This window comes from Planotetraspora mira, assembly GCF_016863275.1.
Taxonomy (GTDB): Bacteria; Actinomycetota; Actinomycetes; order Streptosporangiales; family Streptosporangiaceae; genus Planotetraspora; species Planotetraspora mira.
In genome coordinates this window covers 169,460-226,623 of record NZ_BOOO01000033.1, presented here as the reverse complement: position 1 = coordinate 226,623, position 57,164 = coordinate 169,460, and the positions used below count along the sequence as shown (strand labels likewise).

Here is a 57,164-nt window from a genome sequence, read left to right as displayed (position 1 = left end):
ACTCGCCGGAACAGGTACCGCGCCACCTCGTCCGGTGACAGCCTGCGCTGCCCCCTGAACGTGCAGGTGACGCCGTACTCGTTCTCCAGCCCGAAGATGCGTCGATCCATCACTTAACCCTATTCCCCGAATGTGACAACCGGATAGGGATCACCTGGTAATCGCCGAGCCTGGCCTTGGTGGTTACTCGGCCGAGCCGGTGTCGATGTCTCCGTCCGGAGCGGTCGGAGGCTCCGGCAACGAGACGTCTTCGGCGGCAGGCTTATCCGGTGGTGTCTCGGACTTGGCCGTCTCGAGCAGTTTCTCGAGGCGGGGACCGGCGAGGCGCAGGAACTTTCGATGCTCGCGGCCGCGGTCGAGGACCGCCACCTCGATCTGGGTGGTGGGAGGGCGCTCACCTCCCGGCTCGGTCAGGGCGACCAGGGCGGCCTCGAGCGCCTCCGGCAGCGGCAGGTTGTCCCTGTAGCGCTCCTTGAGGCGGCCCGCGACGGCCTCGGCCTGTCCGCCGATGACGGCCATGCCCTGCTCGTCGAACACCGACCCGTCGAAGGTCAGCCGGTAGATCTGGTCATCGGACTGGGATTCGCCGACCTCCGCGACGACGATCTCCACCTCCAGGGACTTGATCGACTCGGTGAAGATCATGCCGAGCTGCTGGGCGTACAGGTTGGCGAGACCGCGGCCGGTGACGTCGTTGCGGTTGAAGGTGTAGCCGTTGATGTCCGCGTAGCGGATGCCGGCCAGGCGGAGCGACTCGAACTCGTTGTACCGCCCGACCGCGGCGAAGCCGATCCGGTCGTAGATTTCACTGATCTTGTGGAGAGCCTTGGACGGGTTGGGCGCCACGAACAGGATGCCGTCGGCATACTGCATGACGACCACGCTGCGGCCTCGCGCGATGCCCTTTCGCGCATACTCCGCCCTGTCCCGCATGATCTGCTCGGGTGAGGCATATCCAAAGGGCATGGACACCGGGGGTGTTCCTCTCTACGAGTTAGCGCAGCGGGGCGATCGGTCCGTCGGGGGCTTCCATCCGTACGGCGATCACGGCCTGGACGAGCTCCGCGATCTCGTCGTCGGGCAGCCGGCGGTAGCCGTCCGCGGTGATCACGGAGATCATCGGCCAGATCTTCCGCGTCACATCGGGCCCGCCGGTGGCCGAGTCGTCGTCGGCCGCGTCGTACAGCGCGTTGAGGCATGCCATGACGGTGTCCTCGGGTGAGGCGTTCTCGCGGTACAGCTTCTTCAGCGAACCGCGCGCGAAGATCGAGCCCGAGCCGATCGAATGGTAGTTCCGCTGCTCGTACGGCCCGCCGCCCACGTCGTAGCCGAAGATCCGCCCGCCGTCGACGGCCGGGTCGTAGGCCGCGAACAGCGGCACGACCACGAGGCCCTGCATCGCCATGGCGAGGTTGCCGCGGATCATCGTCGCCAGCCGGTTGGCCTTGCCCTCGGTGGACAGGGACCGGCCTTCGGTCTTCTCGTAGTGCTCGAGCTCCACGCGGTAGAGCCGGGCCATCTCGATGCCCGTGCTCGCGGTGCCCGCGATGCCCATGCAGGAGTAGTCGTCGGTGCGGAAGACCTTCTCGATGTCCCGCTGGGAGATGATGTTGCCCGAGGTGGCGCGGCGGTCGCCGGCCATCACCACTCCCCCGGCACACGTCGCCGCGACGATCGTGGTCGCGTGGGGGATCTGATCACCGACCGGCACGGCCGGCGTCTGCGCCCGGGACGGCAGCAGATCCGGCGCGTACGCGCCGAGAAACTCGGTGAAAGACGAGGACCCCGTGTATGTGAAGAGGTTGTTCATCCCGGCCTGCTGAGATGCCACGCGACTCCCTCCAAGCGTGCGTTGTTACGCCCGACCCTACTCATGTCACCGCACTGGTTGCACTCTTCCCGATCAGCTCAGCGCGAACCTCGTTTCTTGATCGTCGTTCCGGCCGCGCCCGCGGTTGAACCCCCGCGGGCACCGCCCCCGTTCTTCACTGCTTCACCAAACCGTTTCTTTACTCGTTAGTTGTCCCGTGCGACTGTCGATTTTGTCTGTACGTCATGACTTTGACGCGGAGGTCTTCATGAGACCTGTACTCGCGGCGGTGGCGGGAGCCGTACTGGTCCTCGCGGCCTGCGGAACGGGAAGCGAATCCTCGGACGGCAGTGTCACCCTCATCATCACGTCGAACGCGATCTCCGGCGGAAAGAACGCCGAGACGGCCGACTGGACGACCCGGTGGGTCATCCCCGAGTTCGAGCAGGAGCAGAAGGCGAAGGGCCGCCGGGTCCACGTCCTGTTCCAGCCGAGCGGGGTCGACGACGAGCAGTACAAGACGAAGATCGCCCTCGACCTCAAGTCGCACGCCGGGGCCGACGTGATCGACGTCGACGGCATCTGGGTGGGCGAGTTCGCCCAGGCCGGCTACATCAAGCCGCTGTCCGAGGTCGCCGGCCCCGAGGTCGACTCCTGGGAGGGCTGGAACCAGATCCCGAAGGCCGTACAGGGGCTGGGGATCTTCGAGGACAAGAAGTACGGCCTGCCGCAGGGCACCGACGGCCGCGTCCTGTACTTCAACAAGGACCTGTTCAAGAAGGCCGGCCTGCCGGCCGACTGGCAGCCCACGAGCTGGCAGGAGATCATCGACGCCGGCAACGCCCTGAAGGCCGCCGGGGTGCCGGTGCCGATCCAGCTCAACGCGGGCACCGCGATGGGTGAGGCGACGACCATGCAGGGCGCGCTGCCGCTCCTCGCGGGCGCGGGAGCGCAGATCTGGGCCGACGGCAAGTGGACGGGCGGCTCCCAGGCGCTGAAGGACGTGCTGGGCTTCTACCACCAGATCTACACGACCGGGCTCGGCGATCCGAAGCTTCAGCAGGAGGCGCAGGGCAGGGACAAGTCGTTCGCCCAGTTCGCCGAGGGCAAGATCGGCATCCTGGCGGAGGGCGACTACTTCTGGCGGGCCGTCGTCGAGCCCAAGGCCGGCGTCGCCCCGATGCAGAACAGGGACGCCGCAGTCGGGTACGCCCTCATCCCCTCCGAGCGCCCCGGCTCGGGCATCCGCGGGCAGGACTTCGTCAGCATGTCGGGCGGCGCCGTACGGGTCCTGAACCCGAACTCGAAGAACCCGAAGCTGGCCTGGGAACTGCTGTCGTTCATGCATTCGGCCAAGGCCACCACGTCGCAACTCGCGGGCGCGGCCAGGATCACCTCGCGCACGGACGTGAACGACGAGGTGCTCGGGGTCGACCCGATGCTGAAGTTCGTGTCGGACGAGGTGCTGCCGATCACGGCCTACCGTCCGCCGCTGGCCGTGTATCCGGAGGTGTCGGTGGCGCTGCAGGAGGCCACCGCCGCCGTCGTCTCGGGCAAGACGGTCGACGAGGCGGCCGCCGCTTACCAGCAGAAGGTGGAATCCCTCGTCGGCGGCGCCGCCAATGTCGCAAGCTGACCCATCGGGCCTGGGACGCGCACGAGCCGTCGGGTTCGTGCTCCCAGGCCTGGTGCTGATCGGGATCTTCCTGATCTTCCCGGCGCTGTGGACCATCTATCTCGGCCTGACCGACTACCGGCTGACCGGCCTCGCCGCGGCGAATCCGCAGGTCGTCGGCCTCGACAACTACACCACGGCGCTGGGGGACGACCGGTTCCGCAACTCGCTGTGGCTGACCGTGCAGTACGTGCTCGGCTCGGCGGTGGTGGGCCAGGCCGCCCTCGGGTTCGCGATCGCGTGGATGTTGCGCAACCGCCCCGGGCCGGTCAAGCGCATCACCGAGGGCCTCGTGCTGCTCGCCTGGATCCTGCCGTCGTCGGTGGTCGCATTCCTCTGGATCGCGCTGCTGGACCGCGACGAGGGCACGCTGAACGCGCTGCTGCACACGCCGGGGTTCGCCTGGTTGCTCGACTACCCCATGTTGTCGATCATCGTGTTCAACATCTGGCGGGGCACGGCCTTCTCGATGATGTTGTACGGCGCGGCGCTGGAGAACGTGCCCCCGTCCCATCTGGAGACGGCCAGGCTCGCGGGCGCGTCGACCTTCCAGCAGCTCAGAGACGTCGTGTTCCCGAGGATCAAGGGCCACGTGCTGACCAACCTGCTGCTGATCAGCCTGTGGACCTTCAACGACTTCACCTCGTTCCAGCTCACGGCGGGCGGGCCCGAGGGCCGTTCGGAGATCCTCCCCGTGTACATCTACAACGTCGCGCTCAGCGGCGGCCAACTGGGCTTCGGCGCGGCGATCTCGTTCCTCGTCCTGCTGATCAACCTCGTCTTCGCGTTCATCTACCTGCGCCTGCTTCGCGACCGCAGGAAGTTGGTCGTCCCATGACCCGCGAGGGGGCTGAGGCGAGCGCGGGTGTGAGGCAGCCGAGACGCGACGAGGGAAGGCACCGCCGCGAAGAACCCGCGAGCGGTCGTGCCGGAGGCACGGCCATGACACGCCACGCGCTCGCGACGATCGGACGGGCCACGTTCCTCGCGGTCGTGCTGGGGTTCTTCTCTCTGCCGCTGCTCTGGCTCGCCTCCGCGCCGTTCGACGCGCACCCGTCGATCACGACGTCGCTGCCGGAGTTCACGTTCGGCAACTTCCGGTCCCTGCTCGACAACCCGTATGTCATGAGTTCGCTGCGCAACTCGCTCCTGCAGGCGGCCGGCAGTGCGGCGCTCGTGGTGGTCCTGGCGGCCCTGGCGGCGTACGCGCTCTCCCGGGTGCGGGTGCCCGGCAGGGACGCGCTCCTGTACGTGCTGCTGCTCCTGTCCTCCGTGGTGACGGGGACCGCGGCGATGGTGCCGCTGTTCGAGCTGGCCACGCGGCTGAACCTGATCGACACCCACCTGGGGGTGATCCTCACGCTGTCGGGCGGCCTGCTCCCGGCCGCGATCTTCATTCTCAAGGATTTCATGGACGGCACGCCCACGTCGTACGAGGAGTCGGCCCGGGTGTTCGGGGCGTCGCCGCTGCAGATCCTGCGGCACATCGTGATCCCGCTGGTACGGCCCGGCCTGGCCACGATCGCGGTGTGGGCGGTCGCCAACGTGTGGGGCAGCTTCCTGCAGCCCTTCATCCTGCTCCGCGATCCCGACAAGTCCCCCGGCGCGGTGATCCTCTACACGCTCTACACCGAGGGCGGCGCGCCGCGTCTCGACCTGATCTCGACGTTCTCGCTGCTCTACTCGCTTCCGGTGGTCGTGATGTACGTGTTCGTCAGCCGCAGGTACGGCTTCCGCTTCCACGGAGGGATCAAGAGGTGATCTCGCTCAGCGGTCTGACCAAGGAGTTCCCCGGAGGCGTCCGGGCGATCGACTCCCTCGACCTCGAAATCGGCGACGGCGAGTTCTTCGCCCTGCTCGGCCCCTCGGGGTGCGGGAAGACGACGTTGTTGCGGACGATCGCCGGCCTGGAAACCCCCACATCCGGAAATATCGGGATCGGGGGGGCCGACGTGACCGGGTTGCCCCCCGGACGGCGGGACGTCGCGATGGTCTTCCAGGACTACGCGCTCTTCCCCCACATGGATGTCACGTCCAACATCGCCTATCCCCTGAGGATCAAGAAGGTCTCCCGGGCGAGGCGGGAGGCCAAGGCGGCCGAGACGGCCTCCCGCCTCAGCCTCTCCGAACTGCTGGCACGCAGGCCCGCCCAGTTGTCCGGCGGCCAGCAGCAGCGGGTCGCCCTGGCCAGGGCCATCGCCAGCCGCCCCCAGGTGTTCCTGTTCGACGAACCGCTGTCGAACCTCGACGCCCGGCTGCGCCTGGAGGCGCGCACGTTCCTCAAGCGCCTCCAGCGCGAGCTCGCGGTGACCACCGTCTTCGTGACGCACGACCAGGGAGAGGCGCTCGCGCTCGCCGACCGGATCGCCGTCATGAACGCCGGGCGGATCACGCAGGTCGGCACGCCGTCCGAGGTCTTCCACCGGCCCGCCGACCCCTTCGTCGCCGGTTTCATCGGCTCCACCCCCATGAACCTGCTGCCCGCCTCGGCCGAAGGGGGCGAACTCCACGTCGCCGGCGCCGTGCTCCCCCTCCCGCGCGACATCGCGGACGGCCCTCTCCTGTACGGCCTGCGGCCGGAATATGCGGACTTATCACAATCCGCACTCATCGGGAGGCGGGACGCCTTCTCGGGGAAGGTAGCCGTCGTGGAGAATCTCGGCACCGCCCACCTCGTCACGCTCGAGTCGGGGGACCTGCTGATCCAGGTCGTCGTACCCGAGGGAGACGAGCCCGCCATCGGCGCCTCCGCCTGGGCCGTCCCCCGTCCCGGTCGCGCCCTCCTCTACCGCGACGACCGACTCCTCACGGGAGCCTGAGGATGGCCTGGATCACGGGAGCGCCCGGAGAGACGATCCGGGGGACGTGGACGCTCGACGACCGGATCTCCGGCCCGGTCAAGGAGGTCGCGTTCGAGATCCCGGCCGGCACCGCCGCCCTCACGGTGCGGCTCGGCCACGACAGCTCGGCGGGGGTGCTCGACCTCGGCTGCTCGGGCCCGGACGGCTTCCGCGGCTGGTCGGGCGGTGCCCGCACCGAGTACACGATCGGCCCCCTGTGGGCGACCCCCGGCTACCTTCCCGGCGACATCGAGCCCGGGGTCTGGCGGGTGCTGATCGGCCTTCATCGCATCCCCCTCGAGGGCATGCCGTACGAGATCACGGTGATCGCCCACCCGCGGCCGCCCGCCGCGCCGCGCGACCATCCGAGCCGGTGCAAGCGCGCACCCCGTGACCCGCACCGGCAGCCCGCCGCCACGCGCCGGGGCCTGCCCTCGCTCGACGGGTTCCACTGGCTGGCCGGGGACCTCCACGCCCACACGCATCACTCGGACGGCTCGCTCAGCGTCTACGAACTGGCGTGCTTCGCGGCCGACCGCGGCCTCGACTTCCTCGCCGTCACCGACCACAACACGGTCAGCCACCACGCCGACCTGGCCTCCGGGTCGGCGCTCGCGGGCATCCTGCTCGTTCCCGGGCAGGAGGTCACCACCGATCTCGGCCACGCCAACGCGCTGGGCGACATCGGCTGGGTCGACTTCCGGCGCCCGCCCGACGAGTGGGCCCGTGCCGTGGAGGACCGGGGCGGGGTGTTGTCGGTCAACCATCCGCTGGCGGCCGACTGCGCGTGGCGGCACCCGTTCGGCAGCCGGCCGAGGACGGCCGAGCTGTGGCACTGGAGCTGGTGGGACCGGACGTGGGGCGCGCCGCTCGCCTGGGGGCAGGCGTGGGCGGACGACCTCGTCGTCGTGGGCGGCGGGGACTTCCACCGGCCGGAGGACGGGCACCCGCCGGGGGCTCCCACGACGTGGGTGCTCGCCGACTCCGCGTGCGACGGCGCGGACAAGGTCGTGCGGGCGGTGGCAGACGGCCGAACCGCGGTGTCGGCGTCGCCCGACGGGCCGCTGCTGCTCCGGCACGGCGAGGAGTTCCTCGTGGCCGGCGGGGACGGGCTCGTGTTGTGGGGTCCGGAGACGCGGCGGGTCATCCGCGGGGACCGCGTGCTGGTGCCGGCCCGGCCGGGCGTCCATCGGCTCGAGACGCCGGTGAACGAGGTCATGGCCCTGTGCACCTGACCCCCGCCGCACCTGGCACGGCCTTTGCGGGAAGGCAGGCGTGATCACACCGGCATCGTGGGAAGGTCACGTGGCAGCCGGGGAAGCCCGCGTGATGGTGGGGGGACGGTGACGGGCGTGGACGTGGTGAAGGTGGCCGTCGTGGGCCTGGGCGTGGCCGGTCAGGTCGTCTACCTGCCGTTGCTGGCGCGGCGTCGCGACATCTTCCGGGTCTCCGCCGTCTGCGACCTCGACCGCGAGCACGCGGAGAACGTGGGGCGCGACATCGGCGCCACGGCGTTCGACGACCCGATCGTCATGATGGACAGGGGCGGATTCGACGCGCTGATCGTCTTGACCAACGGGTCCCACGGGCCGCTCGTGAAGGCGGCCCTCGATCGCGGCTACTGGGTGCTCTCCGAGAAGCCGCTGGCCTACAGCCTGGCCGAGCTGAAGGGCGTCCCCGGGGACGCCCGGCTCATGGTGGCCTACATGAAGCAGTACGACCCGGCGTCGCAACGCATGCTGGACGCGCTGCACGAGGCGGGCGGGGCGGCCGCGATCCGCCATCTGGACGTCACCGTGCTGCACCCGTCGGACGAGTCGCAACTGCTGTTCGCCCGGGCACGCGTGACGAAGCCCTCGCCCGACCGGCTGGCACCGTACGCGGAGGCCGACGAGCGGGCGCTCACCGCCGCGGTCGGGGCGTCGTCGGAGCGGCTGCGGCGCCTGTACGCCCGGGTCGTGCTGGGCAGCATCTGCCACGACCTGTCCCTCATGCGGATGTTCACCGGCCCGCCCGACACGGTGGACCACGTGTCGGTGTGGCCCGTCGACGCCTTCCCGCCGTCGGTCGAGGTGAGCGGCACGTTGCGCGGCAGCGGTTCCGGCAGGTACGGCATCCGCTGGCACCATCTGCCGAGCTATCCCGCCTACCACGAGACCGTGCTGGTGCACCACGAGCACGGCTCGCTGGAGCTGGAGTTCCCCTCCCCCTACCTCCTGAACGCCCCGACCACCCTCACCTGCCTGTCGCGGGTCGGCACGACCGAGCGGCGGACGGTCTACCGGGACGTGGCGGAGGCGTTCGAACGGCAACTCGTCGCCTTCCACCGGTTCGTCACCCAGGAGGAGCGCCCTCTCACCGGGCTCGAGGGCGCCATGGAGGACATCGTCACGGCCCAGCGGATCATCCGCCGCTACGCCGAATGGGCCGGCATCCCCATCAGCGGCGAATGCGTCGAGAGCGAGCGCACGCGTGAACCTGTTACCGACCCCCTCGGATGATCGTCCCGAGATCGTCGTCGTCCCCCACACGCACTGGGACCGCGAGTGGTACCTCCCGTTCCAGCGGTTCCGGATGGGCCTGGTCCGGATGCTCGACGACGTCCTGTCCGCGATGGACGACGACCCGGCCTACCGGTTCACCATGGACGGCCAGCTCGCCGCCGTGGAGGACTACCTGGAGATCCGGCCCTCCCGGCGCGACGACATCGTCCGCTTCGTCACCGAGGGCCGGTTCGCCGTCGGTCCGTGGCTGATCCTCGCCGACGAGTTCCTCTGCTCCGGCGAGACCCTGATCCGCAACCTCGAGTACGGCATGCGCGGCTCGGCCGCGCTCGGCGGGGCGATGCGCGTCGGCTATCTTCCCGACCAGTTCGGGCACTGCGCCCAGATGCCGCAGATCCTGGCGTCCGCCGGACTGCGTCACGCCTGCCTGTGGCGCGGGGTCCCGGCGCACGTCGACCGGGACGCGTTCGTCTGGACGGGCGCCGACGGCACCACGGTGACGACCAGATACCTGCCCGGAGGGTACGGCAACGCCGTCGCGCTCCTCAGCGGCCCGCCCGAGGGCCTGCCCGACCGCGTCGCCGCCTTCGCCTCCGCGATGGACGGCTGGCGCTCCGACGCCCTGCTGCTCGCGATGTACGGGGCCGACCACTCGGCCCCGTCCCGTGAGATCACCGCCGCGGGACTGCGCGTCGCGACCCTCGGCGAGTTCATGGACACGGCGGCAGGCGCCGCCGACGGCGGCCTTCCACGGGTGACCGGCGAGCTGAGGTCGCACGCGCGGGCCAACATCCTGCCCGGCGTGATCTCCGCTCGCGTGGGGCTGAAGCAGGCCATGGCCCGGGCCGAGCGGGTCATCACGCGATACGCCGAGCCGCTGTCCGCCCTGTGGCTCACCGACCGCACGGCCTCCGCGCGACTGCTCGATCTCGCCTGGCGGCGCGTCATCGCGTGCAGCGGGCACGACTCGGTGACCGGCTGCGGCGCCGACGAGACGGCGCAGCAGGTGGCCGCCAGGATCGCCGAGGCCGAGCAGATCGGTCAGGCCGTCGTCGACCTCGTCGGATCGTCCCTCGCCGCGTCGGCGGGGAAGGACGCGACCGTGGTCGTCAACCCCTCGCCGTTCGAGCGGTCCGGCCTCGTGCTCGCCGACCTCCCCGAGCACAGCGCCGCCCTCGTGGGCCCCGACGGCCGGGCCGTACCCGTCCAGCGTCTGGAGCACGCCCCCACGCTCCTGGACGAGACCGTCATGGACGACCTGGGACGGTTGCTCGGCCGCGTGCACGAGCGGGAGCTGTTCGGCCACGAGATCGTCTCCTGGGCCGTGGAGCGGCCCCGCGAGGACGAGGGCGGCGTGTTCACCGTGACGGTCAGCCGCCACGCCTCGGGGGCGTACGCCTATGAGGACCTCCGCCAGGCGATCCTCCGCGCGGGGCCGGGGCCCTGGGTCGTCAGGACCCTGGCGGAACCGGTCGTCACAGTCGCCGCCCATGTCACCGTGCCGCCTCTCGGCCGTTCGGTGCTGACCGCGCGCGCTCCGGTCTTCGGCGGCCCCCGTGCGGGCCTGCCCGCCGGCGCGATCCTGGAGGAGGAGGCTGACGGGGCCACGCTGGACAACGGGCTGCTACGCGTCCGGGTCGCCGCCGACGGCACACTGTCCCTGCGGAGCGCGGAAGGAGTCGAGGTCCACGGGGTCGGACGCGTCGCTCACAGCGGAGACGTGGGAGACACCTACAACCACGCCCCTCCGCCGCAGGACCACGTGACGGACGTCCCCACTCACGTGTCGGTGGAAGAGGTGCACACCGGGCCGCTCGTCTCGGTGCTCGACGTCGTCCGGACCTACGAGTGGCCGGCGGACGAGCGCGCGGCCTCCCAGGTGACCACCGGCGTGCGGACCAGGGTGGAGTTGCGGGCGGGCGAGCCGTACGTGCGGTGTGAGGTGTCCATGGACGTCGTCTGCCGGGATCACCGGATCAGGTGGCACGCCCCGCTGCCGTCCGGGGCGGCCGAGTCGTTCGCCGAGGGGCAGCTCGCCGTGGTCCGGCGTGGCCTGACGGCCGAGGGAGGCGGCGGAGAGGAGCCCGTGCCCACCTTCCCCGCGGAGTCGTTCGTCGCCGCGGGCGGGCTCGCGGTCTTGCTCGACCATGTCAGCGAATACGAGCTCGTCGGCCACGGAGCGGAGGTCCCGCAGGTCGCGAGGGAGCTGGCGCTGACGCTGGTCAGGTCGGTGGGCCTGCTGTCCGCCAATCGCAATTCCCACCGGGACGAGCCCGCGGGGCCGCAGGTGGCGACTCCCGCCGCCCAGTGTCCGGGGCCGTTCTCGACGCGCTTCGCCGTCCTCCCCTATTCGGGGGCCTGGCACGAAGCGGAGTTGCCGCGTCTCGCGGAGGAGTTCCGGCACGAGTTGCTCGCCGTCCCCGGCTCAGGGCCCTCAGTGGCCGCGTCCGCGCGGCGGGGACTCATGATCAGCGGTGACGGGGTGATGATGGCGGCGTTGCGGGAGAGGGACGGATGGCTGGAGATCCGCCTGGTGGCCGAGCATCCGGTGGCCACCGAGGCCGTGATCCACGGGGGGTTCACCGGCGCGCGTCTCGCCGACGCGCTCGGTTCCCCCGCCGCCCCGCTGGATGTCGCAGAAGGATCGGTACGGCTCCCGCTCCGTCCCTTCGAGATAGCGACCGTTCAGATGTCGTGGTTGTAGCCGGGCTCCCGCTCGATCGTCCGGCGGGCGCCCATCGTGGGACCCGCTTCTACTGCCCGCCCTTCTGGACGTAGCTCCGGACGAACTCCTCCGCGTTCTCCTCGAGAACCTCGTCGATCTCGTCGAGGATCGCGTCGACGTCGTCGGTGAGCTTCTCCTGACGCTCCTGGACGTCCGGGGCCGCCTGCGCCTCGACCTCTTCGACGTCGTTCTCCTGGCGGCCGGTCTGCTTCTGACCGCCGGTGTCCTTGGTCGCCATGGGTGCTACCTCCGCTACTCGGGGATGTCCCTCTCCCTATATTTTCCCCGAACCGGACGACAATTCGCGCGGAAGCCCCCACGATCTTTCTCCCCGGCCCGGGGACGTCCCGCCAGACAACCCTCTGCGTACCCCGAGCGCAACCCCCTGACCGGATAGCAGAGCTATCCGATTCTCCGGCGGCACCGGCCCTGGTCACCCGGTCCGAACAAGCTCGTTTACCCGAGGGCGCCGGTCGGAGTAAGCCCGAGAGCAGGCACAATGATCTCGGCACCGGCCTGCTGTAGATCGGATCGTTATGCCCGCCACACCGCCGTCCGGCATTCGGCGGCATCCGTCCGGACCACAATGTGCAGAGATCTCGGGCCCACGGGGGCGGCTGGAGCGCGGACGGGGAACTGATGGGAACAGATCGGGCAGGAGACCTGCTCGGGGATCGGTACAGGCTCGTGTCGCCCTTCCACCGGGAGGACGGCGGCGTCATGTGGCGGGCTCACGATTTGCGGCTCAAGCGTGACGTGGTGGTCAGGGAGGTACGCCCGCCCGCCCACATCGACGGATCCGATCTCCCGGCCGCGCGGCTCCACGCGCTCGGTGAGGCGCGCTCGGCGGCCCGGCTGGCCCATCCGGCGATCGTGACCGTGCACGACCTTCTGGAGGACCACGGCCGGATCTGGATGGTGACCGAACTCCTGCGCGGCCTCACGCTGAAGGAGACGGTGCGGCACCTGGGCAGGCTCCCGATCCACTGGGCGGCCTGGGTCGGCTTCCAACTCCTGGCCGGGATCCGGTACGCCCACGCGGCCGAGGTCCTGCACGACGGCATCAGGCCGTCCAGGGTCCTGCTGACCGAGGAACGCGTGGTGCTGACGGGATTCGGGTTCGCCACGCCGGAGAACATGCCGGCGGCGACGGCCCCGTCGCCGTACACCGCGCCTGAGCGGTTGCTCGGCCGCCGGCCGGACCAGGCGTCCGATCTGTGGTCGTTCGCGGCGACGCTGTACTACGGCGTGGAGGGCAGACCCCCCTACCCGGCCGATGAGGTCCGTTCCGGCCGGGCGGGCGAGCCTGAGGCCGTCACGGCGGCCTCAGGCGCATACGGCGACGCCGGGAGCGCTCCCGAGGACGCGTCCGCGGACCGGCACGGAGGCTCGGTCCTGACCGCCGACGATCGCGGGGAGCCGGACCCGCCCCGCAAGGCGGGGCCGCTGCGCCCGGTCCTCGAGGGCCTGCTCCGGGTGGACCCGGACAGGCGGCTGACGGCCGAGGCGGCCACGGCCCTCCTCGTGGAGCTCTTGAAGAAGGAGGGCATCGCGGCCACGTTGCCCGGACGCCGGGCCGAGTCGCCCCTGCCGCCCTCCTTTACAAAGTAGATTCATTTGTTCGCCGGGTGGTGCGCCGCCGCGGCGACGAAGCGGGCCGCGAGCCGGGGACTTCCCGCCCAGTGCAGGTGCAGATAGGACGCCAGGACCCCGCCGCCGGCGTATCCGTCGGCCCCTCCCCGCCACCGGAACACGGGCCTTTCCGGCGGCTCGCAGACCGTCCGGTGGAACTCGTGTCCGCGGAACCGCTCACCCTCCCTGGTCAGCACCGTGTCGCGGACGGCGACCGCGTCGCGGTACCCGAGCGTGAGCCTGGCGGTCATCCGCGCCGTCGTGTCGAGCACGCCGCACATCGGGAGCCCGTCGAGCTCACGACCCAGGTAGAGAAGCCCGGCGCACTCGGCGGCGATCGGCCCGGTGAAGCCCGCCACCTGCTCGCGCAGCGGCACGTTGGCCGACAGGGCACTCGCGTAAACCTCGGGGAAGCCGCCGGGCACGACGATGCCCCGCGTGCCCTCAGGCAGCGCCTCGTCGTGCAGAGGGTCGAAGGTGACGACCTCACCACCGGCCGCCTGGAGAAGCTCCACGTGCTCGGCGTAGCCGAACGTGAACGCCGCCCCGCCCGCCACCGCGATCCTGGTCCCGCCGCCCTCCGCCACCGCCTCGCCCTCTCGTACCGCCTCGCCCTCTCGTACGGCCTCGCCCTCTCGTACGGCCTCGGCCGGCGACCACGTGGGCCCCGGTGAGGCGGGAGCCGATCGGGCGAGCCGTACGAGCCCGTCGAGGTCGCAGGACCCCGCCACCAGGTCGGCGAGCAGCCCGGCGGTCCTGACGGCCTCCGCGTGCCGCTCCGCCACGGGGATCAGGCCCAGGTGACGGGACGGGGTCTCGATCTCCGCGGCCTTCCTGATCGCGCCGAACACGGGGACTCCGGCGTCTTCGAGGGCCCCGCGGCAGATCTCCTCGTGGCGGTCGGAGGAGAGCCGGTTGAGGATGACCCCGCCGAACCGGATCCGGGTGTCGTACGACGCGAACCCGTGGACGAGCGCGGCCACCGACTGGCCCTGGCCCGCGGCGTCGACGACCAGGACGACGGGGGCGTCCAGCAACCGGGCGACGTGGGCCGTCGAGGCGTAGTGGCCGTGCCGTCCCGCGGCGGGCTCACCGGGGCTCGTGGCGACGCCGTCGAACAGGCCCATGACGCCCTCGATGACGGCGATGTCCGACCCGGCCGAACCATGCCGGAACAGGGGGCCGACGAGGTCCTCGCTGGTCAGCCATGGATCGAGGTTCCGGCCCGGCCGCCCGGTCGCGAGGGAGTGATAGCCGGGGTCGATGTAGTCGGGTCCCACCTTGTGCGGGGACACGCGCAGGCCCCGCGCGGCCAGGGCGGCCATCAGACCGGTGGCGACCGTGGTCTTGCCCGTCCCCGAACCGGGTGCCGCGATCACGAGCCTGGGCATGCCGCTCATCGCGGGCTCGCGGCCGACGGCCCGATCGGTGACGGGGGCGACGGCGGACTCGGCGGCATGCTCGAGCGCACGGGTGATCCATTCCCGGGGTCCTCGCCCCGATCGGGTAGGGCTGCCGCGGCGGGGAGTCTCCCGGCTCCCGGGGGTCGGCGCTCGTCCCGAGCCTTCCGCCCCTCAGGGGTCGTGGCCGTACGGGTGGGGTGAGCTTCCCGGTCACGGTTGCGGGACAGTCGCGGATTCCCACCGCGTTCCTTCCACGCCGCCGCCCGAAGTGTACGACGTACGGCCCCACGGGCCGGGGTCAGGTGCGCCGCCCCGTGATCGGCCGGCGCGGGCGGTCAGGCGCCCGCTCCGAACCGCAGGTTCCACCGTCCGCTCCTGCCGGTCAGCTCGGACCGGCTCAGCGGCTCGACGTCGATCCGCCAGAACGCCGCCGGCGGAGTGCCGAGTGCGTGGACGATCACGGCGCGGATCACGGACGGGTGCGTGACGGCGACCACGCGGCCCGGAGGCAGGCCTGTGAGCCAGCCTGCCGCCCGATCAATCACGTCGGCGACCGATTCCCCTCCGTGGGGCGCCGCCGCCGGGTCGGCGAGCCAGCGGCTCACCCCATCGGGGTCCGCCGCCTGGACGTCGGCCAGGGTGCGGCCGCGCCATGCGCCGAAATCGCAGTCGCGCAACTGCGGGGCCGACTCGGCGGCGAGGCCCAGCGTCTCGGCCGTCTGGGCGCACCGGATCTCGGGCCCCCGCAGCGCGAGCCCGTCCGTGCGGGCGGCGCCGGCCTCTCGGGTGGCGCCGGCCGGTCCGTCACGAAGGCCGCGCGCCTCCACCGGCTCGTCCTCGGGGAACGACGCGGCCGCCATCGCCGGGGTGAAGGCGTGACAGACCAGCAGCAGGCGTGTGGTCATCGCTTCAAGGAGTCGTCCGGCCGCCGAGGGCTCAGCTCTCGCCGGTCAGAGCGGCCACCAGGTCGGCGGCGGTCCTGCATCGGTCGAGGAGGTCGCCCACGTGCGCCTTGGTGCCGCGGAGGGGCTCCAAGGTGGGCACCCGCTGCAGCGACTCCCTGCCGGGGATGTCGAAGATCACCGAGTCCCACGACGCGGCGGCCACCGACTCGCTGTACTGACGCAGGCAACGGCCGCGGAAATAGGCGCGGGTGTCGTTCGGCGGCATCTCGATGGCCCGCTCGACCTCGTCCTCGGTCACCAGGCGCTGGATGCGGCCCCGGGCGACGAGCCGGTTGTAGAGGCCGCGCTCGGGCCGGATGTCGGAGTACTGCAGATCGACGAGCTGGAGGCGCGGGTGGCTCCAGGGCAGGTTGTCGCGGGTGCGGTAGCCCTCGAGAAGCTCCAGCTTGGCGACCCAGTCGAGCTCCCTGGACAGCTGCATCGGGTCCTCGGCGAGCCGGGTCAGCACCGACTCCCAGCGGTTCAGCACGTCCTTGGTCATCTCGTCGACGCTGGAGCCGTAGCGGTCCTCGACGTACTTGCGGGCCTGCTCGAGATACTCCATCTGGAGCTGGACGGCCGTCATCTTCCGGCCGTTGCGCAGCGCGATCTCGTACTTGCAGGTCGGGTCGTGGGACACGGCCCGCAGCGCCGCGACCGGCGACTCCGCCGACAGGTCGTTGGTGAGGAAGCCGTCCTCGATCATGGCCAGGACGAGCGCCGTGGTCCCCAGCTTCAAATACGTCGAAATTTCCGACATATTGGCATCGCCGATGATGACGTGGAGGCGGCGGTACTTCTCGGGGTCGGCGTGCGGCTCGTCACGCGTGTTGATGATCGGCCGCTTGAGCGTGGTCTCGAGGCCGACCTCCACTTCGAAGAAGTCGGCCCGCTGGCTGATCTGGAAACCCTCGCCACGCGAGTCCTGCCCGATCCCGACCTTGCCCGCGCCGCAGACGACCTGGCGGGACACGAAGAACGGCGTGAGATGGCGGACGATGTCGGCGAACGGGGTGGCCCGGCGCATGAGGTAGTTCTCGTGGCAGCCGTAGGAGGCGCCCTTGGCGTCGGTGTTGTTCTTGTACAGCTGAATGGGGGCGTTGCCCGGCATGCCCGAGGCGCGGACGGCGGCGTCGTGCATGACGCGCTCCCCCGCCTTGTCCCAGATGACCGCGGCACGGGGGTTGGTGCACTCCGGCGTGGAGTACTCCGGGTGGGCGTGGTCGACGTAGAGCCGCGCGCCGTTGGTGAGGATGACGTTGGCCAGACCGAGGTCCTCATCGGTCAACTGGCTCTGGTCAGCCACCTCACGGGCCAGGTCGAACCCACGGGCGTCACGGAGCGGGTTCTCCTCCTCGAAGTCCCATCGAGCGCGCCGGGCCCGAGCGGCCGACGCCGCCAGGTACGCGTTGACGACCTGCGAGGAGGTCACCATCGCGTTGGCCCCTGGCTGACCGGGTACGGCGATGCCGTACTCGGTCTCGATGCCCATCACCCGCCGAACCGTCATGCGCACCCCGCCTGTTTCAGGCTGTCGTTCCGCCGTTATATCCCCGAGCCTAGCCCCTTCTCTATGCCCGGCTGCCAGACAGTTACGGCACCGATGCCTAGGGAGTTTGTACCGGAACGGGCGGCTGGAGCGGGGAGACGGCCTTCCACACGGCCGTACGCCACGGGTGGAGGCGACCGCCGGGACCCGCCCGGCGGACCGCTGACCAGCGAGGGAGGAGGCCGCCCGGCGTCCCCGACCGGCGCCGGGTGAGGACGAGGAAGCGGCGCGGTCCGCTGGGGGACCGCGCCGCTCCTCGTGTCACGAGTTTCGCCGGATGACGGAAGTGACCGAAGTTCCTCCGCCTTCCTCTGAGGCTGCAGCGCTCAGAGGTACTGACCCGTGTTGGCCACCGTGTCGATCGACCGGCCGGCCTCCGTGCCCTGCTTGCCCTGGACGAGCGTGCGGATGTAGACGATCCGCTCGCCCTTCTTGCCGGAGATGCGGGCCCAGTCGTCGGGGTTGGTGGTGTTGGGCAGGTCCTCGTTCTCGGAGAACTCGTCCACGCAGGCGGCCAGCAGATGCGCGATCCGCAGACCCTTCTGCCCGGTCTCGAGGAACTGCTTGATCGCCATCTTCTTGCCGCGATCCACGATGTTCTGGATCATGGCTCCGGAGTTGAAGTCCTTGAAGTAGAGGACTTCCTTGTCGCCGTTGGCGTAGGTCACCTCGAGGAAGCGGTTCTCCTCGCTCTCGGTGTACATCCGCTCGACGACCCGCTGGATCATGCCCGCGATCGTGCCCTCGCGGCTGTCGCCGTGCTCGGACAGGTCGTCGGCGTGGAGCGGGAGCTCGGTGATGATGTACTTCGAGAAGATGTCCTTGGCCGCCTCGGCGTCCGGCCGCTCGATCTTGATCTTGACGTCCAGGCGGCCGGGCCGCAGGATCGCCGGGTCGATCATGTCCTCGCGGTTGGAGGCGCCGATGACGATGACGTTCTCCAGGCCCTCGACGCCGTCGATCTCCGACAGCAGCTGGGGGACGATGGTGTTCTCGACGTCGGAGGAGACGCCCGAGCCGCGGGTCCGGAAGATCGAGTCCATCTCGTCGAAGAACACGATCACCGGGGTGCCCTCGGAGGCCTTCTCCCTGGCCCGCTGGAAGACCAGGCGGATGTGCCGCTCGGTCTCACCGACATACTTGTTGAGAAGCTCGGGACCCTTGATGTTGAGGAAGAAGCTCTTGCCGGACTGGCCGGTCTTCTCGGCGACCTGCTTGGCGAGGGAGTTGGCGACGGCCTTGGCGATCAGGGTCTTGCCACACCCGGGCGGGCCGTACAGCAGCACCCCCTTGGGCGGGCGGAGCTTGTGCTCCCTGAACAGGTCGGCGTGCAGGTAGGGCAGCTCGATCGCGTCCCTGATCTGCTCGATCTGCCTGCTGAGGCCGCCGATCTCCTCGTAGGAGATGTCGGGGACCTCTTCGAGGACGAGCTCCTCGACCTCGGACTTGGGGATCCGCTCGTAGACGTAGTTGGAACGGGGCTCGAGCAGGAGCGAGTCGCCGGCGCGGATCGGCTGGTCGAGAAGGGACTCGGCCAGCTTGACCACGCGCTCCTCGTCCGCGTGCGAGATGACGAGCGCGCGCTGCCCGTCCTCCAGGAGCTCCTTCAGCATGACGATCTCGCCGACGTCCTCGAAGCCGAGGGCCTCGACGACGTTGAGCGCCTCGTTGAGCATGACCTCCTGGCCACGCTTGAGGGACTCGACCTCGACGGCGGGGCTGACGTTGACCCGCAGCTTCCGGCCGCCCGTGAACACCTCGATCGTGCCGTCTTCCCTGGCCTCGAGGAACACTCCGAAACCGGACGGCGGCTGGGCCAGCCGGTCGACCTCCTCCTTGAGGGCGACGATCTGATCCCTGGCCTCCTTGAGGGTGGAGACCAGCCGTTCGTTCTGACTCGTGAGGGCCGCCACCTGGGCCTGTGCCTCATGGAGACGCTCTTCGATGACCCTGGCCTGCCGGGGTGACTCGGCCAGTTTCCGGCGCAACGCGGTGATCTCCTCCTGCAGGAAGGAGACCTGTGTTGTGAGATCCGCGACCTCCCGTTCGCGCTGCGCGGCTCGAGCCTCAGCGTCGTCGCGAGCTGCCACGCCCCGTCACCTCCTTCCCCGTCGAGAACGACTACTCAAGACCCTACCTATCTTGGCGCTGTACGTAACCTGGCCGGGCAGTGTTCGTGTAGTTACATTGGGTGTTCGCCGTTTGATACCTAATTGTGCGTTTATTCTCGCAGCATAAGGAACACACCCTTATGTTCCCGTGTCACGGGGCTTTGCCCGTTTGTAGCTGAATCGTCACCCTGTTTCGGTACCCTCCCCATATGCCCCCTTCGCTGGGCGCCGGCGCCGTGGCGGGGGCGTGACACCGTCCGCCATGCGACGGGCGGTGACGAGGAATCCCGTGTGGCCGACCATGCGATGGTCCGGCCGTACGGCGAGGCCCTCGACATGCCAGTCGCGAACCAAGGTCTCCCACGCGTGAGGCTCGGTGAAACTCCCGTGTTCTCTGAGGGTCTCCACGGTTCTGGACATCTGCGTAGTGGTCGCCACATAACAACAAATAACTCCACCCGGAGTCATGGCCTTGGCGGCCGCGTCGACGCACTCCCACGGCGCGAGCATGTCGAGGATCACGCGGTCGACGTCCACCTCGTCGAGCGCGGCGACGAAGTCGCCCACGACCAGCCGCCACTGGTCCACGGGACCGCCGTAGAACTTCTCCACGTTCTTGGTCGCGACCTCCGCGAAGTCCTCCCGCCGCTCGTACGACGTGACCGAGCCCTCGGGCCCGACCGCGCGCAGCAGGAAGCAGGTGAGCGCTCCCGAGCCGACGCCCGCCTCGACCACGCGGGCGCCGGGGAAGATGTCGGCCATCCCCACGATCTGCGCGGCGTCCTTGGGGTAGATCACCGCCGCGCCGCGCGGCATGGAAAGGGCGTAGTCGGCCAGAAGGTGGCGGAACGCCAGATAGTCGGTGCCGCCCGAGGATCGGACGACGGAGCCCTCAGGCCGACCGATCAGCTCGTCGTGCGGGATGGACCCCTTGTGCGTGTGGAAGACGCCGCCCTCTTTGAGCGTCACCGTGTGCCGCTTGTTCTTCGGGTCGGTGAGCTGAACCTGATCTCCGGCCTGGAACGGGCCGTGCCTGCGAAAACCCATGGTGAAAAGGCTATCGGGCATTGCCGGTACGGCTGCCGCCCGCAAGCCGGATATAGGACGATATACGTGGATACTGCATAACACAGACCGGCGCCTCACCGGGAATGCCCCGGGAGCTGGAAATCTATTGGCCCCTTCCCTGGCCCGCTGGTAGCAATGGTGCATGTTGCCCCGCGAAGTCCTCCAAGCAGGTCCAGTGATCCTCCGCGTCCCCGAGGAGAAGGACGCCGACGCGATCGCGCGAGCGTACGCCGACCCACAGGTGGCCAGGTTCGTCCCCTTCGTGCCGCTGGAGTACGACCGTGAGGACGCGCTGAACTGGATCGCGGCGGCGCAGGTCGTGTGGGACGAGGGCGGGGCCGAGTTCGTGATCGCCGACCGGGACACCGGCGAGGTCCTCGGCGCCGCGCTGCTCAAGCCGCCCGACAGGTTCGGCAACAGCGAGGTCGGCTACCTGCTCGCCCCGTGGGGCCGGGGCCGCGGAGCCGCGACGGCGGCGGTCCGCGCGCTCACCGACTGGGGCTTCGCCCATGGCATCCCCCGCATCGGGCTGATCACCGACGTGGAGAACATCCCGAGCCAGTCGGTGGCCTACCGGTCCGGATTCACGCGGGAGGGAGTGCTCCGCGAGGAGTACGCCACGCGGGACGGCTCCCGGCACGACTCGATCGCCTTCGCCCGGCTGGCGGGCGACCCCGGCGATCCGATCGACCCCTTCCTGCCGTTCTTCCCCGGCGGCCACCCCTCCGGTTCGCTGACCGACGGCGTCGTACGGCTCCGGCCGCTCACGCCGGGCGACACCGACGAGTACCACGCGATGCAGTCCGACCCGCAGATGTACAAGTTCAGCGTCCCGCCGGAGGCGCCCTCCTACGCCGACAGCGTGATGCGGTGCCGGTACGCGGGGATGTGGTGGCTGGCCGGTCAGCGGGTCGAACTCGCCGTCCGGTGGGCGGAGACGGACGCCTTCGCCGGGCATCTCCAGCTCACGGGCGTGCTGCCCCCGCTGGGCCAGGCCATGGTGGGGTACAGCCTCCTGCCGGACTACCAGGGGCGAGGTGTCATGACCAGGGCGGTGGACCTTCTCGCGACCTGGGCGTTCGAGCACACGGGGATCCGCCGGCTCGTCGCGGGGACCGCACCCGACAACGTCGCCTCCCACCGGGTGCTCGAGCGCGCGGGCTTCGTCCGCGAACTCCTGGTCAAGGACCTGCTCCCCGGCCCGGACGGCACACGGATCGACGACGTCCAGTGGGCGCGGACCCGCTGATCGCCGTCCGCGCCCGCCGTGCCCCGTCCGGCCGGACGGGGATCAGTCGGCGCCGAACGCGGCCCTGAGCTTGGCGAAGGCCGCGTCGGTGCCCTGGAGCGCCCGGTCGATCTCGGCGTCGGTGTGAGCGGCCGACAGGAACCAGTTGTGCCACGCGTGGAGGAAGACGCCCTCGTCCAGGCAGGCCCCGGCCCAGTGCATCGCCTTCTCGAGGGTCTCGTCGCCCTCGAAGGACAACCAGGGCACCTGCACGGGACCCGTCTGCTTCACCACGAACCCGTGCGAGGCGGCCTGCGCGGCGAGCCCCTCGCGGAGCCGGGTGCCCGCCCGGTGCATCAGCGCCACCCCGTCCTCCTCCCGGAGGATCTCGATCGTCGCCGTGGCGGCGGCCATCGCGGTCGCGGAGAACCAGAACGAGCCGGTCGAGTACAACGTCTGGGCCGCGCCGCGCAGCGCGTCCGCACCCGTGACCGCGGCGATGGGGAAGCCGTTGGCCATCGCCTTGCTCCAGGCCGTCAGGTCGGGACGCACTCCGAGCGGCTCCCACGAGCCCCGCAGGTCGAGCCGCCATCCGGCGCGCACGTCGTCGATGACCAGGGCCGCGCCGAGCCGGTCCGCCAGCGCGCGGATCCCGCGGGCGAAGTCCGCCTCGGCCAGTTCCTGGTCCTCGAACGAGTCGTGCTTGAACGGTGTGACGAGGATGGCGGCGACGTCGCCCTCGGCCTGCGCCGCCGCGGCCTCGGCGGACGCGAGGTCGTTGTAGGTGAACTCGATGGTGTCGGCCCGCTGGTTGGGGGTCACGCCGGAAAGGCCGGGCGTGCACCACGGGTCTGCGCCATGGTAGGAACCGTGGGCGACCAGCACCTTGGTCCTCCCGGTGGCCGCCCGGGCCACCATCAGGGCCTGCGTCGTCGCGTCGGTGCCGTTCTTGGAGAACATCGCCCAGTCCGCGGACGGGATGAGGTCCACCAGGAGCTCCGCCAGCTCCACCATGACCGGGCCGGGCCCGTTCAGGCAGTCGCCCGTCGCCTGCTGCGCCGCGGCGGCAGCCTCGACCCGCGGATTGCGGTGGCCCACGATCATCGGGCCCCAGCTGCACATCAGGTCGACGTACTCCTTGCCGTCCGCGTCCCACTGCCGGGCGCCTTCGGCCCTGACGAAGAACTGCGGGTACTTCTCGCCGTGCAGGGCCGCGTTGAGGTGGCCGTACATGCCGCCGGGGATGACCTTGGCGGCGCGCACGCGCAGGGAGGCGTCACCCGCGGCCGCGTGGCCCGACCCGAGGTCGCTGGACAACTCACTCATCTGATGACTCTTCCCTTCAAAGCATGACATTTCAGATCATGGTGCTGGTCGGGTGGGCCACCCACGGCGTACGGCACAGCGGACGGCCTCGCAGACGGCCTCACGGAAGGTCTGGCGGACGGCCCGGCGACGGCACAGCGGACGGTCAGGGCGCCTCGACGGGCTCGTCGAGGCCGGCGTCGGATCCGAGGCCGCCGGCCACCCGGGCGGCGACCGCCGTTCCGAGCCTGGCGGCGCCGACCACGTCGCGGCCGCCGAGCAGCCCGGCCACGAAGCCGGCGCAGTACGCGTCGCCGCAACCGGTGGTGTCGACCACGGGCACGTCGAGCGCGGGGACGCGCGTGTGGCCGGACGCGGTGGCGACCAGGCTGCCCGCCCCGCCGAGCGTGATGAGGGCGCCCTTCAGCCCTTCGGCGAGCAGGGCCTCCGCGGCCGCCTCCGGGGTGTCCGCCCCGGTCAGCATGAGGGCCTGCTCTTCATTGGGCAGGAAGTAGTCGATGTGGGGCAGGAACGCCCGCACCGCCGGCATCAGATCGGGCATGTTGGACAGCAGGTCCATCGTGACCACGGTGCCGTTCTCCCGGATCTTGTCCAGGAGCGCGAAGAACGCCGGGTCGTGGAGGCCCCATGTCACGTCCATGCCGCCGAGGTGCACGATCTCGGCTCCGGCGATCCGCTCCTGATCGAGGTCGGCCAGGGACAGGCCCAGATTGGCGCCGGGAACATGGAAGGACGGGCGTCCGCCGTCCGGACGGATTGGCAGAATGGAGGCCGCGGTCTGCTCGCCGGGCTTGCGGACGACACCGCCGACGTCGACGCCATGCCGCTTCATGATCATGACGAGGACATCACCCAGGTCGTCGTCGCCCACCGCGCCCAGAGAGACGACGGGGACGCCGATCTTCGCCAGGTCGACCGCCGTACCGGCGGCCGCGCCTGCGGCGGTGATGCGGACCTGCTCCACCAGATGCGTGTCCTGGCCCTCCGGTATGGACTCCACCGGACGCGCCAGGACGTCCACGATGTGAACGCCAAGTGTGACAACCGACATGTGCGGATAATAGACGGGCGACCGACTAAAACAACAGGGGGGCCGCATGCCGAAGATCGTCAATCACGAGGAACGCCGCGACGAGGTCGTCGCGGCCGCCCGCCGGATCATCCTGCGCGACGGGATCGAGGCCGCCACCACACGGGCCATCGCGAAGGAGGCCGGATACTCCAACGGTGTGCTGACCCACTACTTCGCCGACAAGGACGACATCCTGGTCTCGGCGCTGGAGTCCTCCCACCGCCGGATCGCCGATCGGCTCGCGCGGAAGTTGTCGGGCCGCGGCGGCCTCGAGGCGCTCCAGGAGGTGCTCGTCGACAACGTGCCGCTCGACGCGGAGCGGGCGATGGAGACGGGCCTCGAGATCGGGTTCTGGGGGCGCAGCCTGACCAGCCCCGACCTGCTGGAGGTCCAGCGGCGTGAGGCGGCGGAGTTGCGCTACCTCGTGGTGAGCCTGCTGCAGTCGGCCGCCGAGGCCGGGCAGATCCGTACGGACGAGGACCTGGACGACGTCGCCGAGCGACTGCTCGCGCTCGTCGACGGGCTGAGCGTGCATCGCCTGCTCTATCCGTCCAGGATCACCGAGGAGCGACTGGAACGGCTCATCCTCGGCGAGCTGGACCGGCTGCGCACCCAGATCCACTAGATTCGCCGAGCTCGCCGGGACCGTGCCCTTCGCGCGCCGGGCCGTCCGTAGGCCCGGGGACGCGCTCGGTCCCCGGGCCGTCCTTCTCAGGCCCCTCGGTGGGCCTCGTAGCGCATCGTCCGGGAGACGCCGACCCGCACGGTCGTGCCCGGATGGATCGCGACCTCCTCCTCCGGGGGGATGTCGTAGAAGTTCGGGTCGCCGGGCGGCTGGATCTGGGTGCCGTTCACCGATCCGAGATCGATGAGGTTGACGTCCCAGCCGTCGAGCGCGACCCGCAGGTGGCGACGCGACACCGAACCGTCAGGGCTGGTCACCCTGACCGGACGGGCCTTGCCGGTCTGCACCTCCGCGGCACGCTCGGGATCGCGCCCCAGGACGTAGTCGGAGTCCAGTTGCAGCGTCATCCCGTCGTCGAGGACGAGCACCCCGAGCGGCGGCCGCGACCCCTGGTAGGGCACCACCGACCGCTGGTCGATCGCGATGCCGCAGACCGCGCAGTACGGCACGCGCGGGTCGTTGAAGTGGTCGTTCTTGCAGTCGACGCCGAAGACCATCGGCCCGGATCCGGGCTCGGAGCCGGGCTCGGGAGAGGTGTCGAACTGCGTGGCGTCGGGGATCTCCCGGCCGAAATCCTGGGGCGGCTCACGGCCGGCCTCGGGCCCGGGCAGGTCGAACGGCCCGCTCGGAGGGCCGTCCTGCCGGAGGTCGGACCGCTGGCCGTGCCGACTCTCCTCACGCGGCCCGTCGAGGGGCGTCCACTTGTCGGAGAGCGGCGAGGGTCCCGGTGGGGGCAGGGGCGGAAGGGGAGGCAGCTGGGAGGCCGGGGAGATCGGCGACGGGCCCGACAGGGGGTCGAGCGGGTTCGGCCCGGGCGGACCAACCGGTCCCTGGCTGTGCGAACCGGGCACCGGCTCCGGGGGCGGTCCCGCCGGAGGCGCGGGTGGCAGCGGCGGAATGGGCGGCAACGGCGGCGGGACGACCGGCTCACGCGCGGGGAGCGGATCCGGAGGCCCGATCGGCGGGAACGGGTTCGGCTGGAGGTGGGGCGACGGCACGGGGGGCGCACCATGCAAGGACGGCAGTTGCGGCACGCGCTGCGGCAGCGGCGGCGGCGGCGCGGCGTCGGCTCGCTGCGTGAGATCGAGTTCGATGCCCGCTCCCGGGACCACTCCGCTGTCGAGCCGTGCGAAGGGACTGGCCTGTCCCGCACCCGGCAGCCTCAGATCGATCTTGGCGATCGGGCCGCCGATGAGCCGATCGGTCCAGGTGAGAGCCTCCCGGCCGGCCAGGCGGACGTCTCCGTCCGGCCCTCCGGACACGATGGCCGTCGCCGTTCCGCTGACGAGCACGGCGACGCCGCCTCCGGCAGGCCCCGCGACCGCGCAGGGCACCGGTTCCCCGGCGATCGACCTGTCCATCGCCCGGGCGAGGACCTGGGCCACCCGGCGGGCCAGGGCCCGGCCGTCACCGCCCGTCGCCGCGGTCTCCCGCAGCGCCGCCAGGAACTCCCCCACCTCCTGCTCGGCGGCAGCGCAGACGAGCAGCAAACCGTTCAGATGGGCGACCACGCCATCTCCCGGCATCGGGCGGATCAAGCCCACGCCCTGTTCCGTCACAGAACTCTCCCTCCCGGATACCCCGGAATCGCCACCTGACCATCGGTACCCGGCCCGGCCCACCGGCCGACGTCGCGGCAACCGGCCCGCGGGACGACCCACGGGACACGGAACGCGGCGGCTGATGGCACCGGATCGATCATCCCAGAACGTAGCAAACCAATGGTGAACGCCGTTCCTGAATCTACGCTGCCGGAGGCACGGGACAGAACGGCCCCGGCGGTCAGGCGACCATGACGGCGGAACCTCGCTGCCGCGCCGTCAGACCCCGGTGAACACACGGTTGACATCCGCCGTGGCCAGCACACCGTAGATCTCGCCACCTTGCTCGACCAGCAGATACTCCGCCGCGGGGGTGCCGCGCATGGCGTCGAGGAGGGACTCCCCCTCGAGGTCGGCCCCGAGGACCAGCGACGGCTCCAGCGTCCGTGACAGCGAGCCGACCGTGACCCACGGCCTGCGCTGTTCCGGGGTGGCGTTGATGGCCGCCTCGCTGACGATCCCGACGGGCCGCCCTTCGTGGTCGACCACGACCATCGCGCCCGCTCCGGCGTCGCCCGCGCGGCGCAGCGCCTCCGACAACGGGACCTCCGCGGTCACGGGGAAGGCCCTGCGCGCCAGAAGACGCGCCCGCAACTGCGGCAACCTGGTGCGCACTCGCGCGACCTTGAGCGACTGCGAGGCGCCGATCCAGATGAAGGACGCGAGCAGGATCGACCAGAGCATGTTGCCGGAAAAGGGATTCTGACCGGCCATCACGGACGCCAGCAGGGGGAGCGCCACGATGATCACCGCGACGGAGCGCCCCACCCAGGCCGCGACCAGGGTGCCGCGGGTCGAGTCCTTCGTCACCTTCCACACCCCGGCCCGCAGCAGGCGCCCTCCGTCGAGCGGCAGCCCGGGGAGCAGGTTGAAGATCCCGACGATCAGGTTCGACAGCCAGAGCTGCCAGATCAGAACCGGCAGCAGCCCCATCGGCGGATTCACGGCCATGTGAAGCGGATTGACCGATCCGTCCACGAACAGGACCGCGGAGACCGCGTAGCCGACGGCGGCGAGCCCCAGCGACAGCAGCGGTCCGGCGAGGGCCACGTTGAACTCGCGGCCGGCCGTCTCCGGCTCACGCTCGATCTCCGAGACCCCGCCGAGCATGTAGAGGACGATCCGGCGCACCGGCAGGCCGTAATGCTTGGCGACCACGCAGTGGGCCAGTTCGTGGAGCAGGACGGAGGCGTAGAGCAGGACGGCGAAGACCAGCGCGACGGCCGAACTGCCCACGACCCCGTAACCGGGCAGGCTCACGGCGAACACGTCCTGGAAGGTGAAGGTGATGAAGGCGGCCACGATCAGCCACGTCGGCGAGACGTACACCGGAATGCCGAAAGGGCTCCCAATCCGCAGCCCCGGGGACTGGTTGGCAGGTGTACTCATGTTTCGCCGCCTTCTCTCCTCGATCTCGATGCTACGCGCCGCCGAGGTGAGATCAGCCTATGAGTTCGCGCGCGATCCGCGAACCCGGACCGTCCCTCGAGTCGCCTTCCGTCCCAGCGCCGCGCTCCCCCGCGCCTGCTTTCGCGTCCCGTACTCCGGCCTCCGCTCGTCGTCTCCGTGGTTGTCGGCTCCGTGGCCTACAGTGCGGGCATGACCCTCGCCGAAGAGCGCGCGATCATCGGCGCCCTGTCCCCCTCACGTGCCGGTGACTTCATGACCTGCCCGCTGCTCTATCGGTTCAGGGTGATCGACCAGCTGCCCGAGCGGCCCTCCCCCGCGGCGGTGCGCGGCACGCTCGTGCACGCCGTGCTCGAGCGGCTGTACGACCTGCCGGCCGAGGCGAGGACGACCGCGGCCGCGCAGGATCTGCTGGAGCCCCAGTGGGAGCGCCTGCTCACCGAGGAGCCGGAGTACGCCGGGCTGTTCGAGACCGACGAGGAGCGCGCCCAGTGGCTCGCGCAGGCCAGGACGATGGTCGAGCGCTACTTCACGCTGGAGGACCCCCGGCTGCTCGAGCCGGCCGAGCGCGAGATGTACGTGGAGACCGTGCTGGAGAGCGGCCTGTTGTTGCGTGGCTACATCGACCGCCTGGACGTGGCGCCGACGGGCGAGATCCGGGTGGTCGACTACAAGACGGGCACGGCGCCCCGGCGTGACTTCGAGGCCAAGGCGCTGTTCCAGATGAAGTTCTACGCACTGGCGCTGTGGCGTCTGAACGGGACCGTCCCGAGGATGCTCCAGCTGATGTACCTGGGCAACGGGGAGATCCTTCGCTACACGCCGGACGAGGCCGACCTGCGCGCCACCGAGCGCAAGGTGCAGGCCCTGTGGGAGGCGATCGAGCGGTCCGTCCGCACCAAGGAGTGGCGGCACCGTCCCTCACGGCTGTGCGACTGGTGCGACCACCAGGCGCTGTGCCCCGAGTTCGGCGGCACGCCGCCGCCGGTGCCCGACCACCGGCCCGGCACGTCGTCACGGGGCCGCGGCAGGCCGCGGTCGGCCACCGACGAGCTCTGAGACGACCGGCGACGGCGGTCGCCCCCGGACGGACGTCGGTGACCCGCGTGTGAGTGACCTGCCGCCGGGCCTGTGATGCGTGTCTCCTCCGTGCGAAGGAGGCGGATATCCCCCGCACGCAGGGTTGCTCTCTCCCGTCACGACCTAAATTTGATACGTGCGCACCACCCCCGCGAATCCGCGGTCCTGGATCCGAGTTCTTCCTCCGATCAGCGACTCGGTCCTCGCGGTGGTGCTGACGGCGGCCTCACTGCTCTTCATCCTGCTGACGGGCTCCGAGACCTTCGCGGGCTGGCAGGACGTGCCGCCCGTCGCGGTACGTGACCCCGACTGGATCAGCCTGTTCGGGGCGGCCCTGTGCACGCTCCCGGTGGCGTTCAGGCGGCGCTGGCCGTTCGTGTTGCTCGTGCTGACCGGCGTTCCCGAGATGGTCCTGAACGGGCTCGGTTACAACGCCGGGCTCGGCGGCATCGGCGGGCTCGTCCTGCTCTACACCGTGGCGGCCTATCGGGGCCTCGCGCTGAGTCTCGGTGCGATCGCCGTCTACCTCATCGGAACCGCAGTCTGCGTCGCCATCGGGCCCCAGCCGATGTCGTGGATGGATCAGCTCGTGGTCCTCGTGGTGATGATCCTGTGCTGGGTCATCGGGCGCAGCGTACGGCTGCGCCGGGCCTATCTGGCGGAGCTGACCCAGCGGGCCGACCGGCTGGAGCGTGCGCGGGAGGCCGACACGCGGGCCGCCAGGGCCGAGGAGCGCTCACGCATCGCGCGCGAGTTGCACGACGTGGTCGCCCACCATGTCAGCGTCATGACGGTCCAGGCCTCCGCGGCCCGCAGGATGCTCGACGCCGACCCCGCCGTCGCGCGCGACGCGCTCACCGCGATCGAGGAGATGGGGCGCACCGCGATGGCCGAGATGCGCAACATCGTCGGCGTCCTGCGCACCGACGGCCCCGCCGAGCGCGAGCCGCAGCCGGGCATGCACGACCTCCCCTCGCTGGTCGAGCAGATGCGGGAGGCGGGCCTGCGCACCCAGCTCTGGGTCGAGGGCGAGCGGCTCGGCCTGCCTCCGGGGCTCGACCTGGCCGCCTACCGCCTCGTCCAGGAGGCGCTCACCAACAGCCTCCGCCACGCCGGCCCGGCCGCCCGCGCCTGGGTCACCGTGCGGCAGGAGGCGGGCGAGCTGACGGTCCACGTCGAGGACGACGGAAGGGGCGCCGCGGCGGAGCTCGCCCAGCCCTCCAACGGGACGGGGCACGGCCTCGTCGGCATCAAGGAGCGTGTGGCGCTCTATGGTGGAGTCCTGAGGATCGGCCCCCGTGACGGAGGCGGATTCGAGGTCCGGGCCCGTTTCCCCCTCAAGGACAGACCATGACGATCAGGGTGACCCCCTTCACCTCTCACCCCGCGCCGCCCATGGACGGGTCATGACGATCCGCGTCCTGCTGGTGGACGACCAGCCACTGCTGCGAACGGGCTTCCGGTTCATCCTCGAGGCGGAGAAGGACGTCACCGTCGTCGGGGAGGCCGGGGACGGGTCGACGGCCATGGACCAGTCACGTGCGCTCCTTCCGGACGTCGTCCTCATGGACGTCCGCATGCCGGGCATGGACGGCATCGAGGCGACCCGGCGCATCGTGCGGGAGGCGGCGCCGCGCGCTCATGTGCCGAAGGTGCTCGTGCTGACCACCTTCGACCTCGACGAGTACATCGTGGAGGCGCTCCGGGCCGGCGCGAGCGGCTTCCTGCTCAAGGACGTCCCGCCGGACGAGCTCGTGCAGGCCATCAGGGTCGTCGCGGCAGGAGACGCCATCGTCGCCCCGAGCGTCACGCGCCGCCTGCTCGACCGCTTCGCCATGCGGCTGCCCTCGGTCCACCAGCAGGCGACGCCGGCCAGGCTCGACCGGCTCACCGAGCGCGAACTCGAGGTCCTCCAACTGATCGCCAAGGGCATGTCCAACGCCGAGATCGCCGCCGAACTCGTGGTCAGCGAGACGACCGTCAAGACCCACGTCGGCAACGTGCTGACGAAGTTGGGCCTGCGCGACCGGGTCCAGGCGGTCGTCCTCGCCTACGAGACAGGCCTGATCACCCCGGGCGCGCTCCCCTGAGGTCTCTACTCCTCGGGGAGTAGGGGTCTCCCTGACTTCTCCTGCCGCGGGGGCAGACGTAGTCGGTCCCGCAGGCCGATCCTCCGGCGGGCGGGCGCCCATAGCGTCGAAGCATGACGTTTCCCCTGACGACATCCGTGAACAGAGACCTCGCCGGCGCCGCGCCCACGACCGATGACGAGATCCGTTCCGCCGGCCCGCTCGCCGCGCGCGCGGTCGGCGTGACCAAGGTGTACGGCACCGGCGACGCCCGTGTGTCCGCGCTCGGCGGAGTGACCCTGGGCATCCCCGGCGGCCGGTTCACCGCCATCATGGGCCCGTCCGGATCGGGCAAGTCCACACTGATGCACTGCCTCGCGGGTCTGGACACCGTGACGGACGGCAAGGTGTTCGTCGGCGACGTGGAGCTGACCCGCCTCGACGACAGGCGGCTGACCCGGCTGCGCCGCGACAGGATCGGATTCGTCTTCCAGTCCTTCAACCTGATCCCGACCCTGACCGCGCTGGAGAACATCACACTCCCGATGGACATCGCGGGCGTGCGTCCCGACCCGGCCTGGCTCGACACGGTCATCGACACGGTGGGGCTGCGCCCCCGGCTGAGGCACCGGCCGTCCGAGTTGTCCGGCGGCCAGCAGCAGCGGGTGGCCTGCGCGCGCGCCCTGGCGAGCAAGCCCGAGATCATCTTCGCCGACGAGCCCACCGGGAACCTCGACTCGCGCTCCGGCGCCGAGGTGTTGTCGTTCCTGCGCAACTCGGTGCGGGAGATGGGCCAGACCGTCGTCATGGTGACCCACGACCCCGTGGCCGCCTCCTACGCCGACCTCGTCGTCTTCCTCGCCGACGGCCGCATCGTCGACCAGCTCGCCGACCCGACCGCCGAGGGCGTGCTCGAGCGCATGAAGGGCCTGGACCGATGATCACCCGGCTGACCCTGAAGAACCTCGCCGCGCACAAGCTGCGCCTCGGGCTCACGGCGCTCGCCGTGGTGCTCGGCACGGCGTTCGTCGCCGGGACGCTGATCTTCTCCGGCACGACCGACAAGGCCTTCGACGACCTCTTCTCCGAGGGCACGCACACGGTGGACGTCACGGTGCAGGGCCGGCAGGCGTTCGCGGGGAGCGCCGACGGCGTCGCCGTGAAGCCGGTCCCCGCCTCCGTCCTCGACGAGGTCCGCGGGGTGGACGGCGTGGCCGAGGCCCGCGGCCAGATCACGGGCTTCGCGGCGATCGTCGGCAGGGACGGGAAGATCGTCGGCGGGAACGGTCCGCCGCAGCTCGGGATCGGCTGGCCGTCGTCCCTGTCGGATTACGGCCTCGTCACCGGCCGGGGTCCCGCGGGTCCCCACGAGATCGCCATCGACTCGGTGACCGCGGAGAAGACCGGATACACGACAGGCGACCAGGTGAAGGTCGTGGCGAAGGGCCCGGCCGAGCCGTACGAGGTGGTCGGGGTGTTCAAGGTCGGCGCGAGTGGGAGGACGGGCGGCGTCACCTACGCCGCGTTCGACCCCGCCACCGCGCAGCGACTGCTGGTCGAACCGGGCTCCTTCTCCGGGATCGTGGCCAAGGCCGCGAACGGGGTCTCCCCCGCCGAACTGGCCACGAGGGTGGGCGCGGTCGTGCCCGCGGAGTACGAGGCCATCACGGCCCAGCAGGCCGCGGACGACGCCGCCGGTGGCGTCAGGGAACTCCTCGGCTTCCTCAGCACGTTCCTGCTGACCTTCGGCGTCATCTCGATCTTCGTGGGCTCGTTCATCATCTTCAACACGTTCTCGATGCTGGTCGCGCAGCGGACCAGGGATCTGGCGCTGCTGCGCGCCGTCGGGGCGTCCCGCCGCCAGGTGACCCTCTCGGTCATGGGCGAGGCGCTCGGGGTGGGACTGCTCGGCTCGATCGCCGGCCTGCTCGCGGGGGCTGGGCTGGCGGTCGGGCTGCGCGGGCTCTTCTCCGCGTTCGGAGCCGACCTGCCGACGACCGGCCTCGTCATCGCGCCGTCGACGGTCGTGTGGACCCTCGCGGTCGGCGTGACCGTCACCCTGGTCGCGGCCTACTTCCCGGCCCGCCGCGCGGCGAAGACGCCTCCGGTGGCGGCGCTGCGGGACGACGTCGCCACGCCGGCCCGGTCACTGCGCGCCCGTGCCGTGGCCGGGGGGCTGTCCGCCGTCGTCGGAGCCGCTCTGCTCGCGACCGGCCTCGCAGGCGACGGCGGCAACCCGCTCGCCCTCGTGGGAGGCGGCGCCCTGCTGGTCTTCCTCGCCGTCGCCATGCTTAGCCCGCTGTTCGCGCGCCCGGTCACCCGGGTGCTGGGGGCGCCCCTCGTCCGGCTGTTCGGCACGACGGCCAGGCTCGGCAGCGGGAACGCGCAGCGCAACCCCCGGCGGACCTCCGCCACGGCCGCCGCCCTCATGATCGGCATGGCGCTGATCGCCACGGTGTCGGTGCTGGCGGCCTCGATGACGGCCTCCATCGACAAGGCGCTCGACGGCTCTCTCGGCGCCGACTTCCAGGTGTCGGCGGGCGGTGGTTTCGGGCCGCCCGGTTCGTTCGACCCGTCGGTGGCGGCCGCGCTCGCCGCGGTGCCGGGTGTGCGGAGCGCGACACCGATGACGTACGCCCAGGTCAAGCTGGACAACGAGCCGGTCTTCGCCGCCGTCGGCGATCCGGCCGCGCTGGCCGGGCCGTTCGGGCTCGAGATGGAGTCGGGCACGCTCGCCGCGGGCGCCGACGAGATCCTGGTCGACGCCAAAACGGCGAAGGCCGGCGGCTGGACGGCGGGGTCGACCGTGCGGGGCCAGTACGCGGACGGCGCATTCGCGACGATCAGGATCGCGGGCGTCTTCGCGGACAATCCGATGGCGGGGTCCTACCTCATGGGAGAGGCCACCCACGCGGCCCACTACCCGGGCTCGCGGGTCTCCACCGTCCTCGTCGTCAAGGAGCCGACCGCCGACGCGGCGGCCGTCCGCAAGGACCTGGACGCCTCCCTCGCGGCCTATCCCAACCTGACGCTGCAGGACCAGTCCGACATCAAGGAGCAGGCGCGGGCGAGCGTCGGCCAGCTCCTCACGATGATCACCGCGCTGCTGGTGCTCTCGATCGTGATCGCGATCCTCGGCATCATCAACACCCTCGCGCTGTCGGTGATCGAGCGGACGCGCGAGATCGGGCTGCTGCGGGCCGTCGGGATGGGCAGACGCCAGTTGCGCCGGATGATCCGCTACGAGTCGGTGCTCATCTCGGTCTTCGGCGCGCTGCTCGGAATCGCGGTCGGGATCGGCTTCGGCTGGGCTGTCCAGCGTGCGCTCGCGAGCCAGGGCATCGACGTCCTGTCCGTGCCCGCCGCACAACTCGGCGCCTATCTGGCGGCCGCGGCGCTGGTCGGCGTCCTCGCGGCGGTCTGGCCGGCACGCCGGGCGGCCAGGATGGACGTGCTGCGGGCGATCGCCACGCAGTGACACTCCTGGGCGACACTTCTCCGCGGCGCTGCACCGCCGGTACGGCTCCCGCGATCGGGGGGGACGCGGGAGCCGTACCGGGGCGACGTCGTCGGGCGACTCGTTCCGTCAGGCGGTCGTGACCGCGGGCTCCGGAGTCGTGGGGGCGTTCTCGGGGAAGTGGCAGGCGACCTGGTGGCCGGTGGCGAGCGTCTCCAGCGGCGGCTCGACCGTCTTGCAGATCTCCTGCGCCTTCCAGCAGCGGGTGTGGAACCGGCAGGCGGGCGGCGGGTTGAGCGGCGAGGGCACGTCGCCCTGGAGCCTGATGCGCTCCCGCTGGGCCCGCCCCTTGGGGTCGGGGATCGGCACGGCGGACAGCAGCGCGTTCGTGTACGGGTGCATGGGCGACTCGTACAGGCTCTTGCGGTCGGCCAGCTCGACGATCTTGCCGAGGTACATCACGGCGACCCGGTCGCTGATGTGCCGGACCACCGACAGGTCGTGCGCGATCACCAGGTAGGTGAGGTCGAGCTCGCCCTGCAGGTCCTCCAGCAGGTTCACCACCTGGGCCTGGATCGACACGTCGAGCGCGGAGACCGGCTCGTCCGCGATGATCAGCTTCGGCTTGAGCGCCAGCGTCCTCGCGATGCCGATGCGCTGCCGCTGGCCGCCGGAGAACTCGTGCGGATAGCGGTTGTAGTGCTCCGGGTTGAGGCCCACCAGCTCCAGGATGTCCTGGACCGCCTTCTTGGTGCCGTGCTCTGTCTTGATCCCCTGGATCCGGAAGGGAGCGCCGACGATGGCGCCGACCGTGTGCCGGGGGTTGAGCGAGCTGTAGGGGTCCTGGAAGATCATCTGCACGTCCCGGCGGAGCGGGCGCATCCGGCCCTGGGACATGTGCGTGATGTCGTTGCCCTCGAAGAGGATCTTCCCACCGGTCGGCTCGATGAGCCGGGTGATCAGGCGCCCGGTCGTCGTCTTGCCGCAACCGGACTCGCCCACCAGGCCGAGCGTCTCGCCCTTGACGACGTCGAAGCTGATGCCGTCGACGGCCTTGACCGCCGCCACCTGGCGCTGGAGCAGCCCCTTGGTCACGGGGAAGTGCTTCTCCAGCCCCTCGACGGACAGCAGGGGCTCACTCATGGGTCTCTCCTCGCGTGACGATGCGCGGTCCGCTCGCGCGGGACGCCGCGTTCGTCGTGGTTCGCTCGCCGCGCCGCCTCACGACGCCTCCAGGCTCGGCTTGATCTCGGTCTCCCAGATGGAGCGGCGCGTGTCACGCGGCAGGTGACACCGCACCAGGTGACCGCCCTCGGTCTCCACGAGCTGCGGGACCTCGGTCGAGGCCTTGCCGCCGGTGCGGTCCTCGAACGTGCAGCGCGGGTGGAAGGCGCAGCCGGCCGGCACGTTGATGAGCGAGGGCGGCGAGCCCTTGATCGGCAGGAGGCGCTCGGTCCGGTCGCGGTCGAGCCGCGGCATGGATCCCAGCAGGCCCCAGGTGTAGGGGTGCTCCGGCCGTTCGAAGATGTCCTCGGCCGTGCCGTACTCGATGCACTTGCCGCCGTACATGACCAGGATGTCGTCGGCGAGCTCGGCGACCACGCCCAGGTCGTGCGTGATGATGATCAGGGCGGCGTTGAAGTCACGCTGAAGGTCGCGCATCAGATCGAGGATCTGCGCCTGGACGGTCACGTCGAGAGCCGTGGTGGGCTCGTCGGCGATGAGCAACTCGGGGTCGCAGCTCAGCGCCATCGCGATCATCGCACGCTGCCGCATGCCACCGGAGAACTCGTGAGGGTAGCTGTCCACCCGCCGGTCAGGCTGCGGGATGCCCACCCGGCCCAGCATGTCGATCGCGTGCTTGCGCGCGACCTTCTTGCTGACGTCGTTGTGGATCCGGTACGCCTCGACGATCTGGGAGCCCACCGTGTAGAACGGGTGCATCGCGGACAGCGGATCCTGGAAGATCATCGCCATCTTCTTGCCGCGGAGCGTGCGCACGTGCTCGGCGCTGGCGCCGACCAGTTCCTCGCCGTCCAGCCAGATCTCGCCGCCGAGCTTCGCCCGTCCGCCCTTGTGCAGGCCGAGGATGCCCAGCGACGTGACGCTCTTGCCGGAGCCGGACTCGCCCACGATGCCGAGGGTCTTGCCCCGCTCCAGCGCGAACGACAGCCCGTCGACGGACTTGACGAGGCCGTCGTCGGTCGGGAAGTGGACGCGCAGGTCCTTCAGTTCAAGAAAACTCATACCAGTCTCACCCTCGGGTCGACCACGGCATAGAGAAGGTCGACGACCAGGTTCGCGACGACCACGAAGAACGCGGCGACGAGCGTCACGCCCATGACCTGGGGAAGGTCCTGGCGGCCGATCGCGTCGATGGCGTACTTGCCGATGCCGGGCAGAGAGTAGGTGCTCTCGGTCAGCACCGCGCCGCCGAGCAGCAGGCCGAGGTCGAGACCGAAGATCGTCAGAATGGGGGTGAGCGCGCCGCGCAAGCCGTGCTTGACGACCACGGTCCGCTCCCGCAGGCCCTTGGCCCTGGCGGTGCGGATGTAGTCCTCGTTCATCGTCTCCAGCATGCCCGCACGGGTGAGCCGCGCGTATCCGGCGGCGTACAGGAAGGCGAGCGTGATCCAGGGCAGCAACAGGTCATACGCCCAGGTAGCCGGATTGGTGAGGAATGGCGTGTACGTGCCGCCGGCCACGGTGATCTTCAGGCCGTAGCTGAACAGCACCAGCGACACCATTCCGGTGAAGAAGATGGGCATCGACACCCCGGCGAGGGCGATGCTCATCGCGGCGCGGTCGAAGAAGCTGCCGCGTTTCAGCGCGGACAGCACGCCGGTCGCGACTCCGGCGATGACCCAGATCACCGCGGCCCCGAGGGCCAGGGAGATCGTGACGGGAAGCCGGTCGAGCAGATCAGGCCAGACCGGTAGCCGGGTGAGGAAGGAGTAACCGAAGCAGGGCGCCGGGCAGCGCTCGACACCGGGGCCGTAGTCGTAGTCGGCACCGACCACGATGCCCTTCGCGAAGCGCCCGTACTGCACGACCAGCGGATCGTTGAAGCCCAGCTTCTCGGCCGCGACCTTGACCTGCTCCGCCGAGGCGGTACGCCCGACGTAGCGAGCGGCCAGATCCTCCGACGTCGCGCCGGCCAGGCGCGGCACCAGGAAGAAGATGGCGAAGGTGATGATGCTCACGATGGAGAGCATCACGACCGACCAGATCAGCCGCCGGATGATGTATGTGACCACAGTCCCCCCGGCTCCGGGGGCCGGCTCTCACGAGCCGGCCCCCTTGCCGCGTTCACGCGTAGCGCGGATCTATCGGATGTGCAGAGGTACTACTTGACGCCCATGCCGAGGTAGTCGTACATGCCGTACGCGTCGTTGACGAACACGTTCGTCGCGTTCTTGCTGCGCACCAGCAGAGCCTTCGCCCAGACGTTCGGCAGGATGTAGGCGTCATCCATGACCTTCTTGTCGATCTGGGTCCAGATGCCGTTGCGCGAGTTGGGGTCGGTCTGCTCCATCGCCTGGTCGATCAGCTTGTCGACCTCGGGGTCGCGGACGCTGATGTTCGAGGAGCCGCCGGTGTCACGGATGACGCGGCTGTCGACGATCTGCTGGAGGAAGCCGAACCCGTCGGGCCAGTCCGACTGCCAGCCGTTCATGGCCAGGCCGAGCTTGTTGTCCTTCGCGTAACCGGGCTTGCCCGCGTACAGGGCGAAGTAGTCGGTCTGCGGGAAGGGCTTCAGCGTCAGCTTGATGCCCACGCGGCCCAGCGACTGCTGGAGAGCCTCGGCGGCCGCCTTCTCCTTCGGACGCTCGGCCCGGTAGGCGATGTTGGTCTCGAAGCCGTTCGGCTGGCCACAGGCGGTGAGGGCCTCCTTGGCCTTGGTCACGTCGCCCTTGTTGTCGGCGCCGGGGACCCAGGTGTTGAAGTCCTCGTGACCGGGGATCGACGGCGGCAGCAGGCTGGTGGCGATCTGACCACCCGCGAACTCGCCGCCCCACGCGGTCTGCAGGGCCGTCTTGTCGGCCGCGTACTCGACGGCCTTGCGGCACTCGAGGTTGTCCAGCGGCGCGACGTTGCCGTTGATCGAGGTGTACCAGAGACGGGTGCCCGTCGGGTTGTCCGTACCGGCCTTCACCGCGGGGTCGGGCAGGATGCGGCCCAGGGCGGCCGGCTGCACACCGGTGCCCGTCACGTCGACGTCGAGGTCACCGGCGAGGACCCGGTTGTCGATGTCGTCGGCGTTGACGTTGGTCGCGACGTCGTAACCGTCGGGCAGCGCCTTGCGGTTCGGGTCGGTCGCCGGGTCCCACTGGTCGTTGCGGACGAGCGTGAAGCCCTTGCCGATCTCGTTCTTGTCGAACTTGTACGGCCCGGTGGAGATCACGTGCTCCTTGTACTTCGCGCCGGTGTCCTTGTCCTTGGGGACCGGGATGGTGGCGGGAAGCTGGGCGAAGTAGTCGAAGTTGCTCAGCGGCTGCTTGAGGTGGAAGACGATCGTCTGGTCGTCCGGCGTCTCAATGGCGCTGTCGGTGTTGACGTCCTTCGACTTGTAGGCGCCCTTGTAGTCCTTGGGCCAGTTCAGGAAGTCGTTGAAGTAGGTGTACCCGTCGGGGAACACCTCCTTGTCGAACGAGCGCTCCACGCCGTACTTCACGTCCTTGGACGTGACGGGGGTGCCGTCCTCGAACTTGATGCCCGCCTTGAGCTTGTAGGTCCAGGTCTTGGCGTCGTCGCTCGGCGTGCCCAGGCCCTCGGCCAGGTCGGGCGTGAGCTCGTTGCCCGTCTTGCCCGGCGCGGACTTGAACATCACCAGCGAGCGGCCGTAGAGCCGGATGAAGTTCCAGGAGTAGCCGTAATAGGTGTCGCCCGGGTCGAGGGAGTCCCAGTCACCCGCGTTCGCAAGCTTGAGGATGCCCCCCTTCTTGTCCGAGGGGTTGACCACCGCGGTGAGGGCGCCGTTGAACTCGCCCGTCGATCCGGCGGCCGCCGGCGCCCCGCTGGAGGTCGGGGTCGTGGTCGAACCGCCTCCACAGGCGGCGAGCCCGAGAGCGAGGACCGCGCTCAGCGCGGCCACGCCCAGTCTCGTTGTTTTCTGCATCTACGGATCCCTTGGTTGGTAGTGCCGGGGGGAATTACGGGAATTCGAGGGATTTCATCGAGCCTTCGGATCGAGGGCATCCCTCAGGCCATCGCCGAACAGGTTGAACGCCAGGACGGTGATGAAGATCGCCATGCCGGGGAAGAACATGAAGTGCGGAACCGTGTAGAACCGGACCGCGTCCGCCAACATGCCGCCCCACGTGGGGGTGGGCGGCCGCACTCCGACGCCGAGGAACGACAGCGACGCCTCGAAGATCACGTTGGTCGGGATCAGCAGCGTCGCGTAGATCAGGATCGGCGCGATCAGGTTGGGCAGCATCTCGCGGAAGATGATGTACGGCCCGCGCGCCCCGAGGCTCCGCGCCGCGTCGACGAACTCCCGCTCGCGCAGCGACAACGTCTGCCCGCGGATGATGCGCCCGATGTACGGCCAGCTGAAGAAGCCGATGATGAAGATCAGGAGCGAGACGCGCAGGGTGTCGCCGGTGAGGCCGAAGGCCGAGTCGGGGACGACACCCGCCAGGGCGATGGCGAAGACCAGGATGGGGAACGCCAGGAAGACGTCCATGGCCTTGCTGATGATCGAGTCGACGATGCCGCCGAAGTATCCGGCCGTGACGCCGAGCAGGGTCCCGATGACCACCGACAGCAACGTGGCGAGGAAGGCGATCAGCAGCGAGATGCGCGCGCCGTAGACGACGCGGCTGAAGATGTCCCGGCCGTTGACGGGCTCGACCCCGAAGAGGTGGTCGGCGCCGATGCCGGTGCCGCCCTTGGGCACCAGCGTGGACGGGTCGATGAGGTCGGAGTTGAACTGGGTGGGGTCCTGGCCGAAGGCCCCGGCGATCAGTGGCGCGAATATCGCCACCAGGATCAAGAAGATCACGACCAGTCCGCCCGCGAGGGCCACCTTGTCGCGCTTGAGGCGCATCCAGGCGATCTGACCGAGTGAACGGCCCTGGATGGCCTTGACGTCACCCTGTCCCGCGAGGACAGCCTCCGGCGTGGCCTCGAAATCGGATCCGGGCACGTCCAGCGGCGCGGTCATAGACCCTCCTTGCACGGTTCCATGACCAAGGTGCTGACTTCCTTAATGACCTTGCTACGCGCGGCCATGGGTGTCGGGACTCCCTGGATCGCAGACGACATTGTCCGTGAGGCCCGTGTGTGTGGTGCCTCTGGAACGCACAATGTATGCGCTGAGCTGCAGTGACCAGAACCCAGACGGCCCCTGTGGCTCAACTGTGATTCATGCGAAACTCATTCGTGTTGATCTTGAAAGGATTGTCGGGGTCTCGTTTCGGTTGTGTCGCAGATCCGTGACATAGAACCGGAGACTGATCCAGGTCCCGACATGTGAGATTTTCAGCTGATCCCACGCCGCTTGAGGATGTCCTCGATGTCGGAGAAATCGTCGGCGGGGGCGGGCTTGGCGGCCCGTTCGACGGGTCGCGGGTCGGCCGCCTTGCCCGGCTTCCGCGGCGTCTCCGCCTTCGTGGGCGCCTCCGGATCGGCGGGACCCGTGGCACGGGCCCGGGACAGGGCCCGGCCGCGCAGGCCGCCCGAGACGAAGAAGAGCAGAACCGACAGTCCGGTGACGACGACGCCCGCCCAGACCATCGGCGAGAAGACCAGGCCCGTGACGAAGCCGACGACGGCGGAGCCGATGTTCCACACCGTCCTGAGCGCCCCGGTCAGGTAGGCCGCCAGGGGAAGCAGCGACCAGGCGGTGGCCCGCAGGCCCGCCTGGAGCCCCCTGCGACGGAAGGCGAGGTAGCTGAGCGCGATCCCCACCGCGGTGAGCCCGGCGCTGAGCGGCAACCAGGCGATCTGGTCGAAGGTCATGGCGATCCCCTAAGTCACGGCCTGGACATCCGGCACCCCTCCATCCTGGCACGCGACCCGCCCCTCCGCGTGGTGGTGATCATGCACACCTTCGCGGAATCCCCACCCCACCCCACCCGCCCCGCTTAACCCCCCGCCGTGATCATGCACACATTCGGCGACACGCCGTCTCACCAGCGCGAACGCCAGCCGTGATCATGCGCACTTTCGGCCGCACACCACTTGACCAGCACGAACACCGTTCATGATCATGCACGGCCCGGGCGGCACACCGCCTCAACCAGCGCGTACGGCTCCCGCGATCAAAGAACGTGCGACCGCAGCAGGTCGACGTTCACGTCCAGGAGCGAGGGCATGACGAGCCGCCCGGCCGCGGGCGTGATCGGCAGCACGCTCGGCACCGCCACGACCCGGCAGCCGGCCGCGGTCGCCGAGGCGACGCCGTTCGGCGAGTCCTCCAGGACGACGCAGCGCGCCGGATCCACCGCGAGCAGCGTCGCGGCGGTCAGGTAGGGCTCGGGGTCGGGCTTGGTCCGCGCGACGTCGTCCGCCGTCACGATCACCTCGAAGTACTCCCGGCCGACGCTCTTCAGGACGGCGTCGGCGATCACCCGCAGCGAGGAGGTGACCAGCCCCGCGCGGATCCCGTGGTCCCCGAGACTGCGCAGGAGGTCGAGTGCCCCCGGCATGAGGACGACGCCGGTGGACAGGCGGCTCTCCATGCCCTCGATCAGCCACTCCCCCACGATGGCCGGATCGACGTCGGTCCGTGTCAGCGCCAGCATGTAGGCGACGGTCCGCTCCCAGGACCCTCCGACCAGCTGCTCCTGGTGTTCCGGCCCCCACGTTCCGCCGAGGCGGCCGATGACCTCCTCTTCGACCTCGAACCACACTCGTTCGGTGTCGACGAGCAGTCCGTCCATGTCGAACAGCACAGCGTCCACGTGACCCCTTCCCCCGGCTGAGCGCCTCCGTTAAGAGGGGGGACCAACATGGTAGAGGTCCACCCGAAGCCTTCCTCACCCCGGGGAGCCGGGAGGAGGACGGCCCGGAGCCGGGGAGGCGTCAACACCGCCGCCCCGGCTCGCATTCCGTGAAAGCCCGAAAGCTAGACGTTGAAGTACTTCGCCTCGGGGTGATGAGTGATCAGCGCCGACGTGGCCTGCTCGGGGTGGAGCTGGAACTCCTCCGACAGGGTGACGCCGATGCGCGAGGGATCGAGCAGCTCCATGAGCTGAACCTGGTCCTCCAGATTCGGGCACGCCGGGTACCCGAAGGAGTACCGGCAGCCCGCGATGTTCACCTTGAGCATGTCGGAGAGGGACTCGTCACCGCCGATGCCCAGCTCGGACCGCACCCTGGCGTGCCAGTACTCCGCGAGGGCCTCGGTGAGCTGCACCGACAGGCCATGGAGCTCCAGGTAGTCGCGGTAGGCGTCCTTCGCGAACAGCTCCGCCGCGGCCTCGCTGATCCGGTTGCCCATGGTCGCCACCTGGAAGGCGATGACGTCGACCTCTCCGGAGTCGCGGGACCGGAAGAAGTCCGACAGGCACAGGTGCCGGTCGCGCCGCTGACGCGGGAAGGTGAACCGGGTGCGCTCGTTCCCGGCCTCGTCGAGGATGATCAGGTTGTCGCCCTCGCTGACGCACGGGAAGTACCCGTACACGACGGCGGCCTCGAGCAGGTTCTCCGTCTGCAGCCGCTCCAGCCACATGCGGAGCCTCGGCCGCCCCTCGGTCTCCACGAGTTCCTCGTAGGAGACCCCGTCGCCGCCGCGGGACCCCTTGAGCCCCCACTGGCCCATGAACGTGGCCCGTTCGTCCAGGAAGGCCGCGTAGTCGGCCAGCGGGATGCCCTTGACCACCCGGTCGCCGAGGAACGGCGGCTTGGGCAGGGGGTTGTCGGCCGCGACGTCGGAGCGGGACGGCAGGTCCTCGACGGCGGTCCGGGTGAGGACCGCCCCGGTCTTCACCCGGCGCTCACGCAGCGCGGGAAGCTCCGCGCCCTCCACGCCGCGCTTGACCGCCATGAAGGCGTCCATCAGCCGCAGCCCCTCGAACGCGTCCCTGGCGTACCTGACCTCTCCCTGGTAGAGGTCGGCGAGGTCCTGCTCCACGTACGCCCTGGTCAGGGCGGCGCCACCCAGGAGAACCGGATACTTGTCCGCGATGCCCCGGGAGTTCATCTCCTCGAGGTTCTCCTTCATGATGACCGTCGATTTCACGAGAAGTCCGGACATGCCGATCACGTCGGCCTTCTCGTCGTCCGCCGCCTCGAGAATGGCCGACACCGGCTGCTTGATGCCGAGGTTCACGACCTCGTAGCCGTTGTTGGACAGGATGATGTCCACGAGGTTCTTGCCGATGTCGTGCACGTCGCCCTTGACCGTGGCGAGCACGATCCGGCCCTTGGTGGCGCCGTCGACGCGGTCCATGTGCGGCTCGAGCTGAGCGACCGCGTTCTTCATGACCTCGGCCGACTGGAGGACGAACGGCAACTGCATCTGGCCGGAGCCGAACAGCTCACCGACGGTCTTCATGCCGTCGAGCAGCACGTCGTTGATGATCTCCAGGGCGGGCCGCTGGGTCAGCGCCTCGTCGAGGTCGCCCTCCAGCCCCTTCTTCTCCCCGTCGATGATGCGCCGCTTGAGCCGCTCCCACAGCGGCAGCCCGAGGAGCTCCGCCGCCTTGTCGGCCTTCAGAGCGGCCGCGTCCACCCCTTCGAACAGCTCCATGAACCGCTGCAGGGGGTCGTAACCCTCCCGGCGGCGGTCGTAGACCAGGTCGAGCGCCACCTGACGGTGCTCGTCGGGGATCCGGGCCGTAGGAAGGATCTTGGAGGCGTGCACGATGGCCGAGTCGAGCCCGGCGTTGACGCACTCGTTGAGGAAGACCGAGTTCAGCACGATCCGCGCGGCCGGGTTGAGGCCGAAGGACACGTTCGAGAGGCCGAGCGTGGTCTGCACCGTCGGATAGCGCCGCTTGAGCTCGCGGATCGCCTCGATGGTCTCGATGCCGTCGCGCCGGGTCTCCTCCTGGCCCGTGGCGATGGGGAAGGTGAGGCAGTCGACGATGATGTCGGCGACCTGCATCCCCCAGTTCGTGACCAGGTCCTCGATGATGCGGGTGGCGACGCGCACCTTCCACTCGGCGGTGCGGGCCTGCCCCTCCTCGTCGATGGTCAACGCGACCACGGCGGCGCCGTGCTCCTTGACCAGCCGCATCACCTTGGTGAAGCGGGAGTCGGGGCCGTCGCCGTCCTCGTAGTTGACCGAGTTGACGACCGCGCGGCCGCCGAGCATCTCCAGCCCGGCCTCGATGACCGGGGGTTCGGTCGAGTCGATCACGATCGGCAGCGTCGAGGCGGTGGCGAAGCGGAACGCCAGCTCCTTCATGTCCGTCACGCCGTCGCGGCCGACGTAGTCGACGCACAGGTCGAGCATGTGCGCGCCGTCGCGGGCCTGCGCCCTCGCGATCTCGACGCACTCCTCGTAGTTGCCGGCGAGCATCGCCTCACGGAACGCCTTGGAGCCGTTGGCGTTGGTCCGCTCGCCGATGGCGAGGTAAGAGGTGTCCTGGCGGAAGGGGACGTGCTGGTAGAGCGAGGCCGCCCCCGCTTCGGGGCGAGGCCGCCGTACGGCACGGGCCTTGCCCGAGTTGCGCTCGACGACCTTGCGCAGGTGCTCGGGCGTTGTGCCGCAGCAGCCGCCGATCAGTGCGAGGCCGTAGTCGCGGGTGAAGTTCTCGTGCGCGTCGGCCAACTCGTCGGGCGTGAGGGGGTAATAGGCCCCGTCGGAGGTGAGCTGGGGAAGTCCCGCGTTCGGCATGCACGACAGCGGAACCCGCGCGTGCTTGGCGAGGTAGCGCAGGTGCTCGCTCATCTCGGCCGGCCCGGTGGCGCAGTTGAGGCCGATCAGGTCGACGCCGAGCGGCTCGATCACGGTCAGCGCCGCGCCGATCTCGGAGCCCAGCAACATCGCGCCGTTGGTCTCGATGGTGACCTGTGTGATGATCGGCACATCGCGGCCGGAGGCCTCGACGGCCCGCTTCGCGCCGACGACGGCCGCCTTGAGCTGCAGCAGGTCCTGGCACGTCTCGATGATCAGGGCGTCCGCCCCGCCCGCGATCAGGCCCGCGGCGTTCTCGCCGTAGGCGTCGCGCAGCGTCAGGTACGGCAGGTGCCCCAGGGTGGGGAGCTTGGTGCCCGGCCCCATGGAGCCGAGGACGAACCGGGGGTGTTCGGCGGTCGACCACGTGTCGGCCTGCTCGCGGGCCAGCCGCGCGCCCGCCTCGGAGAGCTCGAAGATCCGGTCGGAGATGCCGTACTCGCCGAGGGCCGCCTGGTTGGCGTTGAACGTGTTGGTCTCGACACAGTCGACGCCCACCGCGAGATACGCGTCGTGGACGGCCCTGACGATGTCGGGACGGCTCACGTTGAGCACGTCGTTGCAGCCCTCGTGGCCCTGGAAGTCGTCCAAAGTGGGGTCGTAGGACTGCAGCATCGTCCCCATCGCCCCGTCGGCGACCAAGACTCGCTCGGACAGCGCTTCGCGGAAGGACGGTCTGCTGGTCATGGGACAAAGCCTATCGGCTGGGTGTCACGACATATTCCACATGATCTCCCTTGGAGGGGTCGCCTCCCCCGTGTTTCCGGGCACAACGAAGGCCCGGTGATGTTCGTGGGTGACGCCCGGGTACCCTCACCGAATAGTCTTGGGTTGAACGATAAATCAGTGGCCCAGTTAGGGAGGCGGCGCGTGATCGAGTTCGAAGGGCTCCCTGAGCTCGTCGACCCGGTGCTCATCGCCGCGTTCGAGGGGTGGAACGACGCCGGTGAGGCGTCCAGCGGCGTCATCGCACACCTCGAGGCGATGTGGAAGGCGACCCCGCTCGTCGAGCTGGACCCGGAGGACTACTACGACTTCCAGGTGACGCGGCCGATCGTGGAGCTCGGTGAGGGCCTCACCCGGTCCATCATCTGGCCGACCACCCGCCTGCTGCTCGCCCGTCCCCCGGGCGCCAAGCGCGACGTGGTGCTCCTGCGGGGCATCGAGCCCAACATGCGCTGGCGCTCGTTCTGCGCCGAGATCGTCGGGCTCTGCCACGACCTCGGCGTGGACCTGGCGATCATGCTGGGCGCGCTGCTCAACGACTCGCCGCACACCCGCCCGGTCCCGATCGTGGGGTCCGTGAGCGATCCCGGGCTCGCCCGGGCGCTCAACCTGGAGATGACCAAGTACGAGGGGCCCACCGGCATCGTCGGCGTGCTCCAGCACTCGCTGGGCTCGGCCGGGCTGCAGGCCATGTCGCTGTGGGCGTCGATCCCTCACTACGTGGCCCAGCCGCCCAACCCGAAGGCCACCCTGGCGCTGCTGCGCCGGATCGAGGACATGCTCGACATCCCCATGCCGTACGGCGAGCTGGCCGAGGAGGCCCGCGCCTGGGAGCACGGGGTCGACGAGCTGGCGTCCCAGGACAGCGAGGTCGCGGAGTACGTCAAGGAGCTCGAGGAGCGCAAGGACGCCGCCGACCTCCCCGAGGCCAGCGGCGACGCCATCGCGGCCGAGTTCGAGCGGTACCTGCGCCGCCGCGACCGCGGCACCGACGGCTAGGAAAACCGGCGGGAACCCCGCTGGAAAAACGGCTCGGGGAACGTGCTCAGGGAACCGGCTCGGGAAACCGGCTCGGGAAACCGGTGACCAGGACGGCCGGACACGGCTAAGAGACAGACGGCGGGAGACCCGCTGTCAGGGACAGGCTCGGCACCGACCGCGCCTGGATCGGCCGGCCCGATGACATCGCGGCTGCCGTCCTCCATCCCGCGGCCACGGCCTCGTCGAACCTCCTCCAGACGAGCGCGGCCACGTCGTCGTCGGCGCCGAGGGGGACGCTGACCATGTCGGCCCCCGAGGCGACCAGTCGTTCGTGGAAGAGCCCGGGAGCGAGCAGGTAGGACGCGATCACCACCCGGGGGCGCGGGTCCCGACCTGATCCGGCCCAGCGCCTGCGCCACCGAGGGGCTTCCCGCCGAGGCGAAGGCTGCCGTCACCGGGCGCGAGAGCCGTACGGACAGGAGCCGGGCCGCGGCCCGGACGTCCTCGAGCGCGGCCGGGTCCGACGAGCCCGCCGCCCCGAGGATGACGGCGTCGCACGACCGCAGACCGGCGGACACGAGCCGTCTGGCGAGGACCGCGGTCAGCAGCGGGTGCGGCCCGAGTTGTCGGGTGACCCGCGCGTCCGGGCGGGTGCGCGCGACCACCGCCGGCAGGTCGATGTGCACGTGGTAACCCCCGGCGAGCAGCAGCGGGACGACCACCACGGGCCCCGGCGCCGCGGCCAGCACATCGGTGAGAGCGGGTGAGCTGAGCTCCAGGAAGCCGACCTCCACCCGGCGCCCCGGGCGGGCCCGGCGGACCCGCCCCGCGAGAGCGCCCATGACGGACTCCCACTCCTCGCTGCGGGCCCCGTGCGCAGCCAGGACGAGGGTGGCCGTCATCGTTCGTCCCGCCCGACGGCCAGGCGGTAGCCCCGCTTGACCACGGTCTCCACGATGCCGGAGGGGCCGAGGGCCCGGCGCAGGCGGGTGATCGCCATCTCGACCGCGTGCTCGGCCGAGTCGCGGGACGGGCCACCGGGGAGGACCACGCGCAGTTCGGCGCGCGCGACGACGTGGCCCGGCCGTTCGGCGAGCCGCTTGAGCACGGCCATCGGAGCAGGCGGCAGCGGCTTGAGCTCGCCGTCGACGACCACCGCGTGCCCGCGGATCTCCAGATCGTGGCCGCCCGCGACGATCCGCGTGACGCTGCTCGCGGGCAGGTGACGGGCCAGTGTGCGCGCCAGCGCGCCGAGCCTGGGCCGGTCCGGCCGGACGACTCGGACGCCACGGGCCTCCAGCGGAGCGGAGGTCACCGAGCCGACGCAGGCCGCCACGACGTGCGTGTTGAACGCGGCGAGCAGCGGCTCCTCCAGGCCGTCGGCACGGGCGGCGTTCAGCATTGCGATCACCGCGGGCGCACTCGTGAACGCCACCGCGTCGACCGAGCCGGTGATGGCCTGGTGCACCAGGCGGCGCAGCGGCGAGGTGTCCCGGTAGGGCAGCCACCGGTAGACGGGCACCTCGATGACCTCCGCGCCGGCCTCACGCAGCGCGGCGACGAACCCGGTCAGCGGTTCACCGTGCAGTTGTACGGCGATGCGCCGGCCGCGGAGGTCCCGGGCGAGGAGGTAGTCCTTCATCTCCTCGCAGGACTCCGTCGCCGGCGTCCAGAAGTCGGTCAGCCCGGCCGCGCGGACCGCGCCGAGGGCCTTCGGGCCTCGCGGGAGCAGCCGGGCGGCCTCGAAATGGAGTGCGACGTCGGGGGCGAGTCCCCATCCTTCGACCGCCGCCATCCAGCCGCGGAAGCCGGCGCCCGTGGTGATCACCACGTAGTCGATCGGCGCGTCCAGGCAGGCCCGGGTGGCGGCGAGCAGTCCGGCGTCCTCGGCCACCGGCACCAGCCGGATCGCCGGCGCCTGGTAGACCCGTGCGCCGCGGCGTTCCAGCAACGCGGAGAACTCCTCGCGACGCCGGGTCGCGGTCACGCCGATGGTGAACCCGGCCAGCGCGTCGGGCGCCGTCTCGGGTGTGACCAGAGGATCGTCCAGAAGCGCGGTCATGCCACGCTCACCTCCACGGTTTCGTCGTTGACGCGGATGGGACAGGCCGGGGCGGCGCCGGCGGGGTCTCCGCACAGGCGCCTGTGATGAGGGAGGCCGGTCCCGTGCGCGTGACCCCGCGTGCCAGGCGCGGCGTCCGTTCTCAGGTGATCGCGTGGCATCACAGGCCACGGAGGGGAAAGTGAGACCGGCATGGTCCGATGGTGCTTTCAGGCGGTTTCGCGGCTGGGTCCCCGCTGTTACCGCTGTGCTACAAGCAGCTGACGGCGCTCACTTGCACGGACGGCCGGATGTGAGCACGGATGCGATCATGAAGCCGTGAGAGACGAGTTACGCGCGTTGACTCTCCGTGACGATTCACGGGACCCCTGTCGCGTATTCGCCCGGCCGATGAAATGTACCTATCACCCATGCAATACGGACTTAACAAAGGTTGGTACAACGCCAAACTGGGGACTTTCGTTGTGGTGTCGTCGTCGCCGCGGGGAGCGTGCATGACTGTCCGTCAGATCCGTATGTTCGCCGATCCAGTGCTACGGAGCGTAGCCGAACCCGTCACCGTATTCGACCGATCCCTCAGGGACCTCGTCCGGTCACTCACCGCCACCATGCGAGCCGGCCCGGGACGCGCCGGGCTCGCCGCCCCTCAGATCGGAGTCCCCCTGCGGGTGCTCGCCTTCGACCTGGACGGCAAGGCGGGTCACATCGTCAATCCGCGTCTCGAACCCTCGGATCGCGTGATCGTCGCGGACGAGGCGTGCCTGTCCGCGCCGGGCATGTGGTGGCCGAGGGCCCGATCGTTCTCCGTGGTCGTCCGCGGCAGGAACATGTACGGCAAGCCGATCACGGTGAGGGCGATCGGACTGCTGGCCAGAGTCCTGCAGCACGAGGCCGACCATCTGGACGGGGTGCTGTTCATCGACGCCCTGCCCGATGAGGACCAGCGGCGGTTCCTGGCCGCCATTCCCTGATCCGGCCGAGAATGCCATTACCGGACAATGGCCATGCTTAATGTACACGAGTGGCCATTCCGGATATTCAGCGTCCGATCAGGACGACAAGGTATTCGCCTTTGGCAATATTCCTGGGACATATCGGTTGACAAAGGACCGGTTTCCGGTGAGGAGGAATAGCAGGCCCAGAGGCCGGGGATATCGACGCAACCTCCCGACGGACCGTGGACCCCCGAAGTCCACCGCTCACTTGGGAGGGTCATGCCCGCGTTCTCACAGGTCGGCGCGAGGCTGCGCGAGACGCCCGTCACCCGCCGCGCGTTCCTGCTGGCGGGAACCGGGCTGGCGGGCGGGGTCCTGCTCGGGACGTCGGCTCAGGCGTTCGCCGGCGACCCCGCGACCCGTCCGCGCATCTACACGCGCAGTGAGTGGCACGCGGCGCCCCCCAAGACCAAGGCGGTGATCCTCGACCGGACCCCCGACCGGCTCGTCATCCATCACACGGCCACGGCCAACTCGAGCGACCAGAGCCTGGACGCCGCGTTCCGGTTGTCGCGGGCCATCCAGCGCTACCACATGCACCACAACGACTGGGCGGACATCGGCGAGCAGTTCACCGTCGGCCGGGGCGGCCAGATCATGGAGGGCCGCAACCGGACGCTGCCCGCCATCCAGGAGCACAAGCACGTCATGGGCGCCCAGGCCGCCGACCACAACCGCCACACCCTCGGCATCGAGACCGAGGGGACGTACATGAGCGACCTGCCCACCGAGTCGCAGCTCGCCTCCCTGACGAGCCTGCTGGCCTGGCTCTGCGGCGTGTACCGGCTCGACCCCCTCAAGGCGATCATCGGTCACCGGGACCTCAACGCCACCTCATGTCCCGGTGACCGTCTCTACGCCCATCTCCCCCAGCTCCGCGAGGACGTCGCCCGCAAGCTCGGCGGGTCGGACCGGTCGGACGACGCGCGCCTCGCCCTGCCCGACCCCGCCTCGCAGGACCCGGCCCTGCTCGCCGTTCCGGGCCTCCTCATATCGGGAGAGGCGCATCTGGAAAGGCCGCTCAGGACCTACCACCACGGTCCGGGGGTCGGCCCGCGCGATCACCCGCGGAGGGCCGGCCGGCCGTCCTGAGAGGCGCTCAGAGCTCGATGCCGAGCAGGGCGTCGGCGACGTCCCGCACCAGGGCGGGGGCCGTCGTGTCATCGCCATCCGCGGCGGCCCACTCGTCGATGAGGGCGAGGGCGCCCGGAGCGTCGAGGTCGTCGGCGATCCGCTCCCTGACCCCGGCCAGCACCGCCAGGCCGTCCGGGCCGGACGCGCGGCCGACCGCCGCCCTCCACCGGGCGAGACGTTCCTCGGCCACGGCAAGCTGTTGCGGCGTCCACTCCCAGTCGGACCGGTAGTGGTGGGCCAGCAGCGCCAGCCGTACGGCCATGGGATCGGCCACCGGGCGGAGCTTGGACACGAAGACGAGGTTGCCCCTGGACTTCGACATCTTCTCGCCGTCGAGCGCGACCATGCCCGCGTGCACGTAGGCACGGGCGAACGGCCACTCGCCGGTGGCCACGTGTCCCTCGCAGGAGCCCATCTCGTGGTGCGGGAAGATCAGGTCGGAACCGCCGCCCGCCACGTCGAACCCGCTGCCGAGGTTCCGCAGGGCGATGGCCGTGCACTCCACGTGCCAGCCGGGACGGCCGGGGCCGAAAGGCGCCGGCCAGGACGGCTCGCCGGGCCGTTCGGCCCTCCAGAGGAGCCAGTCGAGCGGATGGCGCTTGCCCGGCCGGTCGGGGTCGCCGCCGCGCTCGCGGAACAGCTCCAGCATCTGCTCCTCCGAGTAGCCCGACACGGCCCCGAACTTGGGCGCGGCGGCCACGGAGAAGTAGACGTCGTCGTCGACCCGGTAGGTCGCGCCCCGCTCGGTGAGCCTGCCCACGAGGGAGGCGATCTCGTCGACGACCTCGGTCACCCCGACGTACTCCCGGGGCGGCAGGATGCGCAGGGCCTCCATGTCGGAGCGGAACAGGTCGATCTCGCGCTCGGCCAGGTCCTGCCAGTCGACGCCGGTCGCCTGGGCACGCTCGAGCAGGGGATCGTCCACGTCTGTGGCGTTCTGCGTGTAGTGGACCTCGTGGCCGGCGTCCCGCCAGGCCCGATTGACCAGGTCGAAGGCCAGGTAGGTGTTGGCATGCCCCAGATGGGTGGCGTCGTACGGCGTGATGCCGCAGACGTACATCCGCGCCTGTCCCGACGGCCTCGTCTCGCGCACGTCGCGGGCGGCGGTGTCGTACAGACGGAGCGGAACGCCCGAACCGGGCAATTTGGGGATGTTCGGCGCAGACCACGATCGCATGTTGTGCAGCCTATCCGCGTGACCGTGGGCTCGGCTCAGGCGGGATCACCCGATTCCACCCGATACCACGACGAGGGATCTCCCGGCGTGGGCCAGAAGTCGAAGCGCAGGCCGTCTTCGGCCAGGGCGACGAGGCTGACCGACAGGCTCGCGAACACCCGCCCGTCCTCCATCCGGTGCCGGAAGATCAGCGCCCTGGGGTCGTCGGCGGCCAGCCCCGCTCCCGACGCCAGATCGAGCCACTCTCCCCAGAACCGCTCGGGCGAACCGCCGTTCAGCCAGCGCGGGCGCTGCGCGAACGCGAAGGCGGGCCGGAAGGCCGCGACCCGCGGATGGTCGTCGCCGCGTTCCCAGCCGCTGTTGACCAGCATGTGCACGCCCTGAGGGAGCTTGTCCTCGGCGAGCCGCTCACCGTTCCAGCTCCACAGCCGCACGCCGTCCAGACCGGCGACCACGAGATGGAAGGGGTCGTAGCGGACGAGATCGATCGGCGGGAGTTCGCCCGCCTCGGCCGCCTGGAGCGGCAGGTCACCCCGCGTGCGGCGGACCTCCTGCGGCGCGGGGAGCCCATGCCCGTTGAGGAGCACTCCGACCCTCCGGGCAGCGGGGTCGGCCGCCAGCCAGGTGCCGCCCGCCTGGAGGTCCCGGCCGCCGACCAGTCCCGGATGATCCGGCCAGTGCCGGTCGGGAGACAACCACGGCCGTGTGACGAACTCGTCACGCACCCCGACGAGGAGCACGGGAACCTCGGCTTCCGGCTCCACACTCACGATGACCGTACACAACGTGCGTTCCCTCCAGAATCGGTAGAGACTCCTGCAGAGTGCACAATCAGAGCTTTTCGCGCAAGTACTAGATCGGCGGCCACGGGATCGCCGGCCAGTCCTCTGACGGATATGGATGGATCCCGGTCTGGATCAACCGCCTCACCCGCTCCCAGGTGGCCTCCACCTCGGCGGGTGTGAGCAGTTCGCGCAGCCGCCTGCCCAGCCGTCCGCGCTCCAGGTCGCGCTCCAGGCCGGTCAGCATGGTCACCGCGTCGCGGGACAACTGCTTGCCACGCCACTGCCATAAGACCGTGCGCAGCTTGTCGTCGGCCGAGAAGCACACGCCGTGGTCGACGCCGTAGACGTGGCCGTCCTCCAACGGCAGCAGGTGGCCGCCCTTGCGGTCGGCGTTGTTGACCACCGCGTCGAAGACCGCCATCCGGCGCAGCCCCGGGTGGCGGCTGCGGACCAGGGCCAGCAGGTCGGTCTCCGGATCGGTGTCGATCCACAACTGCACCATGCCGGGGCCGAAGGGGCCGTCGCGGTAGACCGTCGGCGGGACGATCCGCCAGCCGGTGGCCGCCGCCACCTCGTAGGCGGCCACCTCGCGCGCCGCCAGGGTGCCGTCGGGGAAGTCCCAGAGCGGGCGCTCACCGCGCACCGGCTTGTAGACGCACGCGGCCACCTGCCCGCCATGGCGGATGGAGCAGTACAACGTCATGTTCGTGGCCTCGACCAGCCTGCCGGCCACGTCCAGCTTGCCGTCGCGCAGCAGCCGCATGGCGGCCTCGTCGTCCAGCCCGGACCCGTCGACACCGCCGGGGGTCGGCTCGCCCTCAGCCGTCATCCGGTTCCCTGCCCGGCCGCCGCTTCGGCCCTGTTCGTCAGCTCGCTCACACCGACAGCCCCCCGGGGTGGTGACCGTTGAGGCGCACGCAGATGTGACCGTCGGGATCCAGGGGCTGGCCGCACAACGGACAGGGGGGCCGGCCCGCCGCCACCACGTCGAGGGCGCGGCGACTGAACGCGCGGGCGGCCGCGGGACTGATCCGGACCCTGAGGATGGCGGGCTCCGGCCGGTCGTCGTCGACCTCCACGACGAACGGCTCGTCGTCCTCGTCGCCCTCGGTGGCCTCCTGGGCCTCGATCACGACCTGCGAGGTGTCGGGATCCCAGGCGAGCGCCATGGTGCCCACCCGGAAGTCCTCGTCGATGGGGAGGTCGAGCGGCGCCTCGTCGGTCAGGTCGGCGGGGGCCATGGCCGGCACCGGGGCGCGGCCGCCGCTGCGGCGCAGCACCTCGTCGAGCAGCTCGTCCAGCCGATCGGCGAGCACGGCTACCTGGAATTTCTCGAGCGCCACGGTCGTGACCCTGCCCTGACCTCGGGCCTGCAGAAAGAAGGCGCGTGCTCCCGGTTGCCCGACGGCACCGGCCACGAACCTGTCAGGCGGATCATAGTCGAAGACCGGCATAGCCCGACCCTATGTCGTCCCTGGTCCACCGCCGACAGCGGCATCACTCCCGGTGGGGTTTTCTCCCCCGTCTGACTCCTCCGCAACCTCTTCGCGAGGCATCAGATCGGCGACGTCTCCCCCGACGTCGTTTGATCTGAGCAGGAAGGGACGCAACGAGGTGTAGCGGATCACGGTGAGCGACACCGGGTCCGCGGTGATCCGCTGGAACTGGTCGAGATGGAGCCCGAGGGCGTCGGCCACGATCGCCTTGATCACGTCGCCGTGGCTGCAGACGAGGTAGGTCGCCTTCTCGCCCAGCCGCTCGTTCCATTCCCGTACGGCACGCACCGCCCGGCTCTGGGTGTCCGCGAGGGCCTCACCGCCTGGGAAGACGGCCGCGCTGGGGTGGGCCTGCACGACCCGCCACAGCGGCTCCTTCGCCAACTCCTTCAGCGGCCTGCCGGTCCACTCGCCGTAGCCGCACTCGCCGAACCTGTCGTCGGTCTGCACCGGCACGGCGCGGCCCTGGGCGACCGCGGCGGCCGTCTCCTGGCAACGCTCCAGCGGGCTGGAGACGATGGCGTCGAGTTCCAGGGGCGCCAACCGCCGGCCGAGGGCCTCGGCCTGCTCACGCCCGCGCTCGTTCAGGTGGACCCCGGGGGTCCACCCGGCCAGCACGGGCCCGGTCATGGCCGTGAGGCCGTGCCGTACGAGCAGGACGGTCGTCATGACGAGATCACGCCCAGCCCGAGCAGGGTGAGCAGGAAGGTCCCGGCGAAGACCCGGTAGATGACGAAGATGTTCGTCGAGTGCTTCGCGACGTAGCGCAGGAGCCACGCGATCGAGGCGTATCCCACGATGAAGGAGACGACGGTGGCGATCAGCGTGGGGACCAGGGGCACTCCCCCGCCGTCGCCGATGTCGCGAAGCTCGAACAGCCCGGAGAGGATCACCGCGGGGATCGACAGGAGGAAGGAGTAGCGGGCCGCGGCCTCCCGCGTGTATCCGAGGAACATGGCGCCGGTCATCGTCGAACCGGAGCGCGAGGCGCCCGGGATCAGCGGGAGCATCTGCCAGGCCCCGATGATGAGGCCGTCGCGCATGTTGAGGTCGGCGACCTCCTTCTTCTTGCGGCCGTACTGGTCGGCGAACAGAAGGAGAAGGCCGAAGACGATGAGCATGGCCGCGTTCAGCCACAAGTTGCGCGCCGGGCCCTCGATCGCGTCCTTGAAGATCAGCCCCGCCGCGCCGATCGGGATCGTGCCCAGGCCGATGTACCAGCCCATCCTCGCATCGAGGTCCTGTCGCAGCTCAGGCGTCCACAGGCTGCGCAACCAGGTCGTGAAGATCCGGATGATGTCGCGCCAGAAGTAGATCACCACTGCCAGCATGGTGCCGAGCTGGATCACCGCGGTGAACGCGGCTCCCGGGTCGGTCCATCCGGCGAGCTTCGGAACGATGAGCAAGTGCGCTGAGCTCGAGATCGGCAGGAACTCGGTGAGCCCCTGGACGATGCCGAGAACGGTGGCCTGAAGTACGTCCATGGTCTGGACACCCTATCGGCTACTCTTACCCGGCAATGGATCAGCGATTTGTCGGGCGCAGCGGTCTGACGGTGTCCCGCATCGGTCTCGGCACGATGACCTGGGCCCGCGACACGTCGGCCGAGGAGGCCACGGCCCAGATCACCGCGTTCGCCGACGCCGGCGGCACACTGATCGACACCGCCGACGTCTACGGCGGGGGCGACGCCGAGCGGCTGATCGGCCGGCTGATCCGGGACGTGGTCCCGCGCGACGACCTGGTGATCGCGACCAAGGCGGTCCTGACCCCCGACGGCGGCACGAACGGCTCCCGCCGCCATCTCATCCGGGCGCTCGACGCCTCGCTCGCCCGGCTGGGCCTCGACGAGGTGGATCTGTGGCAGATGCACGCCTTCGACCCGCGCATCCCGCTGGAGGAGACGCTCGCCGCCGTCGACCTCGCGGTCTCCACCGGCCGTACGGCATACGCCGGGGTGTGCAACTACACCGGATGGCAACTCGCGGCGGCCGCGGTCCGGCAGCAGTCGGGTGAGTCCCGCGCCCCTCTCGTGGGCGCGCAGGTCGAGTACTCCCTCCTGGCCCGCGACGCGGAGGTGGAGGTGCTGCCTGCGGCCGACCACGTCGGCGCGGGCGTGCTGGCCTGGTCGCCGCTCGGGCGCGGTGTGCTCACCGGGAAGTACCGCACCGGGATCCCCGCCGACTCCCGGGCCGCGACCCCGCACTTCGCCGAGTTCGTCCGGCCCTATCTCGACGAGCGCTGCCGCAGCATCGTCGAGTCGGTGACCACCGCCGCCGAGGGCCTGGGCGTCTCCCCTCTCGCCGTCGCCCTCGCCTGGGTCCGTGACCGGCCAGGCGTGTCTTCGGCCATCGTCGGCGCCCGGACCCACGCCCAACTGCTCGGCGTGCTCGAGGCCGAGAGCCTGTCCCTCCCCCGCGAGATCCGCGAAGCCCTCGACGACGTGTCGGCTTAAATTGCCTCGCCTCCGGCTCGGCGGGTTCGGGGCGCCGTGTTTGATTGCGCTCGCTCCGCTCGCGCGGGTTCGGGGCGCCTTAGAGGCGGAGCCTTCCCTCGTCGCTCGGGGTCGCTCGTCCCTCGCTCCCCACTCGCTCCTCAGTCCAGGCACCGCCGCGCCCCTCACCATGACCATGAGGGCCTAGAACGGCTGTGGAAGTCGAGGTCAGCGCATGAGCGATGTGGAGTGTGAGGGGCGCGGCCGGGATCTGGACTGAGGAACGCCCGCAGCGAGGAACGAGCGAGGACGTGACGAGGGAAGACCCGGCCTCTA

Annotated in this window: 48 protein-coding genes and 1 riboswitch (1 of these 49 cut by a window edge); of the genes, 19 read left to right on the top strand and 29 right to left on the bottom strand. The window is 70.2% G+C overall.

The features are described 5' to 3' along the window. The 3 genes from pafA to prcB all read right to left on the bottom strand — a co-directional run. A protein-coding gene (gene pafA / locus Pmi06nite_RS27890; protein WP_203956097.1) for a Pup--protein ligase crosses the window boundary here: on the bottom strand, positions 1–110 show its 5' portion. 1,249 nt of this gene lie to the left of the window's left edge; only the first 110 of its 1,359 coding nucleotides appear in the window; its start codon is at positions 108–110; the stop codon falls past the left edge of the window. A 73-nt stretch (positions 111–183) separates the two neighbouring features. After that, entirely contained in the window at positions 184–966 is a 783-nt protein-coding gene (prcA, locus tag Pmi06nite_RS27885; protein WP_203956119.1) for a proteasome subunit alpha, read from the bottom strand. Positions 967–994: 28 nt separating this feature from the next. Then, positions 995–1,810 (bottom strand): proteasome subunit beta, encoded by an 816-nt coding sequence (gene prcB, locus Pmi06nite_RS27880; RefSeq protein WP_203956118.1) that lies wholly within the window; start codon positions 1,808–1,810, stop codon positions 995–997. Positions 1,811–2,078: 268 nt separating this feature from the next. Between prcB and Pmi06nite_RS27875 the strand changes: the two genes are divergently transcribed. The 7 genes from Pmi06nite_RS27875 (at position 2,079) to Pmi06nite_RS27845 (ending at position 11,533) form a co-directional block, all read left to right on the top strand. Continuing rightward, a complete protein-coding gene (locus tag Pmi06nite_RS27875; RefSeq protein WP_203956096.1) occupies positions 2,079–3,446 on the top strand; it encodes an extracellular solute-binding protein in 1,368 nt (455 codons plus the stop codon). Continuing rightward, positions 3,433–4,323 carry a carbohydrate ABC transporter permease gene (locus Pmi06nite_RS27870; RefSeq protein ID WP_203956095.1) on the top strand — a complete coding sequence of 297 codons (891 nt, stop codon included), beginning with the start codon at positions 3,433–3,435 and terminating at the stop codon, positions 4,321–4,323. Before Pmi06nite_RS27875 ends, Pmi06nite_RS27870 begins: the two co-directional genes overlap by 14 nt. A gap of 104 nt (positions 4,324–4,427) precedes the next feature. Further along, a complete protein-coding gene (locus Pmi06nite_RS27865) occupies positions 4,428–5,246 on the top strand; it encodes a carbohydrate ABC transporter permease (protein WP_203956094.1) in 819 nt (272 codons plus the stop codon). After that, positions 5,243–6,304 (top strand): ABC transporter ATP-binding protein, encoded by a 1,062-nt coding sequence (locus tag Pmi06nite_RS27860; protein ID WP_203956093.1) that lies wholly within the window; start codon positions 5,243–5,245, stop codon positions 6,302–6,304. Before Pmi06nite_RS27865 ends, Pmi06nite_RS27860 begins: the two co-directional genes overlap by 4 nt. A gap of 2 nt (positions 6,305–6,306) precedes the next feature. Then, on the top strand, positions 6,307–7,560 hold the full coding sequence (locus tag Pmi06nite_RS27855) for a CehA/McbA family metallohydrolase (RefSeq protein WP_203956092.1): 1,254 nt from the start codon (positions 6,307–6,309) through the stop codon (positions 7,558–7,560). Between the two features lie 108 nt (positions 7,561–7,668). Beyond that, entirely contained in the window at positions 7,669–8,826 is a 1,158-nt protein-coding gene (locus Pmi06nite_RS27850) for a Gfo/Idh/MocA family protein (RefSeq protein ID WP_239114246.1), read from the top strand. Beyond that, positions 8,798–11,533 (top strand): glycoside hydrolase family 38 N-terminal domain-containing protein, encoded by a 2,736-nt coding sequence (locus tag Pmi06nite_RS27845; protein WP_239114245.1) that lies wholly within the window; start codon positions 8,798–8,800, stop codon positions 11,531–11,533. Before Pmi06nite_RS27850 ends, Pmi06nite_RS27845 begins: the two co-directional genes overlap by 29 nt. 49 nt (positions 11,534–11,582) lie before the next feature. Here Pmi06nite_RS27845 and Pmi06nite_RS27840 read toward each other — a convergent pair whose 3' ends face one another. Further along, the gene (locus Pmi06nite_RS27840; RefSeq protein WP_203956091.1) at positions 11,583–11,792 is read right to left on the bottom strand and encodes a ubiquitin-like protein Pup; all 210 of its coding nucleotides are present in this window, start codon (positions 11,790–11,792) and stop codon (positions 11,583–11,585) included. Between the two features lie 401 nt (positions 11,793–12,193). Between Pmi06nite_RS27840 and Pmi06nite_RS27835 the strand changes: the two genes are divergently transcribed. Further along, a complete protein-coding gene (locus tag Pmi06nite_RS27835) occupies positions 12,194–13,165 on the top strand; it encodes a serine/threonine-protein kinase (protein WP_203956090.1) in 972 nt (323 codons plus the stop codon). 2 nt (positions 13,166–13,167) lie between these two features. Here the strand turns inward: Pmi06nite_RS27835 and Pmi06nite_RS27830 are convergent, their stop codons facing one another. From Pmi06nite_RS27830 to Pmi06nite_RS27810, 5 genes are all read right to left on the bottom strand, one after another. Beyond that, entirely contained in the window at positions 13,168–14,586 is a 1,419-nt protein-coding gene (locus Pmi06nite_RS27830; protein WP_203956089.1) for a cobyrinic acid a,c-diamide synthase CobB, read from the bottom strand. A 126-nt stretch (positions 14,587–14,712) separates the two neighbouring features. After that, a riboswitch (cobalamin riboswitch) is annotated at positions 14,713–14,839 on the bottom strand. An 85-nt stretch (positions 14,840–14,924) separates the two neighbouring features. Next, complete coding sequence (locus Pmi06nite_RS27825; protein ID WP_203956088.1) at positions 14,925–15,494, bottom strand: histidine phosphatase family protein; 570 nt, start codon at positions 15,492–15,494, stop codon at positions 14,925–14,927. Between the two features lie 31 nt (positions 15,495–15,525). Then, on the bottom strand, positions 15,526–17,043 hold the full coding sequence (gene dop / locus Pmi06nite_RS27820) for a depupylase/deamidase Dop (protein ID WP_203956087.1): 1,518 nt from the start codon (positions 17,041–17,043) through the stop codon (positions 15,526–15,528). Between the two features lie 365 nt (positions 17,044–17,408). Next, positions 17,409–19,172 (bottom strand): proteasome ATPase, encoded by a 1,764-nt coding sequence (arc, locus tag Pmi06nite_RS27815; protein WP_203956086.1) that lies wholly within the window; start codon positions 19,170–19,172, stop codon positions 17,409–17,411. A gap of 204 nt (positions 19,173–19,376) precedes the next feature. Next, positions 19,377–20,240 carry a tRNA (adenine-N1)-methyltransferase gene (locus tag Pmi06nite_RS27810; protein ID WP_203956085.1) on the bottom strand — a complete coding sequence of 288 codons (864 nt, stop codon included), beginning with the start codon at positions 20,238–20,240 and terminating at the stop codon, positions 19,377–19,379. 163 nt (positions 20,241–20,403) lie between these two features. Here Pmi06nite_RS27810 and Pmi06nite_RS27805 point away from each other — a divergent pair, with 163 nt between their 5' ends. Then, positions 20,404–21,510, top strand: coding sequence for a GNAT family N-acetyltransferase (locus Pmi06nite_RS27805; protein WP_203956084.1), 1,107 nt, complete (start codon positions 20,404–20,406; stop codon positions 21,508–21,510). Between the two features lie 42 nt (positions 21,511–21,552). On the opposite strand, the gene Pmi06nite_RS27800 is transcribed toward Pmi06nite_RS27805, so the two are convergent. Together Pmi06nite_RS27800 and Pmi06nite_RS27795 are read right to left on the bottom strand one after the other, a co-directional pair. Then, on the bottom strand, positions 21,553–22,815 hold the full coding sequence (locus Pmi06nite_RS27800) for an aminotransferase class III-fold pyridoxal phosphate-dependent enzyme (protein ID WP_203956083.1): 1,263 nt from the start codon (positions 22,813–22,815) through the stop codon (positions 21,553–21,555). Between the two features lie 145 nt (positions 22,816–22,960). Next, positions 22,961–23,866, bottom strand: a complete 906-nt coding sequence (locus Pmi06nite_RS27795; protein ID WP_203956082.1) for a carbohydrate kinase family protein — start codon at positions 23,864–23,866, stop codon at positions 22,961–22,963. 46 nt (positions 23,867–23,912) lie between these two features. Here Pmi06nite_RS27795 and Pmi06nite_RS27790 point away from each other — a divergent pair, with 46 nt between their 5' ends. Continuing rightward, complete coding sequence (locus tag Pmi06nite_RS27790) at positions 23,913–24,512, top strand: TetR/AcrR family transcriptional regulator (protein ID WP_203956081.1); 600 nt, start codon at positions 23,913–23,915, stop codon at positions 24,510–24,512. An 86-nt stretch (positions 24,513–24,598) separates the two neighbouring features. Here the strand turns inward: Pmi06nite_RS27790 and Pmi06nite_RS42690 are convergent, their stop codons facing one another. Both Pmi06nite_RS42690 and Pmi06nite_RS27780 read right to left on the bottom strand, forming a co-directional pair. Next, positions 24,599–26,131, bottom strand: coding sequence for an FHA domain-containing protein (locus Pmi06nite_RS42690; RefSeq protein WP_203956080.1), 1,533 nt, complete (start codon positions 26,129–26,131; stop codon positions 24,599–24,601). 261 nt (positions 26,132–26,392) lie between these two features. Beyond that, positions 26,393–27,562, bottom strand: coding sequence for a site-2 protease family protein (locus tag Pmi06nite_RS27780; RefSeq protein WP_203956079.1), 1,170 nt, complete (start codon positions 27,560–27,562; stop codon positions 26,393–26,395). Between the two features lie 210 nt (positions 27,563–27,772). Here Pmi06nite_RS27780 and Pmi06nite_RS27775 point away from each other — a divergent pair, with 210 nt between their 5' ends. The 5 genes from Pmi06nite_RS27775 (at position 27,773) to Pmi06nite_RS27755 (ending at position 34,207) form a co-directional block, all read left to right on the top strand. Further along, the gene (locus Pmi06nite_RS27775; RefSeq protein WP_203956078.1) at positions 27,773–28,639 is read left to right on the top strand and encodes a RecB family exonuclease; all 867 of its coding nucleotides are present in this window, start codon (positions 27,773–27,775) and stop codon (positions 28,637–28,639) included. Between the two features lie 157 nt (positions 28,640–28,796). Next, positions 28,797–30,014, top strand: a complete 1,218-nt coding sequence (locus Pmi06nite_RS27770) for a sensor histidine kinase (protein WP_203956077.1) — start codon at positions 28,797–28,799, stop codon at positions 30,012–30,014. Between the two features lie 52 nt (positions 30,015–30,066). Then, on the top strand, positions 30,067–30,750 hold the full coding sequence (locus tag Pmi06nite_RS27765) for a response regulator (protein ID WP_203956076.1): 684 nt from the start codon (positions 30,067–30,069) through the stop codon (positions 30,748–30,750). Positions 30,751–30,863: 113 nt separating this feature from the next. Continuing rightward, entirely contained in the window at positions 30,864–31,670 is an 807-nt protein-coding gene (locus tag Pmi06nite_RS27760; protein WP_203956075.1) for an ABC transporter ATP-binding protein, read from the top strand. Continuing rightward, positions 31,667–34,207: an ABC transporter permease gene (locus Pmi06nite_RS27755; protein WP_203956074.1), complete on the top strand. Its 2,541-nt coding sequence runs from the start codon at positions 31,667–31,669 to the stop codon at positions 34,205–34,207. The genes Pmi06nite_RS27760 and Pmi06nite_RS27755 overlap by 4 nt, the downstream gene beginning before the upstream one ends. A gap of 108 nt (positions 34,208–34,315) precedes the next feature. On the opposite strand, the gene Pmi06nite_RS27750 is transcribed toward Pmi06nite_RS27755, so the two are convergent. The 8 genes from Pmi06nite_RS27750 to metH form a co-directional block, all read right to left on the bottom strand. Then, the gene (locus Pmi06nite_RS27750) at positions 34,316–35,329 is read right to left on the bottom strand and encodes an ABC transporter ATP-binding protein (RefSeq protein ID WP_203956073.1); all 1,014 of its coding nucleotides are present in this window, start codon (positions 35,327–35,329) and stop codon (positions 34,316–34,318) included. Between the two features lie 78 nt (positions 35,330–35,407). Beyond that, positions 35,408–36,433 (bottom strand): ABC transporter ATP-binding protein, encoded by a 1,026-nt coding sequence (locus tag Pmi06nite_RS27745; RefSeq protein ID WP_203956072.1) that lies wholly within the window; start codon positions 36,431–36,433, stop codon positions 35,408–35,410. Continuing rightward, positions 36,430–37,443: an ABC transporter permease gene (locus Pmi06nite_RS27740; RefSeq protein WP_203956071.1), complete on the bottom strand. Its 1,014-nt coding sequence runs from the start codon at positions 37,441–37,443 to the stop codon at positions 36,430–36,432. Before Pmi06nite_RS27740 ends, Pmi06nite_RS27745 begins: the two co-directional genes overlap by 4 nt. An 89-nt stretch (positions 37,444–37,532) precedes the next feature. Beyond that, entirely contained in the window at positions 37,533–39,305 is a 1,773-nt protein-coding gene (locus tag Pmi06nite_RS27735; protein ID WP_203956070.1) for an ABC transporter substrate-binding protein, read from the bottom strand. Positions 39,306–39,359: 54 nt separating this feature from the next. Then, positions 39,360–40,355, bottom strand: coding sequence for an ABC transporter permease (locus Pmi06nite_RS27730; RefSeq protein WP_203956069.1), 996 nt, complete (start codon positions 40,353–40,355; stop codon positions 39,360–39,362). A gap of 317 nt (positions 40,356–40,672) precedes the next feature. Further along, positions 40,673–41,152: a cellulose synthase gene (locus Pmi06nite_RS27725; protein ID WP_203956068.1), complete on the bottom strand. Its 480-nt coding sequence runs from the start codon at positions 41,150–41,152 to the stop codon at positions 40,673–40,675. A gap of 302 nt (positions 41,153–41,454) precedes the next feature. Continuing rightward, a complete protein-coding gene (locus Pmi06nite_RS27720) occupies positions 41,455–42,096 on the bottom strand; it encodes an HAD family hydrolase (RefSeq protein WP_239114244.1) in 642 nt (213 codons plus the stop codon). A 164-nt stretch (positions 42,097–42,260) separates the two neighbouring features. Further along, on the bottom strand, positions 42,261–45,725 hold the full coding sequence (gene metH / locus Pmi06nite_RS27715) for a methionine synthase (protein WP_203956067.1): 3,465 nt from the start codon (positions 45,723–45,725) through the stop codon (positions 42,261–42,263). 183 nt (positions 45,726–45,908) lie between these two features. Between metH and Pmi06nite_RS27710 the strand changes: the two genes are divergently transcribed. Then, on the top strand, positions 45,909–46,763 hold the full coding sequence (locus Pmi06nite_RS27710) for a PAC2 family protein (RefSeq protein ID WP_203956066.1): 855 nt from the start codon (positions 45,909–45,911) through the stop codon (positions 46,761–46,763). Here Pmi06nite_RS27710 and Pmi06nite_RS42685 read toward each other — a convergent pair. Both Pmi06nite_RS42685 and Pmi06nite_RS27700 read right to left on the bottom strand, forming a co-directional pair. Beyond that, the gene (locus tag Pmi06nite_RS42685) at positions 46,760–47,647 is read right to left on the bottom strand and encodes a sirohydrochlorin chelatase (RefSeq protein WP_275409606.1); all 888 of its coding nucleotides are present in this window, start codon (positions 47,645–47,647) and stop codon (positions 46,760–46,762) included. The two genes, Pmi06nite_RS27710 and Pmi06nite_RS42685, sit on opposite strands and share 4 nt — an antisense overlap. Continuing rightward, positions 47,644–48,807: a uroporphyrinogen-III synthase gene (locus Pmi06nite_RS27700; RefSeq protein ID WP_203956065.1), complete on the bottom strand. Its 1,164-nt coding sequence runs from the start codon at positions 48,805–48,807 to the stop codon at positions 47,644–47,646. The genes Pmi06nite_RS42685 and Pmi06nite_RS27700 overlap by 4 nt, the downstream gene beginning before the upstream one ends. 494 nt (positions 48,808–49,301) lie before the next feature. Here Pmi06nite_RS27700 and Pmi06nite_RS27695 point away from each other — a divergent pair, with 494 nt between their 5' ends. Beyond that, positions 49,302–49,778, top strand: a complete 477-nt coding sequence (locus Pmi06nite_RS27695; RefSeq protein WP_203956064.1) for a peptide deformylase — start codon at positions 49,302–49,304, stop codon at positions 49,776–49,778. Positions 49,779–50,021: 243 nt separating this feature from the next. Next, entirely contained in the window at positions 50,022–50,894 is an 873-nt protein-coding gene (locus Pmi06nite_RS27690; protein ID WP_203956063.1) for a peptidoglycan recognition protein family protein, read from the top strand. A 7-nt stretch (positions 50,895–50,901) separates the two neighbouring features. Here Pmi06nite_RS27690 and mshC read toward each other — a convergent pair whose 3' ends face one another. The 6 genes from mshC to Pmi06nite_RS27660 all read right to left on the bottom strand — a co-directional run bounded on the left by mshC (position 50,902) and on the right by Pmi06nite_RS27660 (position 55,878). Continuing rightward, the gene (gene mshC / locus Pmi06nite_RS27685; RefSeq protein ID WP_203956062.1) at positions 50,902–52,113 is read right to left on the bottom strand and encodes a cysteine--1-D-myo-inosityl 2-amino-2-deoxy-alpha-D-glucopyranoside ligase; all 1,212 of its coding nucleotides are present in this window, start codon (positions 52,111–52,113) and stop codon (positions 50,902–50,904) included. Positions 52,114–52,148: 35 nt separating this feature from the next. After that, on the bottom strand, positions 52,149–52,898 hold the full coding sequence (locus tag Pmi06nite_RS27680) for an NRDE family protein (protein ID WP_203956061.1): 750 nt from the start codon (positions 52,896–52,898) through the stop codon (positions 52,149–52,151). A gap of 67 nt (positions 52,899–52,965) precedes the next feature. Beyond that, on the bottom strand, positions 52,966–53,727 hold the full coding sequence (locus Pmi06nite_RS27675) for an SCO1664 family protein (protein ID WP_203956060.1): 762 nt from the start codon (positions 53,725–53,727) through the stop codon (positions 52,966–52,968). Between the two features lie 46 nt (positions 53,728–53,773). After that, positions 53,774–54,352, bottom strand: coding sequence for a DUF3090 domain-containing protein (locus Pmi06nite_RS27670; RefSeq protein ID WP_203956059.1), 579 nt, complete (start codon positions 54,350–54,352; stop codon positions 53,774–53,776). A gap of 9 nt (positions 54,353–54,361) precedes the next feature. Continuing rightward, entirely contained in the window at positions 54,362–55,063 is a 702-nt protein-coding gene (locus tag Pmi06nite_RS27665) for a histidine phosphatase family protein (RefSeq protein ID WP_203956058.1), read from the bottom strand. Next, positions 55,060–55,878, bottom strand: a complete 819-nt coding sequence (locus Pmi06nite_RS27660; protein WP_203956057.1) for an undecaprenyl-diphosphate phosphatase — start codon at positions 55,876–55,878, stop codon at positions 55,060–55,062. Before Pmi06nite_RS27660 ends, Pmi06nite_RS27665 begins: the two co-directional genes overlap by 4 nt. Positions 55,879–55,913: 35 nt before the next feature. On the opposite strand from Pmi06nite_RS27660, the gene Pmi06nite_RS27655 reads away from it, so the two are divergent. Then, positions 55,914–56,849 carry an aldo/keto reductase gene (locus tag Pmi06nite_RS27655; RefSeq protein ID WP_203956056.1) on the top strand — a complete coding sequence of 312 codons (936 nt, stop codon included), beginning with the start codon at positions 55,914–55,916 and terminating at the stop codon, positions 56,847–56,849. Positions 56,850–57,164: the final 315 nt, after the last annotated feature.

What these genes read in the sequence shown, in the direction of transcription:
- prcA (WP_203956119.1), bottom strand. Translation starts at nt 966, where the DNA reads ATGCCCTTTGGATATGCCTCACCCGAGCAGATCATGCGGGACAGGGCG.
- prcB (WP_203956118.1), bottom strand. Translation starts at nt 1,810, where the DNA reads ATGAACAACCTCTTCACATACACGGGGTCCTCGTCTTTCACCGAGTTT.
- Pmi06nite_RS27875 (WP_203956096.1), top strand. Translation starts at nt 2,079, where the DNA reads ATGAGACCTGTACTCGCGGCGGTGGCGGGAGCCGTACTGGTCCTCGCG.
- Pmi06nite_RS27870 (WP_203956095.1), top strand. Translation starts at nt 3,433, where the DNA reads ATGTCGCAAGCTGACCCATCGGGCCTGGGACGCGCACGAGCCGTCGGG.
- Pmi06nite_RS27865 (WP_203956094.1), top strand. Translation starts at nt 4,428, where the DNA reads ATGACACGCCACGCGCTCGCGACGATCGGACGGGCCACGTTCCTCGCG.
- Pmi06nite_RS27855 (WP_203956092.1), top strand. Translation starts at nt 6,307, where the DNA reads ATGGCCTGGATCACGGGAGCGCCCGGAGAGACGATCCGGGGGACGTGG.
- Pmi06nite_RS27840 (WP_203956091.1), bottom strand. Translation starts at nt 11,792, where the DNA reads ATGGCGACCAAGGACACCGGCGGTCAGAAGCAGACCGGCCGCCAGGAG.
- Pmi06nite_RS27835 (WP_203956090.1), top strand. Translation starts at nt 12,194, where the DNA reads ATGGGAACAGATCGGGCAGGAGACCTGCTCGGGGATCGGTACAGGCTC.
- Pmi06nite_RS27830 (WP_203956089.1), bottom strand. Translation starts at nt 14,586, where the DNA reads ATGAGCGGCATGCCCAGGCTCGTGATCGCGGCACCCGGTTCGGGGACG.
- Pmi06nite_RS27825 (WP_203956088.1), bottom strand. Translation starts at nt 15,494, where the DNA reads ATGACCACACGCCTGCTGCTGGTCTGTCACGCCTTCACCCCGGCGATG.
- dop (WP_203956087.1), bottom strand. Translation starts at nt 17,043, where the DNA reads ATGACGGTTCGGCGGGTGATGGGCATCGAGACCGAGTACGGCATCGCC.
- Pmi06nite_RS27810 (WP_203956085.1), bottom strand. Translation starts at nt 20,240, where the DNA reads ATGGGTTTTCGCAGGCACGGCCCGTTCCAGGCCGGAGATCAGGTTCAG.
- Pmi06nite_RS27805 (WP_203956084.1), top strand. Translation starts at nt 20,404, where the DNA reads ATGTTGCCCCGCGAAGTCCTCCAAGCAGGTCCAGTGATCCTCCGCGTC.
- Pmi06nite_RS27800 (WP_203956083.1), bottom strand. Translation starts at nt 22,815, where the DNA reads ATGAGTGAGTTGTCCAGCGACCTCGGGTCGGGCCACGCGGCCGCGGGT.
- Pmi06nite_RS27795 (WP_203956082.1), bottom strand. Translation starts at nt 23,866, where the DNA reads ATGTCGGTTGTCACACTTGGCGTTCACATCGTGGACGTCCTGGCGCGT.
- Pmi06nite_RS27790 (WP_203956081.1), top strand. Translation starts at nt 23,913, where the DNA reads ATGCCGAAGATCGTCAATCACGAGGAACGCCGCGACGAGGTCGTCGCG.
- Pmi06nite_RS27780 (WP_203956079.1), bottom strand. Translation starts at nt 27,562, where the DNA reads ATGAGTACACCTGCCAACCAGTCCCCGGGGCTGCGGATTGGGAGCCCT.
- Pmi06nite_RS27775 (WP_203956078.1), top strand. Translation starts at nt 27,773, where the DNA reads ATGACCCTCGCCGAAGAGCGCGCGATCATCGGCGCCCTGTCCCCCTCA.
- Pmi06nite_RS27765 (WP_203956076.1), top strand. Translation starts at nt 30,067, where the DNA reads ATGACGATCCGCGTCCTGCTGGTGGACGACCAGCCACTGCTGCGAACG.
- Pmi06nite_RS27760 (WP_203956075.1), top strand. Translation starts at nt 30,864, where the DNA reads ATGACGTTTCCCCTGACGACATCCGTGAACAGAGACCTCGCCGGCGCC.
- Pmi06nite_RS27755 (WP_203956074.1), top strand. Translation starts at nt 31,667, where the DNA reads ATGATCACCCGGCTGACCCTGAAGAACCTCGCCGCGCACAAGCTGCGC.
- Pmi06nite_RS27750 (WP_203956073.1), bottom strand. Translation starts at nt 35,329, where the DNA reads ATGAGTGAGCCCCTGCTGTCCGTCGAGGGGCTGGAGAAGCACTTCCCC.
- Pmi06nite_RS27745 (WP_203956072.1), bottom strand. Translation starts at nt 36,433, where the DNA reads ATGAGTTTTCTTGAACTGAAGGACCTGCGCGTCCACTTCCCGACCGAC.
- Pmi06nite_RS27735 (WP_203956070.1), bottom strand. Translation starts at nt 39,305, where the DNA reads ATGCAGAAAACAACGAGACTGGGCGTGGCCGCGCTGAGCGCGGTCCTC.
- Pmi06nite_RS27730 (WP_203956069.1), bottom strand. Translation starts at nt 40,355, where the DNA reads ATGACCGCGCCGCTGGACGTGCCCGGATCCGATTTCGAGGCCACGCCG.
- Pmi06nite_RS27725 (WP_203956068.1), bottom strand. Translation starts at nt 41,152, where the DNA reads ATGACCTTCGACCAGATCGCCTGGTTGCCGCTCAGCGCCGGGCTCACC.
- metH (WP_203956067.1), bottom strand. Translation starts at nt 45,725, where the DNA reads ATGACCAGCAGACCGTCCTTCCGCGAAGCGCTGTCCGAGCGAGTCTTG.
- Pmi06nite_RS42685 (WP_275409606.1), bottom strand. Translation starts at nt 47,647, where the DNA reads ATGACGGCCACCCTCGTCCTGGCTGCGCACGGGGCCCGCAGCGAGGAG.
- Pmi06nite_RS27700 (WP_203956065.1), bottom strand. Translation starts at nt 48,807, where the DNA reads ATGACCGCGCTTCTGGACGATCCTCTGGTCACACCCGAGACGGCGCCC.
- Pmi06nite_RS27695 (WP_203956064.1), top strand. Translation starts at nt 49,302, where the DNA reads ATGACTGTCCGTCAGATCCGTATGTTCGCCGATCCAGTGCTACGGAGC.
- Pmi06nite_RS27690 (WP_203956063.1), top strand. Translation starts at nt 50,022, where the DNA reads ATGCCCGCGTTCTCACAGGTCGGCGCGAGGCTGCGCGAGACGCCCGTC.
- mshC (WP_203956062.1), bottom strand. Translation starts at nt 52,113, where the DNA reads ATGCGATCGTGGTCTGCGCCGAACATCCCCAAATTGCCCGGTTCGGGC.
- Pmi06nite_RS27675 (WP_203956060.1), bottom strand. Translation starts at nt 53,727, where the DNA reads ATGACGGCTGAGGGCGAGCCGACCCCCGGCGGTGTCGACGGGTCCGGG.
- Pmi06nite_RS27670 (WP_203956059.1), bottom strand. Translation starts at nt 54,352, where the DNA reads ATGCCGGTCTTCGACTATGATCCGCCTGACAGGTTCGTGGCCGGTGCC.
- Pmi06nite_RS27665 (WP_203956058.1), bottom strand. Translation starts at nt 55,063, where the DNA reads ATGACGACCGTCCTGCTCGTACGGCACGGCCTCACGGCCATGACCGGG.
- Pmi06nite_RS27660 (WP_203956057.1), bottom strand. Translation starts at nt 55,878, where the DNA reads ATGGACGTACTTCAGGCCACCGTTCTCGGCATCGTCCAGGGGCTCACC.
- Pmi06nite_RS27655 (WP_203956056.1), top strand. Translation starts at nt 55,914, where the DNA reads ATGGATCAGCGATTTGTCGGGCGCAGCGGTCTGACGGTGTCCCGCATC.